Here is a 57671-nt window from a genome sequence, read left to right on the forward strand (position 1 = left end):
AGAAATTACGGGGACACCTGCAGCCATGGCCTCGACCAACACGTTGCCAAAGCCTTCGCTCGTGGATGTAAGGACGAACAGATCGGCTGCGGCATAGCAAGCTGCGGGGTCGTTGACGTAGCCGGCAAAGAGCACGTGCGCGCCGATGCCGGTCTCTTCGGCATAGGCGTGCAATTCGGCAGCCAGCGGACCTTCGCCGAAGATGACAAGCCGGGCAGGGCGGCCGGCGCGCAGGGCAGCGAAGGCCCGCAGCAAAGTCCGGTGGTCCTTGACCGGCACCAGGCGTCCGGCGGTGGCGATGACCGGGCCATCGCCCATCGCCGCCAATGCTGCCTGCCAGGCATAAGAATTCCCCTGCGGTGCTTCAGCCGGCGGCAGCGGGTTGTTAATGACGACGACCTTGGATTCGGGAAAGCCGCGGGCGATGATGTCACGGCCGACACCCGCTGAAACGGCGATGGCTTTGGTTGCACGCGCTGCAACCAGCGCGGAAAGCCAGATCGCCAGCCTCGCGCCGAGGCCGCTGGCAGGCAGCGAGGCGGCGGCATGGAAACTTGGAAAGAATTTTGCCCGGCTTCTGGCCAACATGAGTGACAGCGCCATCACCAGATTGGCGAATTCCGGGGCGCTATAGACCGCATCAGGATCAAGGCGGCGGAACAAATTTGCGCTTCGCACGATGCCTTTCAGCGTCGCCGACTTGGCGTAACCCTCGCCGCGCAAGAGAAGGCCGAAGTCGACCAGATGCACGGCAGCGGAACGCAGCGCGGCGTTAGGGCCTTCCGCGTTCCAGGTAAAAAGCGTGACCTCGTGGCCACGCGACGCCAGTTCATTTGCCATCAGGACGAAAACACGTTCGGCGCCGCCGCCCCTCAGGCTGGCGATGTGGAAAACGATGCGCTTCGCCATGCCTTGCTTCAGGCTCGGCTGGCGGCAAGGCCTGATCGGTTCGGCGGCCGGCGCATGTCGCGGATGATGCCCATGCCGATGGCCAGCAGCATGCCCAGGGCAAAGCCTGCGAACGCTCCTGCGCCTGCCACCAGGGCAGTGCGCGGGGGCCATGAGCGCGCTGGCGGGGGCACCGCGGTCGAAATCACCTGTACGTTTGTGGTGTCGATCTGCTCGCGCTCGCTGATTTGGCGCGCACGTGACAGGAAGCTCTCATAGACCGCTCTCTTCGAGGCGGCATCGCGTTCAAGTTCACGCAGGGCGACTTCGGATTCGCTGTCGGTGAATACATTGCTCTTCAGATCGTTCATCCTCGCGTTGAGAGAAGCCAACGAGGCCTTGGCCTTGTCCAGGCTGGCCTTTGCCGTGCCGATGGTGCGGGAGAACTCGGCCCGGAGTTGCGAGTTGACGGTCTCGAGTTCCGTCCTGAGCCTGACAATCGTCGGGTGGCGCGGACCGAAGGTCATCGACTGTGAATCGATCTGCTGCCGCAGGCTGTTTGACCTGTCGCGCAGCGCCGCGAGCGCTTCCGAAACCGTGGGGTCGGGATTGGCCCCGTTGATACCGGAGGCAACCAGGGCGTCGTAGCTTGCCTGCGCGGCGATGACACGCGATTGCGCATCGACGATTTCGCCATTGAGCTGCGTCAGCGTCTGCGAACTGACGAGCTGCCCATTGCTGGACGACAGGTTGTGGCTGCGCCTGTAGCTCTCGACCTTCTCTTCGGCTGCCTGCACGTCGCTCTTGAGTTGGCCAAGCCGGCTGTCAAGGGCAGCCGCGGCACGGCTGGCGCCGGCAGCTTCCGCCTTAGCCAGTTCTTCCTGGAAGTTTTTGACTATGGCCTGCGAGATCAGGATCGCCTTGGCGGTGGTTTCCGCAGATACCGAGAGGGTTGTGACAAACGAGGTCGGATCCGCGATGGCGTCTACCCGGTCCGCCAGGTTCTTCAAGGCGATGAGCCTCGGGTCGGGCTTCGCCACAGCGCCGGACGAGGATGTGCTCCGGTCCGGATCGAAGAATTCCGGATCGTGAGTCAGATTCAGTTCGTCCACCACACGGGAAAGCACGTTGCCCGAGGTCAGGATACGCTGCTTGCTGCGTGTGCTGAGCAGCTGGCTATCGACCTGGCCCGGTTGCGAGTAGAGGTCGTTTTCCACAACCTGCAAATTGGAAGGGTTGATGAGGACCTCCGTCGTGACGGTGTAACGCTGCTTGCTCAGCAATGCATAGGCGCCGCCGACAATGCCGCCGATTACCGCCAGCATGAACGCCAGGGCGAGGCCGGCCCGCAGCCAGACGAACAGGCGTCGAAAATCGAGCTCGAGAAAATCGCCGATCTTGTCCAGGGTCACCGTGGCGACAGGCTCCGGAGGTTGCGGCGTCACCGGTGCGGAGCTTAGCGCCGCGACTGGGCCATGCTGTTGCAGCAATGCCCTGCGCCGTGCATTGGCAATACGCTCGAATGCACTGTTATTGGAAGCCGTCGCGGAGATAGGGGGTGTGCCGGAACCGGCAGGCATGGTGACAACCCTTGTTAAATCATTACGCTTGGCCTGCTCTACAGAAACATCGTTAACATCTTATTTTCCAAGTTGGCCCATTTTGCCGTTCACACGGTCCGCTTGGCGGACGCTGAAGGGATTCGTTGCCCAGAATGCCGTTCGAATATCGCCATTTGGATGGGCCATGAGCTATCCCGCTGCCACTTCGGAACGAGTGTTGTCCAGTCGAGCGCGCCGTCAGAACGCGCTGTCGCTGCTGTTTTTCCTATGTGCAGCGTTCGCGCTCCTGCTTCGCTTTACGGTGTCGCCGCAAGTGATGAACATGGTCGTCGACTATACGGCCCAGGGAGGCTCGTTCTACGAAAAGCTGCATTTCGGCACCTATGCGATCATCCTACTGCTTCCTATCGTTCTTTTCAGCCGGCCGTTTTTGCTGCACGGCGATGAAATTGGAATATTCAAGGCGTTGATCCGCTATTCGGTGCTGATGTTCGCGCTGGTGCCTTATTTGTTCGTTACCGGCCGTGCGGGCTCCTCCGGCTTCATCATCGATACCTATCTGGTGGCCGGCGCCACAGGCCTGCTGATGCTGGCATTGAATGCAGAGGTGCGGCGGGCGTTGGGAGACGTCGTGCTTGGAATGGCGGTCCTGAGCGCTGTCATCGGCACCATCGAGGCGGTGACTCAACATCGGTTGTTGCCCTATGGCTTGAACGAACTGCAATTCAGGCCAACTGGCCTGTCGGCTCATCCGCTGGCACTGGGCGCGCTCTGCGCCACGACCATCGGATTTGTGCCGCTGACGCACTGGCGCATTTGGGCGCGGGTGATGGCGATCTTGCTGTTATTCATCGGTTGCGCTGCGTCAGGCGCTCGCGCTGCGCTGATGCTCGCGACGGCGGAAATCCTCATTCTGCTGCTGTTCGTGCCCTGGCCGGGCCTATCGCTCAAATACGAGCGGCAGGCCAAATTTGTCGTACTGATGTTCACCGTCGCCGGTGGTGCGGTGCTCGTAGCTGTACTGTTTGCGGGCGGTCTGCTGAATCGGTTCAGCAACACCATCTTCGACGAAAACTTCATGGCCCGGGTGACCATTTACCAGGTGTTCGGACTAGTCAGCTGGAACGACATCCTGTTCGGCATGAACGTTGACGACCTGCTGGCGATCGTCAGGCAGAAGCTGCATCTGCCCTACATCGAAAGCGCGCCTGTGGTAATCATCTTGCTCTTCGGCCTGCCCATAGCCCTGCTGTTTACAGCGCTGATATTCTGGTTTGTCTTCCGGCTGCTGCGAGGGGCGCCGCTGCCGGCATGGATCGGCACCATAACGTTCTTGCTTGCTGCGCTGTCGAACAACGCGCTTTCGTCAAAAACGCCGGACATGACGATCATCGTGGTGTTGCTGCTTGCCTACAGGGACCAGTCTTCGGTCGCGGCATTGAAGCCGGCTGGATCTCGTTAAGCACGGGCCTCAAATCCGGTCAGCCGGCGCTGTCCACGACCTCGACACGTCCCGCGCGGTTGAGCGTGTGAATGCCCGCGCGGGCCCATGCCGGCCCCGGATCGATTGGGCGGGGCAGTTCGAAACGGATATCGAAATCATCAAGCCGATCCAGTCGCATTAACCCCAGGCCGCCACCATAGGCTCTTGAGCCGTTTTGCACCGGCAGCAGCAGCGAGCCCTCCTGGCGGATAAAGGCGCCGCCCGGCCGAGTGGCGGAGTGGTCGACCGCGACGGGATTGAGCGCGTGCGCAGCCCACGGCCCACGCAGCGCCGGGGCGGAATAGACCGCCATCGTGTCAGACGCGCTACCGTGACCGAACCGCTCAGTCCCCAACAGCCAGAAGCGGCCGTCGGATTCGAGCAGCGTGGCGTCGTTGAAATCCCTGTTCGTCATCAGCACCGTATCGCGTACCCAGCGATCCGGAAACTGCACGGCACGGTAGAGCACCAGTTCGCGCGCCGTAGCGCTTTCCGGGATCATGAAAATCTCGCCGGAGCGAGCGAACACCTGCGGATATGACAGGTGGTGTGCTTCCTCCAGCACCACCTTCGGCACGCCGAAAGTGCCGTCGGTGTCGAGTTCGGCTACCGAAATCACGCCGCGGCCCGTGGCATAGGGAAATTCCTCGACAAACAGAAAATGGCGGCCGTCGCGCTCGAGAACGAACGGATCGGCGTAGAAGCGCTGCCCGTCATCGGCAAGCACGGTGAACGGCTTACCGTCGAGTCGTCCGGTCTCGGCGACGCCTGGACCGTCGATCAGCCGGTAAGCAACCTGCCAATAGAAGGGGCGCCGACCACGTCGCAGTTTTTGCACCGCGCGGTCGACCATTCCCCTGCCGAAAAAGGGCAGATAGTGCCTGATAAATCCGCCTTTCTGCAGGGGCGGCGCCGGGCTCTCAATAATCGGCGCAAGTTTGCCCGCGGAAAAGCGGGCGACACATTGGGCGATCAGGGAGATGGCGCCGGCGAGCAGGTCGTTGCTGGTCCGGGAGAGCCATAGCCGATCGCTGATCATCGGCCGCGCCCTGGCGACGGCAACGCCGTCGAGGCGCGCGGTGAGTTCGGGCAACCGCCCGCTCGCCAGCATCTCGGTCATGCCCGCGGCAAAGCTGCTGTGGCCGCAAAATTCGAGCGTCAGGACAGGCGTGCCCCGTCGGGCGGCGATAGCGGTAAGATCGACTACAAGATCGACTGGGCCGGTATCGCCGGATCGCAACGGCTCGGAACGGCTTGCCAATGAGGGGCCGAAGCGCCGGCCCTCGAGCGCCAGCACATTATCCATTCCGCGCGCATTGGGTTCAGGCGTCGGCGCGCGGCTACTCGAAACCGCATGTCCAGCCGCACTCAACCGCGCCAGAAGCTCATTTTCCCAGCGCCGGGATGCGTCGGCGTGGCCGATGATTAAAATATTAGTCAATCCAATATATTCTTTTTCAAGACTACTACCGTAGACTACTTGTCAGCCCAACCTTTCACAAGAGTTAAGCCGGGAGAACGCGGCCTTGGTTGTTAATCATATATTAAGAATTGAGATCACGAAGGCGCTTCTCGACGCTATTATAGCTCGTGCGGGCAATAGTCGGCATGTCCCGAAGGCTGCAGGCGACCAGGATCAGCGATGAACGTCCTTTCACGTCCAAAACTGCCATCGAGGCAGAAACTGCTGATCGTGTTCGGCACGAGGCCGGAGGCACTCAAATGCTTTCCAGTGGCGCGCGCCGCCCTTGCTCATCCAGGCTTCATCACCGAAATATGCATAACCGCCCAGCATCGCGAAATGGTCGACCAGGTTGTCGAGCTGACCGGCCTGCCTGTGCATCACGATCTCAACATCATGCAACCCGGCCAGTCGCTGTTCGACGTGACCTCGCGCGTGCTCCTTGGCATGGCCGAGGTGCTGGACAAGGCCAAGCCCGATATCGTCATGGTGCAGGGCGACACCACCACGGCGATGGCCGCGGCTCTGGCTGCCTTCTACAAGCGTATCCCGGTCGCTCATGTCGAAGCAGGATTGCGCAGCCACAACGTCAACTCGCCGTTTCCTGAAGAACTGAACCGCAAGATTGCCGGCGACATCGCCACCTGGCATTTTGCGCCGACCGTTCAGGCGCGCGACAACCTCATCGCCGAAGGAAAAGCCGAAAGCACCATCTTTGTGACCGGTAACACGGTGATCGATACACTGTTGCATTTTTCAAGCGCGATCGATGCCGACAGGCTGATGAACGCGAAGCTCGCTGCCCGCTTCCCTTTCCTCGACCCTTCCAAGAAGATGATCCTCGTCACCGGCCATCGCCGCGAGAATTTCGACGGCGGCATCCAGCGCATCTGTACGGCGTTGAAGGGATTGGCGGCGCGCGGAGACGTGCAGATCGTCTACCCTGTCCATCCAAACCCCAATGTGCGCTCAGTGGTCAACGCAGAGCTGGAAGGCGTGCCGAACATCCACCTGGTCGAGCCGCAGGACTATCTGCCGTTCCTGTACCTGCAGAAGCAGAGCTATCTGGTGCTTACCGATAGCGGTGGCGTGCAGGAAGAAGCGCCTTCACTCGGCAAGCCGGTGCTGGTAATGCGCGAAAATACCGAGCGACCCGAGGGGATCGTGGCCGGCACCGCCCGTCTTGTCGGCACCGATGTCGAGAAAATCCTGTTCAACGCCAATCGCCTGCTCGACGATCAGGCTGCCTATCGCGGCATGGCGGAACGACACAACCCATATGGCGATGGCCGGGCCAGTAACCGGATTGTTGAGGAACTGCTGCATCATGGCTGAAATCAAAACCGTTTCCGTAATCGGCATGGGCTATATCGGCCTGCCGACCTGCGCCATTTTCGCCAGCCGCGGGCTCAACGTCATTGGCGTCGATGTCAACGGAGCGGTGGTCGAGAAGGTCAACCGCGGCGAAATCCACATCGTCGAGCCAGACCTTGACGGTCTGATCCAGAAGGTCGTGGCGAACGGCAAGCTCATGGCCTACAGCACGCCGCAGCCGGCGGACGCCTATATCATCGCTGTGCCGACCCCGATGACCCACGACCATAAGCCGGACGTGACCTACGTGCTCGCGGCGGCACGAAGCATCGCCCCAGTGCTGAAGCGGGGAGACCTTGTGGTATTGGAGTCGACATCGCCGGTCGGAACCACGCGGATCATGACCGGGCTGCTTGCCGAATTGCGGCCCGATCTCAAATTTCCTGTCCAGCATGGCGAAGACGCCGATGTGCTGGTCGCCTATTCGCCCGAGCGCGTGCTGCCGGGAAAGGTGCTGACCGAGCTTATCAACAATGATCGCTCGATCGGTGGATTGTCCCGCAAATCGTCGGAACGGACCGCGGCACTCTATTCGACCTTCGTCACCGGCGACCTGTTCATGACAACGGCCGAAAGTGCTGAGCTGGTGAAACTGACGGAGAACGCATTCCGCGACGTCAACATCGCCTTTGCCAACGAGCTTGCCGCAGTGTGTCAGGATCTGTCGCTCAATGTATGGGAAGTGATCGATCTCGCCAATCGGCACCCTCGCGTGAACATCCTCCAGCCGAGCCCGGGCGTTGGCGGTCACTGCATTGCGGTCGATCCATATTTTATCATCGATGCCGCACCCAACAGCACGCGGCTGATGGCTTCGGCACGCCGGATCAATTCCGAGCGGCCCATGTCGGTGGTCAGGGATATCGAGGCCTTGCTCGATCCCTCCCGCAAACAGACGATCGCCTGTCTTGGCCTCAGCTTCAAAGCCAACATCGACGATTTGCGCGAGAGCCCGGCCGTCGAAGTGGTGAAGCTTCTGTCCGATATCCCCAATGTGAAGATCATTGCGGCTGAACCTAACACAAATGCGCTGCCGCACGAGCTCGAGGGCAGGGGCATCGTGTTCACCGATGCACTTTCGGCCATCGACAAATCCGATATCGTCGTCCTCCTGGTCGACCATCGGCAATTCAATCTGGTCGACCCCGAAGCGCTCAAGGACAAGAAGCTCGTCGATACGAGGGGCCTGTGGACGTGGCGCAAGGCGCGCAAGCCGGACGCCCGCATCGAAGGCAAGAAACCAGAGATCGCACAAGTGCCGCTTGCAAGGGAGCAGGCCGCATGAACGCGCACGCCCCGGCATGGGCGCAGCATTCCCTTTTGGCATCACGGCGCCGGGAGTTCCTTGGCGCACCTATCCATGCGCTGACCATGGCAGAGACGCTGGCCATCGCCGAAGAGGCGATGACCCTGCGGCGGCCGCTGCATCATGTGGTGGTGAACGTCGCCAAGCTGGTGACCATGCGCCAGAATGCCGAACTGCGCGACGACGTGGCCGGGGCGGACGTGGTCAATGTCGATGGCATCGGCGTGCTTTGGGGAGCGCGTTTGTGCGGCGTCGCGTTGCCCGAGCGGGTGGCGGGCGTCGACATCATGATCAATCTGCTGAGCCTCTGCGCGATGCGTGGATTCAGGCCGTATCTGCTGGGGGCCGAACAGCACGTTCTCGATGCGGTCGTAGCGAGACTTGCCAATGACCATCCGAGCCTCAGCATAGCGGGAACGCGCAACGGCTATTTCAAGCCGGAGGACGAGGCCGGGATCGTCGCGGCGATCAACGCCTCGGATGCCGACTGCCTGTTGGTGGCCATGCCGACACCGCGGAAGGAACGCTTTCTCAAACGCTACCGCGATGAACTCGCCCCAAGCTTCGTGATGGGCGTGGGCGGCAGTTTCGACGTCTATGGCGGCAAGGTTGCCCGTGCGCCGAGGCTGATACAAGCGGCCGGCCTGGAGTGGCTGTTCCGCGTCGTCCAGGAGCCGCGACGCTTGTGGCGCCGCTACTACGATACCAACACTGCCTATGCCGGGCTGCTCTGCCGGGAGTTCTGGGAGCGTCGCTGGCGCCGAAACGCCGGTTTATAGATTCGCGTTCCCTCACAAACAGGCCTCGGCCCTGGACTTCCCCTTACGCGATCCGCAGCCGCGCCCGCAGCTGGGCGACGAATTGCGTCGCTGCTACAGGATGGAACAACGAGGTCAGCCCGAAGAAGACCGCAGCGCCGGCGGTGCCGCCGGCGACAAGCGAGAAGATCGCCGGCACGTCGCCGGCCACCATGCTGGCAAGCTTGGCGGCCACCCCCGTGCTGAGCGAGATGATTACCGAGACACCGATGTCGCGCCACGGCACCGGCACCGGCGTGAGCCGCTCGCTGATGACAATGCAGGTTATGGAGCCCACTACCGAGCCGCCCGCAAGCGCCAAAGCCGCGCCGATCTCGGCCATCGGGGGGATCAACAGCAGGGACAATGCGATTGTTGCCACCGAGCCGAAGAGGTTGGCGATGATCAGCAGCCACGGCCGCTTGTGCGCGTGCACCACGACGCCATAGACGAAGCTGGTGAGGTTGGCGCACAGCACGCTGAAGGCAATGATTGGAAACAGCAGGCCGAAGCGGCCGTGATATTGCGAGGGCAGCATGAGCTCGGTGATATTGCCGCTGAGCGCGACCAGCATCGCTGCAATAGGCAGGCAAAGCCGCATCATCAAGGCCATCAACTGCGACAGCAACCGACCCGATGCCGCGGGCCCGTCCTCGTCGAAGCGGCTAACCACCTCGGGAAAGGCGCCCATGTTGATGGCGTTGGCGACCATATCGATCGGTTGGCGGGCCAGCGCATAGGCCGCGGCGAAAATCGCCACGGCGCTGGCATCGTAATAGAACTTGAGGAACAGACGCTCCGCGCTGTTGAGCCCGAACCCAACCAGCGCCATGATGATCAGCGGCACACCGAGCGCAAAGAAGTCTCTGTGGGTGAAACGCGGCGGACCGGTAACGACGCGTCGGGATGCCATGATCCCCGCCACGATGCCGGCAATCAAGGCGCCGAGGCTCGAACCGAGCGACACCGTCAGAAAGCTGTCCTGAAAGACAAGGATAGCGCCGATCGGTAACGCGAGTTGCAGCAAGGCACGCAGGGCTTCTAGCATCGAATAGACCGAATGGCGCTGCTGCATCTGCAGCACCGTCAAGGCGAAGCGGCTGATGGACCCAGCGACCAGATAGCCGCAGACCGCGATCGCGAACTCGACCCAGCGTTCAGGCACGATCACCGCCGACGCGCCTACCGATATGACCAGCGCCAGGGCCGTGGTCGCAAGCAACACCTGCCCCGCCAGCATCAGGCTGCCGCGGCTGACCTCGCCCTTGCCGCCAAGCCTGAGCAAGGCGATGCGCAGCCAGTTGGTGACGGCAATGTCGGTCATTTCACCGACGGTCACCACCAGAGTGAGCAGGCCATACTCGGTCTGGTCGATCAAACGCGTCACGACGACCAGCAGGAGCAGCGCCGAAATTCGCGTCAGCAGGATCGCCGGAGCATAAATGAGCGTGGAACGGAGCAGCAAGGGCGTGTCCCTGGAAAACTCACCTTCGACTAGCCGCCGACTGGCGGAAAATCCAGCGCGATGACGGCGAAGGGTGAACAGATTCAGTTTGAACTAAAAGATTTGCCGTAAACCTTATTGGGAACGTTTGCTTTGCAGTTACCCAGTCTGTGTTATTTAGGGTACCATCATGTTGCAGCGCCTCATATCCGATCGAAAAATACATGTCCTGGTCGCGACGCCGTCGGGCGTTTCGGGGCAGGGCGGCATCGACCGCATCATGGGGGCGCTGAAGCAGGAGTTCGAACGGCAAGAAATCGCCGACATCGATGTGTGCTTCCTTGCCAGCCGTGGCCCGGGGCATGTCGGACTTTCGATCTTCTATATGCTCGGCTTTTGCTTACGGATGCTTAAAGCGCGTGTGGCTGGACGTGCCGATGTCATTCACATCAATATCTCAGTTTCCGGCAGCACCTACCGAAAGATGGTGATCGCCGCCTGGGCACGGCTGCTGTCGATACCCTATGTCCTGCATTTGCACGGGGCGCAGTATCAGACATTCTGGAAAGCCGACCGCGGTTTCATAAGCCGCCGTATCAAAGCTTTGTTCGAGCATGCCGATCGGGTGATCGTTTTGGGTCGGCTTTGGCGCGATTTCGTCGCCAGCCGGGCGCCGGGCGCAGCCGGTAATATCGTGATCGTGCCCAATGCGACCGAAGTCCCGCCGCTGGCGCATGTCGGCGGCGGCGACCATGTGCATATCCTGTTCCTGGGCCGCATCGGCGACCGCAAGGGCGTACCGCAATTGCTGGAGGCACTGCACCGCATGAGCCCTGTCAAGAATTGGCGCGCCACGATTGCCGGCGATGGCGAAGTCGAGGCGGCACGGACAAAGTCAGCCGCGCTGCGGATTGCAGACCGGATCGCCTTTCCAGGTTGGGTGGGACCTGACGATGTCGCATCGCTGATTTCTTCGGCCGATATTCTGGTTCTTCCCTCCTTCGCCGAAAATCTGCCGATGTCGGTGATCGAAGGCATGGCAGCCGGTTTGGCGGTGGTGGCGACCCCGGTTGGCGCGGTCGAAGACATAATCACCGACGGGCAATCCGGGCTGCTGGTGCCGCCAGGCGATGTTACAGCGTTGACCGACGCGTTGAGCTGCCTCGTGGAGGACCCGGCACTGAGGGCAAGGCTTGGTGCCGGTGCCATGGCCGTGCATCGGGAACGGCTTGAGCTCGCCCCGTTTGTCGGCGCAATCTGCGACGTCTGGCGGTCGGCCGCGTCAAGCCGTCAACCGGTCAAGGGCTGAGGCCGACGATCGCGGCGGTGCTTCGAGCCTGAATTCGCGGTGGAATATCTCCAAATTCAACAGCGCCCATATCAGCTTTTCGTGGTCGGCGGCACGCGTGGTGTGTTCGGAGACGATTTGATCAAGCTGTTTCGGACTCAGATAGCTGCGAATGACGGAGTGAGGCGAGCAAAGATGGTCATGCACGTAGTTCCTCATCGATCCGCGAAACCATTCGGCGACCGGTACCTTGAACCCGACCTTGCGGCGGCTGAGAATTTCCTCCGGGAGGATATTGGCCATGCTGTCGCGCAGGATCTGCTTGCTATGCAACCAACCCAGCCTGTAGCGATCGGGCAATTTGCTGACGAATGAAACCAGGTCGCGATCGAGGAACGGCATTCTTCCTTCGATTGAACCGGCCATCATCATGTGGTCGCCTCGTTCCAGGAGATTGTCAGGCAGCCACGACGTCTGATCAAAAAACAGCACGCGGCGAAGATGGGAGGCCGCAGCGCTTGACGAGAACGGAAACTCATTGTGCTCATAACGGCGACTTGCGGATGCACCGATCAGGCAAGCGCGCTGCTGCGCGGAAACGGCTCCAAACCAGGAGACCATCCGGGCGGCAAAGTCCCTTTCGCCCGCGGTGCGGGCAAACGTATCGACCTTGGCCGACGCGCCCGGCATCGCGCGTACCACAGGGGAAAGGACGTTATCGTGCAGCGAGGCTGGGACAAGCGACTGGTAGATCCCGGCCAGTGATTCCGCGCGATGCTTGGGATAGCCGCCGAGAATCTCGTCGGCTCCTTCGCCGGTGAGCACCATCTTGACGTCTTGCGAGGCTCGCTCCGACATCAGGTAAATTGGAATATCGCTGCTTTGCGAAACAGGTGCCCCGCGTTGGCGAACCATCGCCGGCAGGTGATCCATCAGATCGCCTGGCTGGATTACAAGTTCGCAATGATCGGTCTTGAAATGATCGGCAACGCGCCGGGCGAATGCAAATTCGCTATAGGCTGCGTCGTCGAACCCGACAGAAAATGTGCGAATGGGCGTGGCGCTGTGCCTGGCCATCAGCGCGACGATAGCCGAGGAGTCGAGCCCTCCGGAGAGAAAGGCCCCAAAAGGTGCATCGCTGCGCATCCTGATCTCGACGGAATGGTCGAGCAGTTCCAGAAATCGCCGCTTGGCGGTTTTTCCGTCGATCCGCTCGGTCAGGGCCGCCTGGTCCGGAGGCGTATAGTAGCGCGTTTCCTTGACTACCCCTTGCGACCAGACAGCATAGCTTCCGGGATTGAGCTTGCGGATCTGTTTGAAAAGCGTGCGCGGTCCGGGCACATAACGCCAGTTCAGATACTCGTGCACGGCATCCAGATCCAGTTCCTGAGCATCTTGCTGCGATGACAGCAATGCGTTGATCTCCGAGGCAAACAGCAGCAATTTTTCGCTTTGCATGAGGTAAAGCGGCTTTTCCCCGAAGGGATCCCGGGCGAGGATCAATTCCTGCCTCTGAGCATCCCAGAGTGCAAAGGCGAACATGCCGCTCAGCCGGTCGAACATTGACAAGCGCCACTGATCGTAGGCTCGGAGCAGCACCTCGGTATCGGAGCGCGTTCGAAATTGATGGCCAAGGCCGATCAGTTCCTGGCGCAACTCGATGTAGTTATATATCTCTCCGTTGAAAATTATTTTGAGACGGCCGTCCTCAATCTGCATCGGCTGATTTGACTCAGGCGCCAAGTCAATGATCGCCAGGCGGCGATGGACCAATGCCAATTGTTGCTCGCCGGTATTCAGGTCCAATATCTCGGTGCCTTCGGCATCGGGACCGCGATGCCGCAATGCGTTTGACATTCTGGCGGCCCGCTCTTGTGGATTTTTAGCCCTTCGACCGATCCATCCGGCAATTCCACACATTGTTCCCCCTAGGCGCGCGCATTCCTCACTTCAGTACAACAAATGTGTTAAACACTTCGTGCCGACACAACCCGACCGGGAGAAAGCTGCCACGGGCCATCCTCGATGGAGCCTGGCGGTCAGGGGTTGCCACCGGTTGTTCGCTGGTGAGGGCGAGTGACGGCACCTATGGCAGGCCCAATGCCTGCAGCATCTCCGGGTCGGGTACCGGGGGGCCATCGGGCAGGATGAGGCTCATCCCATAGGGATTGGAGAACTCCCAGACAGACCATGGGATCGCAAAGCGTTCGGCCTCTCCGCGCACTGCCTTAAGATAGCGCGAACAGTCGGCCTCAAAGGCGCCCATGCGGCCGTCCGCGGACATGAGGATAGCGCCGAATTCGCCCATGAAGAGCCGCCGACTGGGGATGCCATGGCCTTCAGCCCAGTCGACAGCCTGGCGAAAGCTCGCCTCCAGTTGGCTCTGGCCCCAGTTCTGCTCGAAATACCTCGCGATTGCTTGGCGCGCGGTGGCCATGTTCATGACCTGCTCGACCCTGCTCAAGCCGGCAGCCTCCATCCGCGCTCTAAGGGTTTCGGTCACCACTTCGGGTGTACTGCTGTCGGCCGGCCAGGGAAGTCCCGAAGCAAAGCTGATTGTGTCATCGGGCCGCTGGTGGGTGAAGCTGTGCGGCTCATACATATGGAAGCTGTAATAGAGGTTTGGGTCATCAAAGCCGGGGCTGAGGTTGACCAATCCGGCAATGCTGCCGCCGCAGGCGCCGGTTGCAACGATGGTAAGTTCACTGCTGACCGCTCGAATGTCGTGGACGGTCCCTGCCATGATCCGCTGCCAGTCATCGCTGCCGCTCGCATCGCAAGGGTAGTATGCGGGCTCGTTGTAAGGTTCGAGGGCGACTTTGTCGGTGCCTATCTTGACCAGCATGGCGGCGACCGCCACAACCATTTGACGATAGCGGGCAACGCCCTCGCTGTCGGCGCCGCCATAGATCATCTCCATGCTGTAGTCGGGAACCTGAGTGACGCCATGCAGGTCGAAAACCACCTTGAGGCCGGTCGACGTGATCCGCTCGACGGCGGCGGCAAGTATGTCCAGCGCCTGTTGCCGCTTGGCGCCCTCGCTGGCAAGCAGCGGGCCGGGATCGACGCTCAGCCGGACGAAGTCGAAGCCCATCGATCGGATGTGGGCGAACACCTCCCCGGACGGCCAGTCGGTGAGCGGCCTGCTTTCCGCAAGCCACTCCTTTTCGCGGCGATAGGGCGGCCAAACGTAGGTTCCGTCTTTTTCCACCGGCGACCAGTTGAGCCACTGATGCACGCCAACGCCGCGCTTGAGAGCGATGGGCGGTGCGTCGGCAGCCACAAGCAAGGCGAGCACCCAGGCAACAACACACGCCGCTTTTCGCATCGCTCTCTCCGTATGGTCGCCGGAGATATTAACCGCAACGAACGGGAAAGAAGATTGCCGGCGCGCAGCTTTTCGACGGCATGGTATACAACGACCGAAACGTTGACGGGGCGTGCATGAGAATCGGCTGGTACATCAACCGATTGCGCAGCATGGGACCGGCCGAGGTGCTGCACCGGCTGGGCGAGCAACGTCGAAGGATCGCGTCGCGCCGCCGCGATGATGGGTGGGAGCGCTATCCATCGCCGCGGTTGCACCCAGTGCTGCCCGGATTTCGCCATGCTGCGCTGGCAGCGACCGACGCCCAACGGCAAGCCATAGCGGCGGCCGCGCAAGAGATGCTTCAGGGCCGGTTTTCTGCACTCGGGCGGACATGGCCAAAGCGTGAGCCCGAACTGTTGTTTCCTGCCGAGCTTTGGCGTCTTGATCCGGTGACCGGCAGGCTTTGGCCTGGCCCCGAGGCTCATACTTTCGACATCGATTTTCGCCATGGCGGCGACCTTGGCGATATAAAATATGTCTGGGAGATCAACCGGCTGCAGCAATTGCCGCCACTGGCTGCACACCTGCTCCTCGGCGAGGACGATCGATCCCGGAGTGCCATCGAGGCGGCAATCGGCAGTTGGCATTCCGCCAATCCACCGTTCCGAGGCATCGGCTGGGCGTCCGGCATCGAAGTAGCGCTGCGGGCCATCAGCCTGATCGTCACCCTGGACCTCGTCGGCGACCAGCTTGACCCAGTGACGCTGCGGAAAGCTGGTGAGATACTCGCGGCAAGCGCCTATTGGCTGCCGCGGTTTCCGTCGCGATATTCCTCCGCCAACAACCATCTCGTCGCAGAGTTGGCCGGCGAATATCTGGCCGGCCTGGCGCTCGGGGCCGGATCCGAAATCGCCCGCGGCGCCCTCCTGAATGAGACGCACAAGCAGATACTTGCCGATGGCGCAGGTGCCGAGCAAACACCGACCTATGCAGCCTTCAGCGCCGAACTCATCTTGCTGTGCGCCGCCGCGGCACGCCAGGCGGGAACGCCGTTTCCCTCGGCTGTCGAAGCGCGTCTGGGCGCCTTCGCCAATTTCGTCGGCTGGCTGCCACAGAAAGCCGCCCGCTTCGGCGACGACGATGAGGGCCACGTGCTGAAGCTGGGGGACGAGCCGAACTATATCCGATCCGTCGCGTCCGCCATCCAAGGCTTACTGGGGACGCCGGGCAACGCGCCGGAGCCCGACGACTTTCGTTCGCTTTTCTTTGGTACGCCGTCGGGTCCGGCTCCCGCGGTGCATGGGTTGCAGACATTCGCGCAAGGCGGGCTCTCAGTCTGGCGCGGGGCAATGAATGGCCGCAATGTCGAACTGACGTTCGACCATGGACCGCTCGGATATCTCTCGATAGCGGCGCACGGCCATGCCGACGCGCTGTCGCTCACCCTGTGCATCGACGGTGAGCCGGTGCTGGTCGATCCAGCCACCTGGCTCTACGGTTCGGGAGGCGCATGGCGCGACTGGTTCCGCTCCACACCAGCGCACAACACGCTGAACATCGAGGGCAAGAGCCAAAGTACCATCGCTGGAAATTTCAACTGGTCGCACAAGGCAGTCGCAGCGCTGGTGGAGAGCGAGCCGGGACCGCACTGGAGGCTGAGCGCCCGGCATGATGGCTATAGAAGCCGCTTCGGCGTCGTGCATCAGCGCACTTTGGCGCGCCAGGCCGATGGCATCCTCATCACCGACCAACTGCTCGGCGGCGGGCGTCAGTCCGAGATCGTCTTCCAGCTGGCCGTCGGCCTCCATGCCGACCGGCACGAAGATACGGTCACGGTATTGCGCGGCGACGAGGCGCTGTTGGCCATCCGCTTTCCTGACGCTGCGCTCGACGTCGGCGCCGGCGGTGACATGCCGGGGCAAGGCGGTTGGGTTTCACTGCGCTTTGGCACCAGGCAGCAGGCCGAACGCCTCGCCTGGCACGGTGAAGTGGGCGAAGCCGGAATCCATATCCATCTTGCCCCAATTCACCCGCCACAACGGCAAAAACCCGCGCCAACGTAGAGTTGCCGGGCGAGTTCCAGCCGTATTCGACATTAATTACGTTTGGACATTTAGCGGTTTCGTTACCGTTGATCTGCTAGTCTCGCACCATCCAGCCTGCTTTGCCCGCTGCGTCCGCAACAGCCACTGGTTGCAGGCGGCGTAGCAAGTTTGGCGGGAATTTTGTGCTTTGCTATTCGCCAGATCGCCTGCTTGCAACCCCAGACTGCCTTTTTAGACCAGGAGCCGCTGCAACGATGTTTTCCGAATTTGCCAGAGCGATTGTGGAAAAGCTTTCGAACGTCAGTCTGACCACGCTCGGCCTGCTTCTCCTCACCGCACTGGGCAGCGCGGTGATCGCCTACTGGCGAACTGCCGAACATAAGTCCCTCAGGGATTTTTTCGACTTCGCCTTCCCCCAGGAAATCATCCTGCACCCGTCGGCGCGAGCCGACGCCCTGTTCTGGATCACGAAACGGGCGATGATGCCTTTCCTGCTTATTCCCGCCGGCGTCACCTTCGTCGTCGCCATGGGCTATGGCACACGCGAGGCAATCGGCTGGCTCCTTAACATTCACGCGCCGCTTCTCGGCGGCCCGGCGGGACCGGTGACGATCGTCATCTTCACCGCAACCATGCTGGTCGCCTATGATATTTCATACTACCTCTACCACGTCGCCCAGCACCGCTTCCCGTTCCTGTGGGAATTGCACAAGGTGCATCATTCGGCCGAGGTGATGGTGGGGATCACCAAGGACCGGGTTCATCCGCTGGACGATCTGATGAACCGTATGTGGGATGGCGTCATCCCGGGCATCTGCTTCGGTATCTGGAGCCTGATCGCACTCGATCCGGTAGAGGTCGCTATCTTCGGCATCAACGTCTACGTCATCCGTAACATCCTGATGATGGACTTTGTTCGTCATACGCATCTCAAGATCTCGTTCGGCCCGTTGAACAACATCATCCTGTGTCCGCACTGGCACCAGGTGCATCACAGCATCGACCCTCGTCATTATGACAAGAATTTCGGCCTGCTTTTTTCGTTCTGGGATCGTCTGTTCGGAACGCAATTTGTCCCGGAACCGGATGAAGACCTGAAATTTGGCCTGATCGATCGCGATGTGCGCGATTATCAGTCGCTCTTTGGGCTCTACATCCTGCCGCTCAAGAAGATGGCAAGGCATGTCATGCGACTGTTTCACAGGCGGCCCAATGTAGTCGCGCAGCCACAGGACAGTTCTCCTTCATGAACACTGTTGTTTCCATCGACGTCCTAGGCGCGGAGCGCCTGGAAATCGTCCGTTCGGCGGATCGTCTGGCTGCGGTCGAAGCCGCTTGGATGGACCTTTGGCATCGTACCGACGGGCTGATCTTTCAAAGCCATGCCTGGATTTCGGCATGGTGGAGTACTGTACAACGCCGTGACCAGCGCGCGTTGCGGATCGGCCTGGTCTGGAAGGGCGAGAAACTCGTTGCTGTCGTTCCGCTGGCGATCGGCAGGCGCAGGGGGCTGCGGTTTCTCGAATGGGCGGCCGGCAGCTATACCGACTATGGGGATATTCTCGTTGCTCCGGAATGCTCGTTATCGGCGCTGCAGGAGCTATGGACTCAACTCTGCGATGCAGGTGGCTTCGATCTTGCCTTGATCAGTCGTCTCTCGCCGGATGCGGCGGCCCGCAAAATTTTCACGCCGGGAGCTTTCGGCGCCATCAGGCTTCGTCACTTTCACCGAACGGAAGTCAGCTATCGCGTTGCCGGACAATGGGAAAGCGGAGCGGCATGGTTCGCGGACCAGTCGAAAAAGACGCGCCAAAACTATCGGCGCGGCATCAAAGCGCTGGAAGAAACCGGAGAGGTGAGATTTCGCCTGCTTGCCCCCGACGAGCCGCTGCAACCGGTACTGGAGCGCCTCGCGGCCTTGAAGCGGAAATGGCTGACCGAGCGCATGCGTGAGTCAGACCTGTTCGAAGAGGGCGTGCCGGTACTCGCCGCGCTCGTCGATGCGTTGGCGCGCGCCGGCGTGCTGCATATCTTCGTCCTCGAATGCAATGGCGTGATGGTCGCGGTGTCGATCAACTTCGTCCAGCACGACGTAATGATGGCCTTCGTGACGACATTCGATCCGGATTTCGCCCGGGCGTCGCCGGGTGTGATCCTGTTGATGGATTACGTGCAGTGGTCGATCGATCACGGCTTGAGCATGGTCGATTTCCTCTGTGGAGCAGAGTCGTTCAAACACAAATTCTCAACGCAGGCGGTTACGTTGGAATCCGTCATCGGGACGCGCACGGCACAGGGTGCGCTTGCATCTCTTGCCGATCGTGTCCTCCAGACCGTCAGGCAAATGCGCGAGCGGTCATCGGCACCACCAAAGGGACGCGATACGCCCCCTCCGGCCGAAGCAGCCCTGGACTAGAACGGTTCTTCACGGAAACGCCGAACAGCTCCATCTTTTTTGACGCAATTGCGGACGAAAACCGTTCACACTTTTCCTGGAATTGCTCGAGCGGTCCGCTGGCAAAAAAGCTCAAATGAAGCGCGGTATCGGTCCGTTTTGCGGCGTGGTGCGGTCGCCGAGGTCGAGGAAGATTTCGTCGATGTAGCACCATCCCCAGCCTTCCGGCGGATCGTAGCCTTCGATGACAGGATGGCCGGTTGCCCGAAAATGCTTGGTGGCATGACGGTTGGGCGAGTCGTCGCAGCAGCCAACGTGACCGCATGTGCGGCAGAGCCGCAGATGCACCCACTGCGAACCGCTCTTCAGGCATTCCTCGCAGCCGAGCGCGCTCGGCGTCACGTCGCGAATGTCCCCGGCGTGCCTGCATTCGTCTGCCATCATACGCTCCTGACCAATTGTGGCGCCACGGCTAGGCTGCCGTTTCGCGCGAGATATGCATGCAGCGCCGCAACCACCTGGGCGCCTTCGCCGACGGCAGCGGCGACGCGCTTGATCGAGCCTGAGCGCACGTCGCCGATGGCGAACACGCCGCCGCGGTTCGTCTCCAGTGCACCACGTTCCTGGCCAATGTCAGGCCCGGTGCGAACGAAGCCCTTCATGTCCAACGCCACGCCGCATTGCGCCAGCCAGTCGGTGTTCGGATCGGCGCCGATGAACAGGAAGAGGTGGCGGATCGGACGTGTTGTCTCGGTGTCGCGGTTGCGCCAGCGCACTTTGCCAAGAGTGCCGTCGGCGCCTTCCAGCGCCGTGATCTGCGTCTCAGCCAGCACTTCGATGTTCGGCTGTGCGCTGACGCGCTCCACCAGATAGCGCGACATGCTCGCATCCAGGCTGCTGCCGCGCGCCAGCAGCCATACCTTCTTCACATGCGCCGCCAAATAGACAGCAGCCTGTCCAGCCGAATTGCCGGCGCCGACCAGGGCTACCTCTTGCCCGGCGCAAAGCCGCGCTTCGATCGGCGAAGCCCAGTAATGCACGGAGGTTCCCTCGAATTGCGCCAGGTTTGCCATGTCGAGGCGGCGATAGCGCGCTCCGCTGGCGATCACCACCGACCGTGCCCGCACGGTCTCCCCGCCGCCGACGGCGAGCGTGTAGTGGGCACCGGACCTGTCGCTTGCGCTGCCCAGCAGCTTCGCCTCGTCCGGTATCACCATCTCGACGCCGAATTTCTGCGCCTGGTTGTAAGCGCGCGCCATCAGCGCCATTCCCGAAATGCCGGTCGGAAAACCGAGGTAGTTCTCGATGCGCGAGGAGGCACCCGCCTGTCCGCCGAAGGCACGGCAATCGAGCACGATCGTCGACAACCCTTCGGAAGCCGCGTAGACGGCCGCAGCGAGGCCGGCCGGTCCGGCGCCGACAATGGCCACGTCGTACAGCTTGCCGGCGTCGATCGGCCTCACCAGGCCGATGCAGCGGGCAAGCTCGTTCTCTCCGGGGTTGAGCAGCAGCTTGCCGTTTGGACAAAGCACGATCGGCAAATGGTGGATATCGACATGGAAGCGTTCGATCAGGGTCCTGGCGCAGGGATCGGCAGCCGAATCGAGAACGCGATGCGGCTGACCGCTGCGAGCCAGAAAACCTTGCAGCCGCAATACGTCGCCGCTGTCGACCGGTCCGACAATGATCGGGCCGGCTGTGCCGCTCTCGAGCAGGCCGACACGGCGCAGGATCAGCGCCCGCATGATGCGCTCGCCGAGGTTTGCTTCCTGCACCATCAGGTCCCTCAGCCTTTGCGAGGGGATGACGAGCGCCTCGACCGGCTCGATCGCCTCCACATCCACCAGTGAGGGCCGGGCTGAAAGCTGCGCCAACTCGCCGACGAAATTGCCTGCACCGTGCGTGACGATTGTTTCGCGCCGGCCGAAGCTGCTCCCCTGGATGATATCCACCTTGCCGGACAGGACCACGATCAGACCGGGCGCCAGCTCGCCGGCTTTAACGATCTGTTCGCCTGCGGCATAGGACACGGCTTCGCCGAAACGGCCGATGCGGTCCAGGTCCGCCTCAGCCAGCGCTGGAAACATCTGATCGCGACGGGCAATGGAGATCGGATTGGCGGGTTGAGACATGGTTCGAACCTATCGCCGGTTTCCCACAGTTTGAAGCGGTTTTTTGCGGCTTGCGGCCGGTAGGAACCTAGCCCGCCTGTCGGTAAACGCTGTGCCCTTCGCTTCGCAGTTAACTGACGACGGCCGTGCGACGGTGTCGTCGTGACGTGCCTCACAATCCGTTGCATCTCCTTGATTTGTTTGATTTGCGCATCCCGGCAAACCCGGCGCATGCTGCTTCAACCGGCATCTGCCTAAGCCGGCCAGGCCCGGCGGGCCGTCCTGTGTCAAACTCTCGGCCGCCGGGCTTCTGGACGGCAGAAAACGGCCTGTGTCCGAGCGCTCCGCAAACTCGCCTGCGGCCTGTTGTTCGGCGAGTGCTCAGGCAGCTACCTGAAGCACAATCTTGCCGCGCGTGTGCTGCTTCTCGAGCTGTTCCTCGGCCCTGGCGACTTCCTCAAGAGGATAGATTGCCTGCACGAATGGCCTGACCTTCCCGGCGTCGATGAGGCGGCTGATCTCGGCAAGCTGCGCCGCGTTAGGCTTGGTCAAATAGGAAACGCCGCGAGCCCGATGCAGGCGGGCCTTCTCCGCCGACGGTTCGGAAAGCGTTGAGACGAGCGTCCCCCCGGGTTTGAGCACGTCCCACGAGCGGTCCTGTGTTTCACCCGCTACCAGGTCGAAGACGAGGTCGACGTCCTTGACAACCTCCTCGAAGCTCTGGTTCTTGTAGTCGACCGCCTGGTCGGCGCCAAGCCCGCGAACGAAATCGAAATCCTGCGCGGACACGGTCGTCGCGACAAACGCGCCCGCGGCCTTTGCGAACTGCACCGCCAGATGACCGACGCCGCCGGCGCCGCCATGGATAAGGACCCGCTGCCCGGATTTGAGGCCGCCGTGATCGAAAAGGCCTTGCCACGCGGTAAGGCCCGCAAGTGGCACCGCGGCGGCTTCGGCGTGGCTTAAGCGTTGCGGCTTCGCCGCCGCCTCCGTTGCCTTGACGACGACATATTCGGCGTTGCCGCCGCGGTCGTTGCCGAGCATGGCATATAGCGGATCGCCCTTCTTCAGCGTATGGGCTCGCGTGCCGCACAGTTCCACCACGCCGGACACGTCGCGGCCGAGCGTGACGGGCAGATCCGCGCCCGAAGAGCCCTTGCGAACCTTGTAGTCGACGGGATTGACGCTTGCCGCGTAGACCTTGAGCGTGACCTCGTCGTCATGGGGCTGAGGCAACGGAACCGCGTCCAGCGAAAGAACCTCCGGTCCACCAAAATCGTGGATACGGACGGCCTTCATAGTAATCATGGCTTGCTCCTCGTCGGGTTGAGTCCAATTCGCCTCTGAACTGTTTCGCCGGCAGACCGGCGTCTATCAAGCCGGCGGTTCGGTCGTGGCAAAGGCCGGCCGGTGGCGCGCCGTCAGTGTATCGTTTGCGAATGCTCGCCGCCGGGTTGCGAGATGCCGCTCAGCGCTTCACCTGCTGTCGCGGTCTCGCTGTTGGTGGCGAGGTCGCCCAGCGAAACGATGCCGACCAGGCGCTTGTCACGGTTTAGCACTGGCAAGCGGCGCACTTTCAGGTCAGCCATGTTGCGCAGAACATCCTCCGCGTCTTCGTCTTCGAAGCAATACCTGACCTCGGTACTCATCACTTCCCGTACCTTGGCGTCAGGTGTCTTGCCTTGGGCGACGCCGCGGATTGCGATGTCGCGATCGGTTACCATGCCGACAAGTCGATCGTTCTCGCCCACCGGCATCGCGCCGGCGTCGAGGCGACCCATCATTTCTGCCGCATCGCGCAGGGTTTGCTGCGGACTGGCGATCTCGACGTCCTTTGTCATGCAGTTGCCAACTTTCATTTTAACCTCCGTTGGTTGCAGGGCCCGCCGCCGAATTTCGTGATGGAAGGGTGAATGAGCGCCAGCGCAAAACGTTCCATGGCAAGACCCGTTTCGAGCGCTCCGCCAAATCACCCATCCTCCACTCCGACCGCCTTCACGCGGTCGGCCCGGGAAAGGTCGGTTCCGAAGGAATTTCGGAAGGCGTGCCAGGAGGAACTCCAAGTGGCTCCTGATCCGGCGTCGGAATTGGATCCGGCGAGGGCGGGGGTACGCCTGGAGGTTCTCCCGGCGGAGTCTCCGGCGGGGCAGGCGGCCGCGCCGGCTCCGGATTGGGATTGTCCGGCAGTGGATTCGGGTTGTTCGGATCGGGGTTGTTCATCGATCACTCCCCTGATATCTGTGGCCTGATCTCCACCAGAGCGGGGTGCGGCAGCGGCGAGCGGGCTCTCTTGTCCTAAACCGAGGGGAAGCAAAAGCGTTCCCTCACCTGGTGCCAAGCGGGGCCAATCTATCGGGCGGTTCCCAGGCTGGCATACATTCCGTTGGTGCGGAATTGCGTCGGGTTGATGCCGTAGAGGCGGCGGAAGACCTTGGAAAAATAATTGGCATCCTCGAAGCCGCACATGATGGCGACCTCCTTGACCGGCAGGAAATCGGCCTTCGTCAGCAACTTCGCCGCGCGCTGCAGTCGCTGCTGCAGCACGAATTCGGCGGGCGGAAGTCCCTCGCTCTCGGCGAAGCAGCGCGAGAAATGCGCGCGGCTCAGGCCGCTGATCTCGGCGAGATCGGCAACGCGGAGCGGCCTGTCGAGATTGGCCCTGATGTGGTCGATGACCGGCTGCATGGCGCTCTTGTCGTCGGTGACGGCATGCGAGCCGAAGACATCGTCGTAGAGCGCCATGGCGGCTTCATAGGCGACGGCCGAGGCGGCTCCCGGCGAGACCGCGCCCGTGATCAGGCGTACGCTGCAATCCGTGAGATGATCGATCGTCGAGGGCTGCAGCCGCAGCACCGGACCGACGGCGGCAAGGATCGACTTGTGGATGCGCAGTGCCTCCTCGCCGTTCATCGATATCCAGAAGAACTCCCAGCGTTCGCCCTTGGCCAGCCAGTAACGGTGGTTGTGCGGCACGAGGACCAGCAAAGTGTCGCCCTTTTGCAGGCGGTAGTTCCGGTTCTCGTAGCGCAATCGGCCGGTGCCGCTGATCGTATGCTGGAGCACGGTAAACGGCGTCTGGCCGCGCTTGCGCCCATCCCAGTCGTAGACCTCGTTCTCGCGCACTTCATAGCCGGTGCTTGTCGGCATGGTGTGTAGGCGCTGGCGCCCGCGCGGCAGCGATACCGTCCTGCCCGCCGGCCCGATGTCGATCAAGTTCCGCAGCACAAAATTACCCCTAAAAGCATAATCCTTCTCTGGTCGCGTGCCGAATTAGGCGCATAATCCCTCGAGAAAAGCAAAAGAAACCGCGGTCAACGAGCGGATGGGAGGAAGTGCCGGATTCCAGCCTGCATAATGTGGCAGGCGGGCCAGGCCTCTTTTCGCCGCCTTTGCCCTAGCGTTCGATCAGGTCGAGGTGAGGCTGATGAGTTTCAAGATCGCTATTATCGGTGCGGGAAGCGTCGGGTTCACCAAGAAGCTCTTCACCGACATTTTGTGCGTTCCTGAATTCAGGGATGTCGAATTCGCACTGACCGATCTCAGCGAACGCAACCTCCAGATGATCAAGTCGATCCTCGACAGGGTCGTCGAATTCAACAGGCTGCCGACCAAGGTTACGGCAACGACCGACCGCCGTGCCGCCCTCGAGGGTGCCCGCTACATTATCAGCTGCGTTCGCGTCGGCGGTCTCGAAGCCTATGCGGACGACATCCGCATTCCCTTGAAGTATGGCATCGACCAGTGCGTCGGCGACACGATCTGCGCCGGCGGCATCCTCTATGGCCAGCGCAACATTCCGGTAATCCTCGATTTCTGCAAGGATATCCTCGAAGTCGCCGAGCCTGGGGCGAAATTCCTAAACTACGCCAATCCGATGGCCATGAACACCTGGGCGGCGATCGAATATGGCAAGGTCGATACCGTCGGCCTTTGCCACGGCGTCCAGCATGGCGCCGACCAGATCGCCGAAGTGCTCGGCGCCAAGTCGCGCACCGAGCTCGACTACATCTGCTCCGGCATCAATCATCAGACCTGGTTCATCGACCTGCGTCTCAACGGCCGCAAGATCGGTAAGGACGAACTGGTTGCCGCCTTCGAGGCGCATCCGGTCTATTCGCAGCAGGAAAAGCTGCGCATCGATGTCCTGAAGCGCTTCGGCGTCTATTCGACCGAAAGCAACGGCCATCTTTCCGAATACCTGCCCTGGTATCGCAAGCGGCCGGACGAAATCACCCGCTGGATAGACATGTCCGACTGGATCCACGGCGAGACCGGCGGCTACCTTCGTTATTCGACCGAAACACGCAACTGGTTCGAAACGGAGTTCCCGCAATTTCTGGAATCCGCCGCCAGGCCGATAGACCCCGCCAAGCGCTCCAACGAGCATGCCAGCCACATTCTCGAGGCGCTGGAGACGAACCGCGTTTATCGCGGCCATTTCAACGTCAAGAACAACGGCATCGTCACCAACCTGCCGCAGGACGCCATCATCGAGTCGCCCGGCTTCGTCGATCGCTTCGGCATCAACATGGCTGCAGGCATCACGCTGCCGGAGGCCTGCGCCGCCACTTGCACTTCCTCGATCAACGTCCAGCGCATGTCGGTTCATGCGGCGATCTCAGGCGATATCGACCTGCTGAAGCTCGCCGTCCTGCACGATCCGCTGGTCGGCGCGGTTTCGACGCCGGAAGAGGTTTGGCAAATGGTGGACGAAATGGTCGTCGCCCAGGCCCGCTGGCTGCCTCAATATGCCGATGCGGTGCCGGCCGCGAAGGAGCGGCTTTCGAAATCCAGGATCAAGACCCGTGAATGGGCCGGAGCGGCACGGCGCGACGTCCGTTCGATCGAGGAACTACGTGCGGAAAAAACGGCTCTCAAGCAGGCCGTCTGAATTTCGCCAGGACGGATCGCGGCAAGCTTTCGGGAGGAATTTTCGGCACCGCACCCGGAAGTACATTCGTTCGAGGAGAAATGGAGCGGCGTCAACGCGCTCCTGAACAACAGGGAGGAGAGACGATGAGGAATTTCCGAAACATTGGCATTCTCGCCGGGCTGGCGCTTAGCGTCTCGGCCTCGGCCCTGAACGCGTATGCATCCGAGCCGACCGTGCCGCCGGTGCCCGCGCAATTTCCGGCCGAGGGAAAGATCAAGTACGTCGCGCGCGACTCCATCCTGGAGTTCAAGGCACTTCCGGAATACCACGAACCCGATTGGGTCACCGACAAATACGTCAAGGCAGGCAAGCTGCCGCCGGTCAAGGACCGGTTACCGAAGGAGCCGCTGGTCTTCAAGACCGGCAATATGCCGGACGGCGTCGGTGTCTACGGTGATACGATGCGTCATGTCATCGGCGGCCGGCCGGAGGGCTGGAACTATGGCGCCGGCCAGACGCAGGGCTGGGGCGGCATCGACATCGGCCTTTCCGAATGCCTGACGCGCACCGCGCCGCTGTTCCAGGTCGAGGCCAAGGACACGGAGCCGCTGCCGAACCTCGCCAGGAGCTGGGACTGGTCCAAGGACGGCCACACGCTGACGATGCATCTGGTCGAGGGCGCGAAATGGTCGGACGGCGTTCCGTTCAACGCCGACGATGTGATGTTCTACTGGGACGACGAGGTGATCGACCCTAATGTGTCGCCGCTGAACGGTGCCACGCAGGAGACCTTCGGCGTCGGCACGACGCTGAAGAAAATCGACGACTACACCGTCGAGTGGACGTTCAAGGACGCCTTTCCGAAGCAATACCTTTACGCCATGGCTTACGGCACCTTCTGTCCGGGCCCGTCGCATATCCTCAAGCCGCAGCATCCGAAATATTCGAAGAACACCTACGAGCAGTTCAAGAACGCCTTCCCGCCGGAATATATGAACATGCCGGTGATGGGTGCCTGGGTGCCGGTGGCATACCGCCCCGACGACATCATCGTCATGCGTCGCAATCCGTACTATTGGAAGGTCGACGAGAAGGGCAACCAGCTGCCGTATCTCAACGAGTTGCACTACAAATTGTCGACCTGGGCCGACCGCGACGTTCAGGCGGTATCGGGGGCGGGAGACTTCTCCAATCTGGAGCAGCCGGAGAACTTCGTCGCCTCGCTGAAGCGCGCGGCACAAAAGGACGCGCCGGCACGGCTTGCGTTCGGTCCGCGGCTGATCGGCTATAATCTGCGCATGAATTTCTCAGCCAATGGCTGGGGTAACCCCGACGAGCGCGGACAGGCGATACGCGAGCTGAACCGCAACGAGGATTTCCGCAAGGGCGTCACCATGGCGCTCGACCGCAAGGCGCTCGGCGACTCGCTGGTCAAGGGTCCGTTCACTGCCATCTATCCCGGCGGCTTCTCCTCGGGCACGAGCTTCTACGACCGGAAGTCGACGGTCTACTACCCCTTCGATCTCGAAGGCGCCAAGGCGGAACTCGCCAAGGCAGGCCTAAAGGACACGGACGGCGACGGCTTCGTCAATTTTCCTGCCGGCACCGCCGGCGGCAAGAATGTCGAGATCGTGATGCTCGTCAACAACGATTACACCACCGACAAGAGCCTCGCGGAGGGCGTCGTCGGTCAGATGGAGAAGTTAGGTATTCGCGTTGTCCTGAACGGGTTGAACGGTACCCAGCGCGATCAGGCCAATTACTCCGGTCGCTTCGACTGGCTGATAAGGCGCAACGAAACGGAACTCACCTCGGTCGTGCAGAACACCGAGCAACTGGCGCCGGTCGGCCCACGCACCAGCTGGAACCACCGCGCTCCGGAAAACGGCCAGGTAGATCTGATGCCCTTCGAGAAGGACCTTGTCGATATCGTCAACAAGTTTGTCTCGGCGCAGGACAATGACCAGAGGGCCAGCCTGATGAAGCAGTTCCAGAAGATCTCGACGGAACACGTCTATACCGTCGGGCTCACCGAATATCCCGGCGCGCTGATCATCAACAAACGTTTCTCCAATATCCCGCAGGGAACGCCAATCTTCATGTTCAACTGGGCCGAGGACTCGATCGTCCGCGAGCGGGTCTGGGTGGCCGCCGACAAGCAGCAGAAATATGAGCTGTTTCCCGAACAGCTTCCCGGAAAGCCCGGGGACAAGGGTCCGACGAACTGAGTTTCCTCCCCTGACTTGAAAATTCCCGGCCGCGCTGCTGGCGCGGCCGGGACAAAGCCAGCGGTGAGGGATAACTGAGAATCTGAGCGAGGAGCAAAACGGTCGATGCTGCGATTTCTGCTTATGCGCATAGCATCCGCAATACCGGTTCTCGCCATTTTGAGCGTGGTTACCTTCGCGATCATCCAGGCACCGCCGGGTAACTATGCCGACTATATCCGCTTGCAGCTCATCAACCAGGGTGGAGCCTCCTTTGCCGAGGCCGATGCTCAGGCGAAGGCTTACAGCGTGGAGCACGGCCTCGATAAGCCGGTTCCGCTCCAATACCTGAACTGGATCGGCGGCATCATCACCCGCGGCGATTTCGGCCACAGCCTGTATTACAACAAGCCCGTCGCCGACGTGGTGGGCGAGCGGCTGCCGCGCACGCTGCTGCTTGCGCTTGTCTGCCACCTGTTGGCATCGGTGCTGGGCATCGGCTTCGGCATCTGGGCGGCGACCAGACAGTACAGCTGGATCGACAGTACGCTGTCAGCGATTTCCTTCCTCGGAATGACGGTACCGCGCTTCCTGATGGCGCTGATCATCGTCTATCTGCTGGTCTTCCAGTTTAACGTCTCCGAGATCGGCAGCTTCTTTTCGCCGCAATTTGGCGGGGCGCCGTGGTCCTGGGCGAAGTTCGTCGATCTCGTCCGGCATGTCTGGCCGGTTGTCGCCATCGCGACCTTCGGCGGGCTCGCCTACAACATGCGGGTGATGCGCGGCAATCTGCTCGACACGCTTAACGCGCAGTATGTCGAGACCGCTCGCGCCAAGGGCCTCAGCGGCGGTGCGGTCGTCATGCGCCATGCGGTGCCCAATGCGCTGCATCCGCTGGTTATGTATCAGGGCGTGGTGCTGCCCTATATGCTGACCGGCGAGATCGAGACGGCGATCATCTTTGCCCTGCCGACCGTTGGCCCGGCGATCGTCGGCTCGATGGCGGTTGGCGACGTCTATGTCACGGCGACCTTCATGATGGTGCTGTCGGCAACGCTGATCGTTGGCAACATCATCGCCGACATGCTGCTCGTTATGCTCGACCCGCGTGTGCGCCAATATGCAGGGTCCTGAGATGCTTGCCTTCGAGCCCTCGCTGCCGCCGCTTGCCGAGGAATCGGCCAAGATCAAGCCGCGCGGCAATGAGAGCTACATCGCGCTCGTCTGGCGCCGCCTGAAACGGTCCTGGACCGGCATGGCCGGGCTCATCCTGGTCGCGTTTCTGGTGCTGCTGGCGGTGTTCGCCGACTTCTTCGCACCGATGGATCCCAAGGTGACCGATGTCGGCTTTGCCCCGCCGCAGATGATGAGCTTCCATGACAAAGATGGCAACTTCGTCTTCCAGCCACGCGTCTATGCTCTGGCGGATTCGGAAGACCTCGACCCGGTTACCTTCCAACCCGTCGTCGGGCCGGACTACGACCATCCGCGGCTGCTCGGCTTCTTCGTCAAGGGAGCGGAGTACAGACTGCTCGGCCTGCTTCCCGCAAACCGGCACTTTTTCGGCTCGACCGACGGCCAGCCGGTGCATTTCCTTGGCACCGACAAATTCGGCCGCGATGTGCTGGCTCGTGCGATCTATGGTTCGCGCATCTCGTTGATGATCGCATTGACGGTGGTCTTCATCGTCACCGTGATCGGTACGACAGTCGGCATGGTGTCGGGCTATTTCGGCGGCACATTCGATGTCTGGGTCCAGCGCTTCGTCGAACTGGTGCTCGCATTTCCGCAATTGCCGCTTTATCTGGCGCTGACGTCGCTTGTTCCGGTGACGGCGCCGACGAATGTCTTCCTGGCCTTCGTCATCGTCGTCATGTCGGCGCTCGGCTGGGCGCAGATGTCGCGCGAGGTGCGCGGCAAGACCTTGGCGCTGGCGCGGATCGACTACGTCCGTGCGGCGATGGCGGTCGGCGCCACAGATGGCCGCATCATCATGCAGCACATTTTTCCAAACGTGATGAGCCACGTCATCGTTGCCGTCACATTGGCGATCCCCAGCGTCGTCCTGCTCGAATCCTTCCTCGGTTTTCTCGGCTTCGCGGTGAAGCCGCCGCTGATCTCCTGGGGCCTGATGCTGCAGGACACCGCGACCTATTCGGTCATCGGCACCTATCCCTGGATCCTCTCGCCGGTCGGCTTCGTGCTTGTCACCGTCTTCGCGTTCAACGCGCTTGGCGATGGATTGCGCGATGCGGTCGATCCGTATTGAGCGTGACATGATGCAACACGCGCTCGTCAAATCCTTCGCACCGCCTGTCCGGCTCGACCATGACGGCCGTTCGGAAAAACCGGTCATCGATGCCCGCAACATCGCCGTCGATTTCAAGGTCGAGCACGGCATGATCGAAGCCGTCAAGGACATCTCCTTCCAGCTCTATCGCGGCGAGACGATCGCCATTGTCGGCGAGTCGGGATCGGGCAAGTCGGTGACGGCGCGCACCGTCATGGGACTGTTGTCGAAACGCGCGGTCGTGTCGCCGAAATCGACTGTCGAATACAACGGGGCGAACATCCTGAAATATTCCGAGCGTGCGCGGCGCAAACTGCGCGGCGACCGCATCTCGATGATCTTTCAGGAGCCGATGAGTTCGCTCAACCCGATCTACACGATCGGCAGCCAGATCGTCGAGGCGATACGGGTGCATCGCAAGATGAGCCGCAGGCAGGCCGAAGCAAGAGCGCTCGAGCTGCTGCAGCAGGTACAGATTCCTGAGCCCCAGGCGCGGCTGAAACAATACCCGCACCAGCTTTCCGGCGGCCAACGCCAGCGTGTGATGATCGCCATGGCGCTGGCCAACGATCCCGATGTGCTGATCGCCGATGAGCCGACGACGGCGCTCGACGTCACGGTTCAGGCGCAGATCCTCAATCTCATCCGAAACCTGCAGAAGAAACTGCGCATGGCGGTGATCCTGATCACGCACGACCTGACCGTGGTGCGGCAGTTCTCCGACTATGTCTACGTCATGCAGCATGGGGAGATGCGCGAGCACAATGTGACGGAGAGGCTGTTTGCCGATCCGCAGCATCCCTACACCTGTCACCTGCTTGCCTCCGAGCCGCGCGGCCAGGCAAATCCGTTGCCCGAAGGCGCCGACGTCATTCTTGAAGCCAAGGATGTGCGCGTCTCCTTCATGCTGCGGCATGGCACGTTCATGAGGCCGGACCTGCGCGAACTCGTCGCCGTCGACAGTCTCAGCCTGACCCTTCGGCGGCACGAGACGCTGGGTCTCGTCGGCGAATCCGGATCCGGCAAGACCACCTTCGGCGAGGCGTTGCTCAGGCTCAACACCACGGACAGCGGCGAGATCTATTTCGATGGCCAGCCGATCCATGGCTGTTCACGTTCGCAGATGCGGCCGTTGCGGTCGCGCATGCAGGTCGTCTTCCAGGATCCGTTTTCGTCGCTCAACCCACGCATGACGATCGGCCAGATCATCGAGGAAGGGCTGGTCGTCAACCGAATCGGCGCCACCAGGAACGATCGGATAGAGCGGGTGCGCGAGGCGCTGATCAGCGCCGGCATGCCCGGCGATATCCTGTCGCGCTTCCCGCACGAGTTTTCCGGCGGCCAGCGCCAGCGTATTGCGATTGCCCGCGCCGTCGCGCTCGAACCGGAATTCATCGTACTCGACGAGCCGACATCGGCACTGGATCTCTCCGTCCAGGCGCAGATCATCGAATTGCTGCGCAAGCTGCAGCGCGAACGGGGCCTGAGCTACATCTTCATCTCGCACGACCTCAAGGTCGTTCGGGCGCTGTGCCACCGCGTCATCGTCATGCAGCACGGCAAGATCGTCGAAGAGGGGCCGGTCGACGAAGTCCTGTCCCATCCCAAAACCGCTTACACCGAACGGCTGGTCAAGGCCGCTTTCGAGGTAGCCTGATTGCTTAAGCCGGAGGTCGTTGTGGCAAGAAATCCCAAGGTCGCTTTCATCGGAGCTGGCTCGACGGTGTTCATGAGGAACATCGTCGGCGACATATTGCAGCGTCCGGCCTTATCCGGCGCGACGATCGCACTGATGGACATCAATCCGCAACGGCTCGAGGAAAGCGCAATCGTGGTCGGCAAGCTGATCTCGACGCTCGGCGTGAAGGCCAAAGCCGAAACCTATTCGGACCAGCGCAAGGCGCTGGCGGGCGCCGATTTCGTCGTCGTCGCCTTCCAGATCGGCGGCTACGAGCCCTGCACCGTCACCGACTTCGAAGTTCCGAAGAAATACGGTCTGCGCCAGACCATCGCCGATACGCTCGGTGTCGGCGGCATCATGCGCGGCTTGAGAACCGTGCCGCATCTCTGGAAGATCTGCGAGGACATGCTCGCAATCTGCCCGCAGGCGATCATGCTGCAGTATGTCAACCCGATGGCGATCAACACCTGGGCGATCGCGGAGAAATATCCCGACATCAAGCAGGTCGGCCTCTGCCATTCGGTACAAGGCACAGCGATGGAACTGGCGCACGATCTCGACATTCCCTACGAGGAGATTCGCTACCGCTCGGCCGGCATCAATCACATGGCCTTCTACCTGAAGTTCGAGCATCGCCAGCCGGATGGCTCCTATCGCAACCTCTACCCGGATCTGCTGCGCGCCTACAGCGAAGGGCGGGCACCGAAGCCCGGATGGAATCCGCGCTGCCCGAACAAGGTGCGCTACGAGATGCTGAAACGCCTCGGCTACTTCGTCACCGAGAGCTCCGAACATTTCGCGGAATACACGCCCTATTTCATCAAGGACGGGCGCGACGATCTGATCGAGAAATTCGGTATCCCGCTCGACGAATACCCGAAGCGCTGCATCGAGCAGATCGAACGCTGGAAGGGGCAAGCGGAAGCCTATCGCTCGGCTGACAAGATCGAAGTGGAGCAGTCGAAGGAATATGCGTCCTCGATCATGAACTCGGTCTGGACCGGCGAGCCGTCGGTGATCTACGGCAACGTCCGCAACAATGGCTGCATCACGTCGTTGCCATATAATTGCGCGGCCGAGGTGCCATGCCTCGTTGACGCCTCGGGCATTCAACCCACCTTCATCGGCGAGCTGCCGGTGCAGCTCACCGCGCTGATCCGTACCAATATCAACGTCCAGGAGCTGACGGTCCAGGCGCTGATGACCGAAAACCGCGAGCACATCTATCACGCGGCGATGATGGACCCGCATACGGCGGCTGAGCTCGACCTCGACCAGATATGGTCGCTGGTCGACGATTTGCTGGTTGCGCATGGCGATTGGCTGCCGGCCTGGGCGCGTGGAGCGCGCAGCGTTCGGGCGGCCTGAGTAGCGGATACAGCTCGCGAGCAACCGTCGGCTGATGGGAAGTCATCGACGGCGCGCGGCCCTGGTGACGCGAGGCTGGTAGTCAGCGATACGCGTTCAGTTCATGCGAACTTCCGGTTCGGCAAGCAGTGGAATCTCCAGGCCACGCCGCAAGCCGGTCGCCACGACCGATACCCTGAATTTTCCGGCGAGTGCCTTGTCGAAGATGGCGCCGACGATGATGTCGGCATCGTTGTCGACCTCCTCGCGGATGCGGGTTGCGGCTTCGTCGACTTCGAACAGCGTCATGTCCATGCCGCCCGATATCGAGACAAGGACGCCTTTGGCGCCCATCATCGAAGCTTCGTCGAGCAGCGGGTTGGCGATTGCCGCTTCCGCCGCCTTCTTGGCGCGGCCTTCTCCGGCGGCCTCGCCGGTCCCCATCATGGCGCGGCCCATGTCGCGCATCACCGACTTTACATCGGCGAAGTCGAGATTGATCAGGCCTTCCTTGACGATCAGATCGGTGATGCAGCCGACACCCGCGTAAAGAACCCGGTCGGCCATGGCGAAGGCATCGGCGAACGTGGTTCTGGCGTCGGCGATCCTGAACAGGTTCTGGTTGGGGATGACGATGACGGTATCGGCGCTTTCGCGCAGGCGCTCGATGCCCTCGTCGGCAGCGTACATGCGGCGCCTGCCTTCGAAGACAAATGGCTTGGTAACGACGGCGACGGTCAGTATTCCGGCTGCCCGTGCTGCCTGCGCTATAACAGGCGCGGCACCGGTGCCGGTCCCGCCTCCCATGCCGGCGGTCACGAAGCACATATGCGTTCCAGCAAGGTGATCCATGATCTCGTCGATGGATTCCACGGCCGCGGCACGGCCGACCTCGGGCAGGGAACCGGCGCCGAGACCTTCGGTGATATGAGCGCCCAACTGGATCAGCCTCGTTGCCTTCGACATCGCAAGGGCCTGGGCATCGGTGTTGGCGACGATGAATTCCGCGCCCTGCAGGCCTTCGGCGATCATGTTGTTGACGGCGTTGCCGCCGCCGCCGCCGACCCCGACGACGGTGATCTTGGGCCTCATCTCCGAGATTACCGGCCTCGTCGCGGTGTTCATTGCCGTTCTCCCTGGATACGCCGAGTGGTCGCTGGAAGCTTGTCCCGGGCGCACTGCGAAAACTTTGAACCGGCCAGTGCGAATCAGGACAGCCCAGAGTGCAGGGAATCAGAGCGCGGAGCGGGCTGCAAGTGCGCGATGTGCCTCATAGGCGACTTGCGCCTGAAAGTTCACGCAATGCGCCTTGATACAGTGCAGATCGTTGCGCGGGCGCCGCACGCTACAAGTTCGGCGCGAGGCACTGCGCGACATGGTCGGCAATCGCCAGGCAGGAGGTCAGGCCGGGGCTTTCGATGCCGAACAGGTTGACCAGGCAATCCACGCCGTGCACCGCCACGTCCTGGATGACGAAGTCGGCATTGGCCTCACCGGGACCGGACAGTTTTGGCCGGATGCCGCTGTAAGCGGGCTGCAGGCTGTCATCGGCCAGCTCCGGCCAGTATTTGCGGATCTCGCTGTAGAAGCGCTCGCCACGAGTTGGGTCGACGCGATAGTCGAGTTGATCGGTCCATTCGACGTCCGGCCCGAAGCGGATGACGCCGTCGAGATCGAGCGTCAGATGAACACCGAGCCCGCCGGGTTCGGGCACCGGATAGACCAATCGCGAGAACGGCGCCCGGCCGGTCACCGAAAAATAATTGCCCTTGGCATAATGGAGCTTAGGCACGAATTGCTGATTGAGCCCTTCAAGCGAACCTGCAAGTGCTGCCGCGCCAAGCCCGGCGGCATTGACGAAACGCGGAGTGGCGATTTCGAAGCGCTCGCCGCCGGCAGCGTCCACCGTCTCGAGCACGACGCGGCCCGCTTCGATGCGGCCGGAGGCGATGTGCGTGTTGAGACTAAGTGCCGCCCCGTGCGCTTCGGCATCAGCCAGCAAGGCGAGCATCAGGGCATGGCTGTCGATGATCCCGGTGGCCGGCGACAGCAACGCTGCCGTACACCTAAGGCTGGGCTCCAGCGCATGCGCCTCGGCTTCGCGCAACGGCACCAGGTCGCCGGCGCCGCAAGCGCGTGCATTGGCCCGGATTGAGGCGAGCACCGGCTCCTGTTCGGCATTTGTGGCAACGATGAGCTTGCCGCAGCGCGCGTGCGGGATCGCCCGCTCCTCGCAATAGCGATAGAGTCTTTCCCGGCCGGCCACGCAGAACCGGGCCTTCAGCGATCCAACCGGATAGTGGAGGCCGGCATGGATGACCTCGGAATTGCGCGAGCTTGTCCCGGTGCCGATGGCGTTCTCGGCTTCCAGGACCAGCGTATCGATGCCGCGCTGCGCCATCTCTCGCGCGATCGCCAGGCCTACAACACCGGCGCCGGCGACAATGCAGTCGACATGGTCCACGGTTAGGTCAAGCCGAAGTTCTGCATGCGTCCACCCATCCGCTGGCCCTGTCGAAAGCGCTTGACACTATACCGTTCGAGAAAGATGCATCAAAGGCATAACGCACGGGGACCTTCTGAGCCGGACCGGCGGCAGGACTGTTTCGCGTGCAGCACAGGAGCCGTCATGGACGCACGACCGAATTCACCCGAAGCCCGCGACATAAGCTTTCACATGCATGGCTATACGAATGCGCGCAAGCATCAGGAGTCGGGGCCGCTCGTCATCGAGAAGGGCGACGGCATCTATGTCGAGGACCTTGGCGGCAACCGCTATATCGAGGCGATGGCGGGGCTCTGGAGCGTCGCGGTCGGTTTTTCGGAGAAGCGGCTGGTCGATGCGGCAGTACGGCAAATGTCGAAGCTGCCTTACTATCACGATTTCGGCTCCAAATCGCATTCGCCGCTGATCGATCTCGCCGAGAGACTGGTGCAGATGGCGCCGGTGCCGATGAGCAAGGCGTATTTCACCAATTCCGGTTCCGAGGCCAACGATACGGCCATGAAGATGATCTGGTACCGGTCGAATGCGCTCGGCCAGCCGGCGCGCAAGAAGATCATCAGCCGCAAGAAGGGCTATCACGGCGTCACCATCGCCTCGGCAAGCCTGACCGGACTGCCCAACAACCACACTTCCTTTGACCTGCCGATTGCCAATGTGCTGCACACCTCGACGCCGCACCATTGGCGCGAGGCGCTGTCGGGTGAAAGCGAAGAGCTGTTTTCGACGCGGCTCGCCGACGAGCTGGAAACGCTGATCCTGGCCGAAGGACCGGAAACCATCGCCGCCTTTTTCGGCGAACCGATCATGGGCGCCGGCGGCGTCATCGTTCCGCCGGCCGGCTACTGGGAGAAGATACAGGCGGTGCTGTCGAGATACGACATCCTGCTCGTCGCCGACGAGGTGATCTGCGGCTTTGGCCGAACAGGTGAGATGTTCGGCTCGCAGACCTTCGGCATCAGGCCTGACATCATGGTGCTGTCGAAGCAGATCTCTTCGTCCTATCTGCCGATCTCGGCCCTGCTGATCAACGAAAAGGTATTCGGGCCGATCGCTGATGAAAGCAATCGTATCGGCACCTTCGGCCACGGTTTCACCGGCGGCGGCCATCCCGTTGCGGCCGCAGTCGCCCTCGAGAACCTGAAGCTGATCGAGGAGCGCGACCTTGTCGGCAATGCGCGCACAGTCGGTGCGCATATGCAGAAGCGGCTGCGCACACTCGCTTCGCACCCGCTTGTCGGCGAGGTGCGTGGCGTCGGCCTGATCGCGGCGGTCGAACTGGTCGGCGACAAGCCGAACAAGGCGCCGTGGGACACGGTCGGGGCGCTGGGCGGGCTCGTCAACGGGTTCATGCAGCAGAACGGCGTCATCTCGCGCAATATGGGCGATGCGCTGGCTTTCTGCCCGCCGCTGATCACCACCGAGCCTCAGGTCGACCAGGTGATCGACGCGTTTGAACGGTCGCTCGAGGCTGCCGCCAAACAGGTTGAATCACAGAGCTGATCGCACTATTTAGCGACGCCGCCCGCGTCCGGCACGACGACCAGCTTGCCGACGAAGTCCTTGGCGATGAAATCGGCCTGGGCGCGATGAAAATCGGACAGCTTGTAGACGCCGCCGACCAGCGGCCGGATCTTCTTCTCCTCGATGTAGCGCACGATGCGGCGGAAATCCGCGCGTGTGCCCTGGCTCGAGCCATGCAGCTGGAGCTGTTTCAGGTACATGGTGCGCAGATCCAGCTGCACGACCGGGCCGGCAATTGCACCAGCCGTGGTATAGCGGCCTTCCGGCCTGAGGATGCGCAGCAGGTCGTTGAAGATCGCGCCGCCGACGAGGTCGGCCACCACGTCGATCGGCCGGCCGCCGGTCGCCTCGTTGACGGCGGCCGGCAGATCGGCAACGCCACGGGTGATCACCGCCTCGGCCCCGATGTCACGCACGGCCTGTTCCTTGCCCTTGCCGGCAACGGCATAGGGAATGGCGCCGCGTGCCCGCGCCAGCTGCACGATGCCGGAGCCGACGCCGCCCGAGGCGCCGGTGACCAGCACACGCTCGCCGGCTTTCAATGCGGCGCGTTCCAACATCTGCTCGCCGGTGAGATAGGCGCAGCAGAAAGTGGCAAGTTCGACGTCGCTCAGATCGGTGCTGACGACATGGGCGTTCTCGGCCGGCACTGTCTGGTATTCGGCATAGCCGCCGTCGCGGCCGTGGCCCATATAGTCGATGTCGGCGAGTGAATCGTCGTCGCGATTGTAGATGGAGAAATCGACCATCACCCGCTCGCCGATGCGGGCCGGCGACACGCCGTCGCCGACGGCAACGATGTTGCCGACCGTGTCGGTGCCCTGGATGCGCGGGAAGGTCAGTGTGTTGCCTTGCCGCCGCCATGTCGAGACGGCGGCTGCATCCTCCTCAGTGCCATAGGCGCCCTGGCGCACCCAGACATCGGTGTTGTTCATGCCGCAAGCGGTGACCTTGACCAGCACCTCGCCCGGAGCGGGCGAGGGCACTTTGACGTCGGTGCGGTAGACGAGCTTTTCCGGCCCGCCGTGCCCGATCAGCTGCACGGCGGCCATGGTGGTGGGGAGGGTTTTGGTCATGGCATTCATGTCGGTTCTTCAGATGCTGGCAAACACGCTCTTCACCGCGTCGGCCGTCTTGGAGACGACGATGTCGGCCTCTTGCCGTGTCAGGCAGAGCGGCGGCGCGAAACCGAGAATGTCGCCCTGCGGCATGGCGCGGCCGATGACGCCGCTTGCCGCAAGGGTGGTCGCGACCTGCGGTCCGATCTTTTGCGAGGCGTCGAAGAACACGCGGTCGTCCCGGTCGGCGACGAACTCGATTGCCGCCAGCATGCCGTCGCCGCGCACCTCGCCAACGTTTTTGTGGCCGCCGACGGCTTTCGTCAGCTCGGCGCGGAAATAGGCGCCGGTCTCGCCGGCGTTCCGCACCAGGTCCATCTCGTCGATCAGTTCCAGGTTGGCGACGCCGGCGGCCACGCAGATCGGATGCGCCGAATAGGTCCAGCCATGGCCGAGCGAGCCGAGCTTGTCGGAGCCTTGGACGAGCACCTGCCACACCTTGTCGGAGACGATGACGCCGGAGAGCGGCGCATAGGCCGAGGTCAGGCCCTTGGCGATGGTGATCAGGTCGGGCTTGATGCCGTAGTGGTCGGAGCCGAACATGGTACCCAATCGGCCGAAGCCGGTGACTACTTCATCGGCGATCAAAAGCACGTCGTATTTCTTCAGCACCGCCTGGATCTTCTCCCAGTAGCCGGCTGGCGGCGGCACGATGCCGCCGGTGCCGAGGATCGGCTCGCCGATGAAGGCGGCGACCGTTTCCAGCCCTTCGGCGAGGATCATCTCCTCGAGCTTGTCGGCGCAGTATTGCGAAAACTGCTCTTCACTTAGCGAACGGTCGGCGCGGCGGAAATAGTAGGGCGCCTCGGTGTGCAGGACCGGCGCACGCGGCAGGTCGAAGGCGTTGTGGAACAGGTCGAGGCCGGTCAGCGATCCGGTCATGATGCCGGAGCCGTGATAACCGCGCCAGCGCGAGATGATCTTCTTCTTCTCGGACCGGCCGAGCACGTTGTTGTAGTACCAGATCAGCTTGATGTTGGTTTCATTGGCGTCTGAACCGGAGAGCCCGAAATAGACCCTCGACATGCCTTGCGGCGCGCGGTCGATGATCATCTTGGACAGCGTGATCGACGCCTCGGTGCCGTGCCCGACATAGGCATGGTAATAAGCGAGATTCTTGGCCTGCGCGGCGATGGCGTCGGCGATCTTCTGGCGGCCATAACCGACATTGACGCAGTAGAGCCCGGCGAAGGCATCGATGCTTTTGCGCCCGTTGTTGTCCCAGATGGTGACGCCTTCGCCGCCGGCGATCACACGGGTCGGGCTCTCGCCACGCGCGTGGGTTCCCATATGGGTCGAGGGATGGAAGAAGTGATCGCGGTCCCAGGCGGCGAGTTCGTTTGACTGGTCGAGCATTTTTAACTCCTCAGGGAAAGTGTCGGGCGCGGCTCACGCCACGTCGAGACAGAGATATTTGAGATCGGTAAAGGCTTCGAGCCCGTGACGCGAGCCCTCGCGGCCGATGCCGGACTGCTTGACGCCGCCGAAAGGGATCGGCGCGCCCGTGATCTTGACGCGGTTGATGGCGACCATGCCATAGTCGAGCGCGCGGCCAATGCGCAATTGCCTACCGCCGTTTTCGGTGACGACATAGGCGACGAGGCCGTATTCGGTGGCATTGGCGCGGGCGACGACTTCCTCTTCGCTGTCGAAGGGCGTCACGGCGGCGACCGGACCGAAGGTCTCCTCGAACATGATCAGGGTGTCGTCGTCAACATCGGCCAGCAGGGTCGGCTGGTAGAACAGCGGACCGGCCGGATGGCGCTTGCCGCCGGTCAGGCAGCGCGCGCCTTTGGCGAGCGCATCGGCCACCTGCTCCTCGACCTTCTTGACGGCGCGTTCGTGCATCAAGGGTCCGATTTCGGTGTCGTCAGCCAGGCCATTGCCGGTCCGCAATGCCTCGACGCGTTTGGCGAAAGCAGCGCAGAACCGATCGTAGAGCGGGCGCTGGACATAGATGCGGTTGGCGGCGAGGCAGTCCTGGCCGGAGGTCGCGAATTTCGCGTCGACCGCAATGACGACAGCCTTGTCGAGATCGGCGTCGGCGAAGACGATCAGCGGCGCATGACCGCCGAGTTCCATCACCAGCCGCTTCATCGTCGGCGCACTCTGTGCGGCGATCAGCCTGCCGATCTCGGTCGAGCCGGTGAAGCTCATGGCGCGAACCCGCGGGTCTTCGCACATCCGCCCAACGATAGTCGAAGCCCTGCCGGTGAGGACGTTGAAAACGCCGGCCGGCAGGCCGGCGCGTTCGCCAAGCTCGGCCAGCGCCAGTGCCGACAGCGGCGTTTCCGAGGAAGGATGCGCGACGATCGTGCAACCGGCGGCAAGGGCGGCAGCCGCCTTGCGGGTCAGCATGGCCGCTGGAAAATTCCACGGCGTGACGACGCCGACGACGCCAAGCGGCTCGCGCCGCACCATCATCTCGGTATCAGGCAGATGGCTGGTGACGCTTTCGGCGTTGAGACGTTTGGCCTCCTCGGCATACCATTCGACAAAAGAGGCGGCATAGTCGATCTCGCCGAGCGATTCCTTCAGCGGCTTGCCTTGTTCGAGCGTCATCAGCAGAGCCAGGTCATTCTTGGCGGCGACGATCAGATCGAACCATTTTCGCAAGATTTTCGACCTTTCCTGCGGCAGCGATGCGCGCCAAGCAGGAAAGGCGCGCGATGCCGCATCGATCGCCAATGTCGTCTGCCGGGCATCGAGCGCGGCAACAAAAGCGACGGTGGATCCGGTGGCCGGATCGGTTACCTCGAAACTCTCCGCGGTCTCGCTCGCCGTCCAGTGGCCAGCGACATAGGCGAGTTCGCGCAGCAGCCGTCGGTCGGCGAGGCGATCAAGTGCTTCATGGCGGTGCGAGCGGGCAAAATGTGCGGACATCATCGGGCTCCCGGTTCGGGTGATGCCGCAAGACTATCTCTGCCGCGCAAACAGAGAGGCTGTTTGCGTGCCTGCACGTAGAGAGATTGTCTCTATTGCCCTGCCCAGCCAGACGATCTCTCCGGCATCAGGAAGATGCCGGCAACAGATCCACCACTGGCAGCACGCTCTCCTCCTTTACCGTCTTGGTGACGATGTAGGTGAAATAGCGGTCGATGCCGATCTCGCGTTCGAGCAGAGTGTCGACCAGCCGCTGATAGGCGTCGATGTCGCGCGCCATCACCTTCAGCAGGTAATCGACGCCGCCGCCGACAGACCAGCAGGCGACGATCTCGGGGATGTCGCGGATGACGCGCTCGAAGCGGTCGAAATCGGCCTGGCGGTGGCTTGCCAGCGTCACCTCCATCAGCACGGTAGCGACCGGCGAGATGGCGCGCATGGCGATCCTGGCATGGTAGCCCGAGACGATGCCGGCCTTTTCCAGCTTGCGCAGCCGCATCCAGCACGGCGTCGGCGACAGGCCGACCTTCTCGGCCAGCGCCAGCTTGGTGATGCGCCCGTCGCGCTGGATGGCGTCGAGGATCTTGAGATCGATCGGATCGAGTTTCGCTGCAGCCATGATCACCCACTTCCAGTGCCCGACACCATGACGGCGCATTATTTCGATTGTCAATTGCACTGATTTCGATCTCTAATAAGTCATGACATTTTGGCGACCAGATCCCGCTCTTATCCGGCGGCCGGCGTATCAATCGCTCGCCGACCAGTTCGCGCGGGCCATCCATGACGGGCGTCTGGCCAATGGCGCGCGCTTGCCGACGCACCGGCAACTGGCCGACGATCTGAAACTTTCCGTGCAGACGGTCAGCCGCGCCTACGAGGAATTGATCCGCCGCGGGCTGGTTTCCGGCGAGGTCGGCCGCGGCAGCTTCGTGCAGACGCAGCGCCGCGAGCCGGAGCCGCCCTATCTGCCGGAGCGGCTGGGCGAGGTCATCGACCTCTCCATCCTGAAGCCGGTCTGCGAACCGATGCATCTGGAGCGGCTGAGGCAGGCACTGGGCTGGCTCGCCGAAAACCTGCCGTCGAGCTCGGCGCTGTCGTTCAGGCCGAACATGGTGTTCCCGCGCCACCGCGCGGTGGGTGTCGAGTGGCTGCGGCTCTGCGGGCTCGACGCGTCGCCGCAGAACATCAGCCTGACCAACGGCGCCACCGCCGGTATGACGGTAGCGCTGATGAGCGTGGCGCCGCCCGGTTCGACCGTTGCCACCGAAGCGATCGGCCATCACACGCTGATCCCGCTGGCGCGCTATCTCGGCTTCAATCTCGAGGGTCTGCCGATCGACGACAATGGGCTGATCCCGGAAGCGCTCGACGCGGCCTGCCGGCTGTCCGACATCCGCGCCGTGTTCGTGCAGCCCTCGGTGATCAACCCGACGGCAACGCTGATGGATGCCGCCCGGCGCGAGCAGATCGCGGCGGTTGCGCGCAGGCACGACATCGCCATCATCGAGAACGATGTGCTCGGCCCGCTGGTCGAGGACCGGCCGCCGCCGGTCGCGGCGTTTGCCCCCGAGCGCACGCTCTATGTCACCTCCTTCACCAAGATCGTGGTGCCCGGCCTGCGCATCGGCTATCTCGCGGCACCCGATCGTTATGTCGGCGCGGTTGCCAACCGCCACCTGGTCTCGAACTGGATGGCGACTCCGATGGTGGCCGAGATCGCCAGCAAATGGGTGACCGACGGCACCGCGATGGAACTCGTTCGATGGCAGCGCCTGGCTTTGCGGCGGCGTCTGGACATCGCCGCCGAGGTGCTTGCCGGGGTGGATTATCGCGCTCATCGCGACGGGCTTCACGTCTGGCTGCGGCTGCCCGAGGATCGCGGCGAGGAAAGCTTTGTGTCCCAGGCGCGCCTGCAGGGCGTGGCGATTGCGCCCGGCACGTCGTTTCGCATTTCGCAGATGCCTTGGCATCCAGCCGTCCGGATTTCGCTGGGCTCGACCACGGAGGGGGAACTGCGTGCCGGTCTCGGCGTTGTCACAAAGCTTCTGCTCGGCGATCCCGAGCATCTCCTGCTTGCCATCTAGGCAACAAATGGCGGGGAATTGTGCGGAGTTCGAAATATTGTCATGATACTATTTTCTTGATTGACATGATTTGCTGCGATCCGCATCGTTAAAGGCATAGCTTCTCCAGCACGGGAAATTCATTGTCGGCGCCCATCATCAAGATCGACGGCATTTCGAAAAGCTTCGGCACCTTCAAGGTGCTGGACGGCCTCTCGATGCAAGTCATGCCCGGCGAGAAGCTGGCGCTGATCGGCCCATCGGGTTCGGGCAAGACGACGATCCTGCGTATCCTGATGACGCTTGAGCGCATCGACAGCGGCCACATCCAGGTCGATGGCGAACAGCTGTACCACATGGAGCGTAACGGCCGGCTGCTGACGGCCGATGAACGGCATTTGGCAAAGATGCGCCAGAAGATCGGCATGGTCTTCCAACTGTTCAATCTGTTTCCGCACAAATGCGTCATCGACAATGTGACGCTGGCACCGATGCTGACCAAAGGCATGCCGCGGGCCGCCGCCGAAAAGCGGGCGATGGAACTGCTCGACATGGTCGGCATGGTCGACAAGGCCAAAGCGATGCCGGCGCAGCTTTCCGGCGGACAGAAGCAGCGCGTCGCGATTGCGCGCGCGCTGGCGCTGTCGCCGAAGATCATGCTGTTCGACGAGGTCACCTCGGCGCTCGACCCGGAGCTCGTCGACGAGGTCCTCAACGTCATGCGCAAGCTCGCCGCCGAGACCGACATGACCATGCTGCTGGTCACCCACGAGATGGGTTTCGCCCATGACTTCGCCGACCGGGTGCTGTTCTTCGATCGCGGCAGAATAGTCGAGGAAGGCAAGCCCGACGAGATTTTCCGCCATCCCAAACAGGAGCGTACGCAAGGTTTCCTGAAGAAGATCATTGCGGCCGGACATCGGGTCTGACTGCCATGCGAGGCGGCGACGCCTCAAGCAAGCCAAGAAGACAGACAAACAAGGAGTTGGGAACAATGAAGAAATTTGCCATTTTGGCCGGCGTCGCCGGTATTGCGCTGGCGGCGGTGCTGGCCGCCTCGACGGCCGGCTCGGCCGATGACAGCAAGCTCGAAGAGCTCAAGGCGCAAGGCTTTGCCCGCGTCGCTATCGCCAACGAGCCGCCCTATACGGCGGTCGCTGCCGACGGCAAGGTTTCGGGTGCGGCGCCTGACGTTGCCCGTGAAATCTTCAAACGTCTTGGCGTCAACGATATCGTCGCCTCGATCTCGGAATATGGCGCCATGATCCCCGGCTTGCAGGCCGGCCGTTTCGACGTCGTCACCGCCGGCCTGTTCATGAAGCCGGAACGTTGCGCTGCGGTCGCCTATTCGGAACCGGTGCTGTGCGACGCCGAGGCGATGCTGGTGAAGAAGGGCAACCCGAAAGGCTTCAAGAGCTACGAGGACGTCGCCAAGGACACCAGCGCGACGATCGGCGCACCGGGTGGCGGCACCGAGGAAAAGCTGGCGCTAACCGCAGGTGTGCCGCGCGAGCGCGTCATCGTCGTGCCGGACGGCCAGAGCGGCCTGAAGATGCTGCAGGACGGCCGCATCGATGCTTATTCACTGCCCGTGCTGTCGATCAACGACCTGGTCAAGAAAGCCAATGATCCGAACCTCGAAGTCATCGCGCCGGTGGTCGGTGCGCCGGTCTATTGCGACGGCGCAGCCTTCAAGAAGGGCGACGAAGCGCTGCGCGACGCCTATGATGTCGAGCTGGCGAAACTGAAGAAGTCCGGCGAGTTCGCCAAGATCATCGAGCCTTACGGTTTCTCGGCGGCGGCGGCAATGTCGACGAGCCGCGACAAGCTCTGCTCGGCGAAATAGGCGGGTCTTCCTTCTCCCCGTTCACGGAGAGACGGAGGCCCGAAGGGCCGGATGAGGGGCAGCACAAAGTTCTGCCAAGCTGGCTCTGCCCCTCATCTGCCTGCCGGCATCTTTTTCCCGTGAACGGGGAGAAGGAGGCTGAAGCCAACGTCTCGCTGGACATTCAACGCGGAAACTCTCGACCCAATGACCCAATGGTCCGGCTATTTCGGCCTGATATTGCAAGGAGCACTCGTCACCATCGAGTTGACGCTGATGGGGTCGGTGCTGGCCTTGGTCATGGCCTTTCTTGCCGGGCTGGGGCGGCTGTCGCGGTTCTTCGTGCTGCGCGCGCTGGCCACCGCCTATATCGAGTTCTTCCGCGGCACCTCGATCTTCGTGCAGCTGTTCTGGGCCTATTTCGTGCTGCCTTTCGCCGGCATTTCGCTGACGCCGCTGCAGGCCGGCGTGCTGGCGCTGGGCCTCAATGTCGGCGCTTATGCGGCGGAAGTCGTGCGCGGCGCCATCAAGTCGATCGGCCGCGAACAATATGAGGCCTGCACCGCGCTCAATCTCGGCCGCTGGCAAGCCATGCGCCATATCATCCTGCCGCAAGCGCTTTTGGTGATGCTGCCGACCTTCGGCAACAACGCCATCGAGCTGCTCAAGGCCACCGCCGTCGTTTCGTTGATCTCGCTTGCAGACCTGACCTTCCAGGCGCAGGTGGTTCGCTCGCAAACCGGCAATACACTGGTGCCGTTCAGCACCATCCTCGTCATCTATTTCGTTCTGGCGCTGCTCATCTCCTGGGGCGTGCGGTCGCTGGAACGCCGTATGGCTCGTGGCCTGGACGGGGTCCGCCTATGATGGATCGGGCCTGCTAATGGAATGGGATTGGGATTTTGTCCGGCAGATCCTGCCGACGCTGATCGAGGGAGTGAAGATCACCATCCTGGCGACGCTGCTCGGCTCGGTGCTGGCGGCCGTCGTCGGGCTGGGCATTGCGTTGGCGCGCCGTTCGCCGAACCGGGCCCTGTCGCGCACCGTCGGTTTCGTTGCCGAGTTCATCCGTGGCACGCCGCTGTTGGTGCAGCTCTATTTCATCTTCTACGTGCTGCCGGATTTCGGCGTCCTGTTGCCGCCGTTGGTGGCGGGCGTCATCGGTCTCGGACTGCATTACGGCACTTACACGGCCGAGGTCTACCGCGCCGGCATCGACAATGTGCCGCGCGGCCAATGGGAAGCGGCCAAGGCCTGCAATCTGAATGCCACACAGACCTGGACGCACATCATCATTCCGCAGGCGATCCCGCCGATGATCCCGGCGCTTGCCAATTATTTCATCGCCATGTTCAAAGAGACGCCGCTGCTGTCGGCGATCACCGTGCTGGAACTGATGAACCAGGCCAAGAGCGTCGCCAACACCTATTATCGGTATATCGAACCGATCACCTTGGTCGGCGCTTTCTTCCTCGCCATCAGCCTGTTCTCGGTGGTGTTGCTGCGCTGGCTGGAACACCGTTATGGGCGGATCGAACGATGAGCGCTGCACCCGATATCCGCCTGCGCTCGGTCCGGCCGCCGCTCGATGCGCGTCCGCTGGAAAAGCGGGTCGGCCTGATCATCCTTGCCACCGACCATACCAGCGAACCGGATTTTCACCGCATGGTGGCAAGCGATCGTATCGGCATCTATGTCGCGCGTATTCCCTATGCCAACCCGACGACGCCGGACAATTTGCGCAAGATGCAGCCGTCACTGACGGCGGCCGCGGCCCTCATCCTGCCCGACGAGCCGCTCGACGCGATCTGCTATTCCTGCACCTCGGCCTCCGTCGTGATCGGCGATGCCGAAATCGAGGCGGCGGTGCAGGCCGCCAAGCCCGGCGCGCCGGTGGTCACGCCGCCGATGGCCGGGATGCGCGGCCTGAAGGCGCTGGGCGCCAGGACGATCAGCATCCTTACCCCTTATACGGTCGAGACCAGCCGGCCGATGGCGACCTATTTCACCGAGCATGGTTTCGAAATCGCCAGCTTCACTTGCCTCGGCTTCGAGGATGATCGCGAGATGGCGCGGATTGTGCCGAAATCCTTGGTCGATCTGGCCCGTGATGCGATGGCCTCGCAGGCCGACGCGCTGTTCGTGTCCTGCACGGCGCTGCGGTCGGCGGCGGCAGTTGTCGGCATGGAAGAGGCTATCGGCCGCCCCGTCGTCACCAGCAACCAGGCGACGGCCTGGAATTGCCTGCGGCTTTGCGACGACGACGAGCCGCGCCCTGAATTCGGCCGTCTGATGACGCTGCCGTTGAACTGATTGATGAGCCATGACCGCTTCCCAGATAAGCCTCCCCGATATCCGCGCCGCGCGCGAGCGCATCGCAGAAAAGATCGAACGTACGCCGACCGTTCCTTCCCGGAGTCTTTCCCAGCACTTGGACGCTCCTGTTTATCTCAAGCTCGAACATCGGCAGACCACCGGCGCCTTCAAGCTGCGCGGTGCCTCGAACGCTATCGCTTCGCTGACAGAAGAGGAGAGGGCGCGCGGCGTCGTCGCCGCCTCGACCGGCAACCACGGCCGGGCGCTTGCCTATGCCGCACAACTGCAAGGCATCCACGCGACGATCTGCATGTCGCGGCTGGTGCCGCAGAACAAGCTCGACGAGATCCGCCGGCTCGGCGCCGAGATCCGCATCGTCGGCAACAGCCAGGACGATGCGCAGCGGGAGGTCGAACGGCTGGTCGCGGAAGACGGGCTGATCATGCTGCCGCCCTTCGACCATCCTGCCATTGTCGCCGGGCAAGGCACGCTCGGGCTGGAGATCATCGAACAGGTTCCTGATGCCGCCCTTGTGCTGGTGCCGCTGTCTGGCGGTGGACTGGCGGCGGGCGTTGCCGCTGCCGTCAAGGGCGTCAGCCCGGCGACGAAGGTGATGGGCGTTTCAATGGCGCGCGGTGCGGCGATGAAGGCGAGCCTCGACGCCGGGCATCCGGTGCTGGTCGAGGAACTGCCGACGCTGGCGGACTCGCTCGGCGGCGGCATCGGCCTCGACAACCGGCTGACCTTCTCGATGTGTCGCGACTTGCTCGACGATGTGATCCTGCTCAGCGAGGACGAGATCGCCACCGGCATCCGCCATGCCTATGAACAGGAGCGCGAGATCGTCGAAGGCGCCGGCGCGGTCGGCATCGCAGCCGTGCTTGCCGGCAAGGTCAGGGCGAGCGGCCCGACGGTGCTCGTGCTGTCCGGCCGCAACATCGACATGGCACTGCACCGCAAGATCATCTGCGGCGAAGCAATTGCGGAGAGCGCAGCATGAGCCGGATGACGATCCTCACCGAAGCTGAATTGCGCAAGATCGTGAAGCTCGATCTTGATGCCGTCGCCTGCGTCGAGAACGCGTTTCGGGCGCTCGCTACCTTGCCGGTGGCGATGCCGCCGATCCTGCGGCTGGACATTCCAGAGCATCGCGGCGAGGTCGACGTCAAGACCGCCTATGTGCCGGGCATCGACGGTTTGGCGATCAAGATCAGCCCAGGTTTCTTCGACAATCCGAAGCTCGGCCTGCCCAGCGTCAACGGCATGATGGTGCTGCTGTCGTCCAAAACCGGATTGGTCGAGGCGCTGCTGCTCGACAATGGCTATCTCACCGACATCCGCACCGCCGCCGCCGGTGCGGTCGCCGCCAAACATCTGTCGCGGGCGGACTCCTCCGTTGCCGCGATCTTCGGCGCCGGTGTTCAGGCCGGACTGCAGCTCGAGGCGCTGATGCTGGTGCGGCCAATCACGGAAGCCCGCATTTGGGCAAGGGATGCCGCCAAGGCCGAAGCTGCGGCAGACGCATTGTCCGAAAGACTGGGCATCGCCGTTCACGCCGAGCCCGACGCGGCAAAGGCTGCGGCCGATGCCGACGTCATCGTCACCACGACGCCGTCGACCGAGCCGCTGATCAAGCCCGGCTTCGTCTCCGCCGGCCAGCATATCACTGCCATGGGCTCGGATGCCGAGCACAAGAACGAGATCGCGCCGGCGATCCTGCGCATGGCCGATCTCTACGTCGCCGATAGCGCCAAGCAGACGCGGCGCCTGGGCGAACTGCACCATGCTATCGCGGCGGGCGTGATGGGGGCCGATGCCGAAATCACCGAGCTTGGCCACATCATCGCCGGCGAAGGGCATGGCCGGCGCTCGGACAGCGACATCACCATTGCCGATCTGACGGGCACAGGCGTGCAGGACACGGCAATCGCCACGCTCGCCCGCGACCGGGCGCGTGCGGCCAAGACCGGTACGATTTTCGAAAGCTGATGCTGGCCGCAAGGCCCAACAAACGAGGACCAAGAACAATGCAGCCAAATTTGAAATTCTCGCGGGGTGAATATGCGGAGCGCCTCGCCAAGACGCGGAAGGCGATGGAGGCCAAGGGCGTCGATCTGCTGATTGTCAGCGATCCGTCCAACATGGCCTGGCTGACCGGCTATGACGGCTGGTCGTTCTATGTGCACCAGGCCGTCATCGTGCCGCCGTCGGGCGAGCCGGTGTGGTACGGGCGCGGCCAGGACGCCAACGGCGCCAAGCGCACCGCCTATCTCGCGCACGACAACATCGTCGGCTATGCCGACAACTACGTGCAGTCGACCGAGCGCCATCCGATGGATTTTCTGTCCGGCGTGCTCTCCGATCGCGGCTGGGGGAAGCTCAGCATCGGTGTCGAGATGGATAATTACTGGTTCTCCGCCGCTGCCTTCGCATCGCTGCAGAAGCACTTGCCCAATGCCCGCTTCGTCGATGCCACGGCGCTGGTCAATTGGCAGCGCGCGGTGAAGAGCCCGACCGAAATCGACTACATGCGCAAAGCCGCCCGCATCGTCGAAGCGATGCACCAGCGCATCGTCGACAAAATCGAAGTCGGCATGCGCAAATGCGACCTGGTCGCCGAGATCTACGATGCCGGCACGCGCGGCGTCGACGGCGTCGGCGGCGACTATCCGGCGATCGTGCCGCTGCTGCCGTCGGGCGCCGACGCATCGGCGCCGCACCTGACCTGGGACGACCGGCCGATGAAATCGGGCGAGGGTACCTTCTTCGAGATCGCCGGCTGCTACAACCGCTATCACTGCCCGCTGTCGCGCACCGTTTTCCTCGGCAAGCCGACGCAGGAGTTCCTCGACGCCGAAAAGGCGACGCTGGAAGGCATGGAGGCGGGACTTGCCGCCGCAAAGCCCGGCAACACATGCGAGGACATCGCCAACGCCTTCTTCGCGGTGCTGAAGAGATACGGCATCGTCAAGGACAACCGTACCGGCTACCCGATCGGGCTTAGCTATCCGCCGGACTGGGGCGAACGCACGATGAGCCTGCGCCCAGGCGACCGCACCGAGTTGAAGCCCGGTATGACCTTCCATTTCATGACCGGCCTGTGGCTCGAGACGATGGGCTTGGAAATCACCGAATCCATCCTGATCACCGAGACGGGCGTCGAGTGCCTGGCGAATGTGCCGCGCAAACTGGTGGTGAAGAATTGAGCCCGATGTCCAGCCTTCGCCCGTCACCGATCACGCCGACCGTCGATTTCGAGCGCGACGGCGTGCAGCACGGTTTCCTGCGCCTGCCTTACAGCCGCGACGATTCCGCCTGGGGATCGGTGATGATCCCGATCTGCGTCATCCGCAACGGCAAGGGGCCGAGCGCGTTGCTGACCGGCGGCAATCATGGCGACGAGTATGAGGGGCCGCTGGCGCTCTACAATCTCGCCCGTACGCTCGACCCGAAGCAAGTCAGCGGCACGGTCATCATCGTGCCGGCGATGAATTATCCGGCGTTCCGCGCCGGCACCCGCACCTCGCCGATCGACAAGGGCAATCTCAACCGCAGCTTTCCCGGCCGGCCCGACGGCACGGTGACCGAGAAGATCGCCGATTATTTCCAGCGCGAACTTCTGCCTCGCACCGACATCGCGCTCGACTTCCATTCCGGCGGCAAGACGCTCGACTTCGTGCCGTTCTGCGCCGCCCACATCCGACCTGACAAGGTGCTGGAAGCGAAAGGGTTCGCGGCGGTCGAAGCGTTCTCCGCGCCCTGGTCGATGAAGATGCTGGAGATCGATGCGGTCGGCATGTTCGACACTGCCGCCGAGGAGATGGGCAAGCTGTTCATCACAACCGAACTCGGTGGCGGCGGGACTTCGCGCGCGGAAACGGTGCGGATCGCCCGTCGGGGCGTGCTCAACGTGCTGCGCCATGCCGGCATCGTCGCCGGCGCGGTCGAGATGCAGCCAACCCGCTGGCTCGACATGCCGTCCGGCGATTGCTTCTCGTTCGCCGAGGACGACGGGATGATCGAAACGATGATCGATCTCGGCGAGCCAGTGGCAGAGAACCAGGTGCTGGCACGTATCCATTCCATAGGCCGCACCGGCGGCGCTCCGCAGGAGATCCGGGCCAAAATGTCCGGTCTGCTGGCGGCGCGGCATTTTCCGGGGCTGGTCAAGGCCGGCGACTGCGCTGCCGTGGTCGCCGTGCTGGTCGATTGAGGGCTAGAGCGGGATGCGTTCAACGGCCATCCCGCTCTTATCTGTTTGTTTAGCCGCATTTTCTGCGACGCCAAGTGATCCCCTTGGCTGCAAAATGCTCTAGGAAGCCGATGTCGGGACCGGCTCGGCCTTGCCTTTGGGGCGATCGCCGATGGCAAAGACGGCGCTCGCCTCGCTGACGATCGAGACATGATCCTTGGCGGCTGTTCCGGCGGCCGTACTGTCGCCGCGCATGATTGCGGTGACGATGGCGTCATGTTCCTGCCATGACTGGGCCAGCCGGCCGGGCAGCATGAACTGCGCGCGCCGGAACGGCGCCAGGCGGCTGCGGGTCATGACGGTCAGTTCATAAATGTGCTTGCTGTGCGCGCCGCGATAGAGCCGGGTGTGGAATTGGGTGTTGAAAAGCTCATACTCTTCTTCGGCTCCGAGCTGCACCAAGCGCGCCGAGGCCTGGTGCTCGGCCTCCAGCGTGCGGCGCTCGCCCGCCGTCATGCGCTCTGCCGAGAACCGCGCGCAGATCGCTTCAAGCTCGGCCATGCTCTCGAACATCGAGGCGAGGTGCTCCTGCGTCACCACGGCGACGGTGGCGCCGCGGTTCGGCCGCCTTTCGACCAGTCCCATAGCACTGAGCCGGCCTAGTGCTTCCCTGATCGGCGTGCGTGAGACGTCGAAGCGGGCGGCGAGCGAGGCTTCGTCGAGTTTTTCGCCGGGACGCAGGAAACCGGTGACGATCCGGTCGCTGATCGCCCTCACCATCTGATCGACGGTCGTGCCCGACCTGATCAAATTGCGCTTTCCCGACACGTCTCCTCCGTCCAGTCTTTTCGCTAGAGCCGCAAGCCACTCACCGGCTTCGATTCCTCCGCAGCTCTGTATGCCTATGTTTTAGCCTTCATGTCAAATTGGCGATTTTGAAGGCAAAAAGTGTATGCAATTGCTCCGGCTTTGTGCAGTCCACATCGGCACGCTCATTGATATTGCTGAATAAATCCAATTTCTGAAACTGGCATGCTGATTGCATACACTTCTTTCATTGAGGTGTTAACCGGCCCCAAAGGCCCCATAGAGGGAGCATTCAATGTCCGAGAAATTCATGCTTAGCCGTCGCGAGCTGCTCAAGACCTCCGCCGTCGGAGCGGCGCTAGGTCTTGCGTCCGCGTCGTTTCCGATCAGCAGGGCCTTCGCCGCGACGGCCACGGTCGGCTTCATCTATGTCGGGCCAAAGGACGATTACGGCTACAACCAGGCGCATGCCGAAGGCGCTGCCACGCTGAAGGCGATCGCAGGCATTTCCGTGGTCGAAGAGGAGAACGTGCCTGAGACCGTCGACGTCCAGAAGACGATGGAATCGATGATCAATCTCGACGGCGCGTCGCTGATCTTCCCGACCTCGTTCGGCTATTTCGATCCGCACATGCTCGCCATGTGCGCGAAATTCCCCGACGTTCAGTTCCGCCATTGCGGCGGCATGTGGAGCAAGGACAAGCATCCGATGAATGCCGGCTCCTATTTCAGCTATATCGGCATGGGCCAGTATCTGAACGGCGTCGTCGCTGGTCACACCAGCAAGACCAAGAAGCTCGGCTTCGTCGCGGCAAAGCCGATCCCGCAGGTGCTGCTCAACATCAATTCCTTCCTGCTCGGCGCGCGCTCGGTCGACCCGACCATCACCTGCCAGGTGATCTTCACCGGCGAGTGGTCACTGGCGGTCAAGGAGGCGGAGGCCGCCAATGCGCTGGTCGACCAGGGTGCCGACGTCATCACCTGTCATGTCGACAGCCCCAAGGTGGTGGTCGAGACGGCGGCCGGGCGTAGCGCCTTCGTCTGCGGCTATCATGCCAACCAGAGCCCCCTGGCGCCGGAAAAATACCTGACCGGCGCGGAATGGAACTGGGCCAAGGTCTACAAGATGTTCGTCGACGATCTGGTGGCCGGCACACCGCTGCCCAATTTCACGCGCGGCGGCCTGGCCGACGGCTTCGTCAAGATGAGCCCGCTCGGCCCCGCCGTCGGCGATGCCGCCCGCAAGCAGTTCGACGGCACGCTGGCCGAAATGATGAAAGGCGGATTTTCCGTCATCAAGGGTCCGCTGAAGAGCAACAAGGGCGTCGTCGTCGCGACCGAGGGCCAAGCCTTCGTCGAGACCGCGCTCGAACTCGAAAGCATGGACTACCTGGTCGAGGGCGTCGTCGGTTCGACCGCCTGAACCGGATCGGAGACGGGGCCATGGCAGACACGGTCGGCACTGCGGGCGCACCGGCGCTGTTTGGCGCCAGGAATTATCCGGCGGCGCTCGAATGGGCGGCGCGGCGGGCGGAAGCCTTCGTCATACCGCTCGCGGCGCTGATCGTCGGCATGGCGCTGTTCAGCGTGTTCATCGCGCTGGTCGGCAAATCGCCGGTGCAACTCTACGAGACGATGTGGCGTGGCGGCTTCGGCTCGTGGTTCTCGATCCAGAACTCGCTGTCGCGGGCAGCACCGCTCTTATTGGCAGCGCTCTGCGTGGCGCTGCCCGCACGACTTGGCCTTGTCGTCATCGGCGGCGAAGGCGCGATCGTGCTGGGCGGTGTTGCCGCCGCCGCCATCGGCGTGGCAGTGAATGGCGCGCCGGCTTTTCTGGTCATCCTGCTGATGGTCGTGGCGGGCGTGGTCGCCGGCGGCATCTGGGTCGGTGCCGTCGGCGCACTCCGCCACTACCGCGCCGTCAACGAAACCATCTCCAGCCTGCTGATGGCCTATATCGCCATCGCGGTGATGAACCATCTGGTCGAAGGGCCGCTGCGCGATCCGGCCTCGCTCAACAAACCCTCGACCGAGCCGCTGGCGGATACCTACCGCATCGGCAACATTCCAGGCATGGACGTGCACTGGGGCCTTGTCCTCGGTATCGTCGCCTGCGTCCTGTCCTGGCTGCTGATCGAAAAGACGCGCTGGGGGTTTGCCGCCCGCATTGCCGGCGGCAATGTCAGGGCGGCCCAGGTGCAGGGGCTTGCCGTCGGGCCGCTGATCGTCGGCTTCACCGGGCTCGCCGGCGGCTTTGCCGGGCTAGCCGGCATGCTGGAGGTCGGCGCGGTGCAAGGCAGCGCCAACGCCTCGCTCGCCGCCGGCTACGGCTATACGGGCATCCTCGTCGCCTTCCTCGCCCGCCACAATCCGCTCGCCATCATCCCGGTCGCTTTCCTGCTCGGCGGCATCGGCGCTTCCGGCGGGCTGATCCAGCGCCGCATGGACCTGCCCGACGCCACCGTGCTGGTGCTGCAGGGCATGCTCTTCGTCGTCATCCTGTTTAGCGAAACCTTTTACGGCCGCTTCAAGGTCTTCAATCCCGATCTGTGGAAGAGGGGCTCCTGATGGACGCGACCGAGATCGGCCTGTGGGGCGTGCCGCTCGCCATTCTCGGCGGCGCCATCCGCGTTTCGACGCCCTTCATCTTCGTCTCGCTTGGCGAAGCCATCACCGAGCGCTCCGGCCGCATCAATCTCGGCCTCGAAGGCACGCTGGTCTTCGGTGCCATGACCGCCTATGCCGTCGCGGTGATGACCGGCTCGCCATGGCTCGGCCTGCTGGCTGCCGCAGGTGCCGGTCTTTGCTTCGGGCTGTTCCACGGCTGGATCTGCAAATTCCGCGGGGTGAACGACATCGCCATCGGCATCGCGCTGATGCTGTTCGGCTCCGGTCTCGCCTTCTTCTTCGGCAAGCCGTTCATCCAGCCCTCGGCACCAGACCTGCCGGCCATCGCCTTCGGTGGCTGGTCGAATATCCCGCAGGTGCAGGCGGCGCTCAACGTCAACATCCTGTTCCTGATTGGTGCGGCACTTGCCGTGTTTCTGTGGTGGGCGTTCCGCAACACGCGTGCCGGCCTGATCGTGCGCGTCGTCGGCGACAGCTCCGATGCGGCGCGCGCCATGGGCCTCAATCCCAACACCGTGCGCCTGCTTGCGACAGGTGTCGGCGGTGCGCTCGCCGGCATCGGCGGCGCCTATCTGTCGCTCTACTATCCCGGCAGCTGGACCGAACGCATCTCGTCGGGGCAGGGGCTGATGGCGGTGGCGCTGGTCATCTTCGCGCGCTGGAATCCGCTTGGCTGCTTTGCCGCGGCACTATTGTTCGGCGGTGCGGGCGCGCTGGGCCCGGCACTGCAATCGGTCGGGGTGACGCAGGGCTACTATCTCTTCTACGCCGCGCCTTACATCCTCACGCTCATCATCATGATCGCCACCTCGTCGCCGAGCCGCTCGCTTGCCGGCGCGCCGGGCGAATTGTCGATCACCAAATGACTGGAGTTTTTCCGATGAACGCCAGAGCCGAGATCACCCAGCGCTACATCGATGCCGATCCCTATCCATGGCCCTATAATGGCGAGCTGCGGCCAGACAATACGGCGCTGATCATCATCGATATGCAGACCGATTTCTGCGGGCCGGGCGGCTATGTCGATCATATGGGCTACGATCTTTCGCTGGTGCGGGCGCCGATCGAGCCGATCAAGTCGGTGCTCGCAGCCATGCGGGCCAAGGGCTACACCATCATCCACACGCGCGAGGGCCACCGGCCCGATCTCGCCGACCTGCCGGCCAACAAGCGCTGGCGCTCGCGCCGCATCAATGCCGGCATCGGCGACCCCGGGCCTTGCGGGCGCATCCTCGTGCGCGGCGAACCCGGCTGGGACATCATCCCCGACCTCTATCCGGCGGCTGGCGAGCCGATCATCGACAAGCCGGGCAAGGGCTCGTTCTGCGCCACCGACCTGGAGCTGATCCTGCACCAGCGCGGCATCGAAAACATCGTGCTGACCGGCATCACCACCGATGTCTGCGTCCACACGACGATGCGCGAGGCCAATGATCGCGGCTTTGAATGCGTGATGCTGGAGGATTGCTGCGGCGCGACCGATTACGGCAACCATCTCGCCGCGATCAAGATGATCAAGATGCAGGGCGGCGTGTTCGGCGCGGTGTCGAATTCGGCATCCTTCGTCGCGCAGCTGCCGTGAGGACACGATCTTGAGCGGAAGCATCGGCAAGAAAGCCGTCGGCATCGAGACCATCGGCATGACCATGCGCTTCGGCGCCTTCACCGCGCTGGACGACGTCTCGATCAAGGTGCCGGCGGGATCGTTCCATGCGCTGCTCGGCGAAAACGGCGCCGGCAAGTCGACGCTGGTCAAGTGCATGATGGGTTTTTACCATCCGACCGCCGGCGACATGCTGGTTGATAGCCGCGAGGTCGCGATCGCCAGTCCGAAGGATGCCTCGGCATTGGGGCTCGGCATGGTCTACCAGCATTTCACGCTCGTCCCGTCGCTGACCGGCGCGGAGAACCTGGTCATTTCGCGCGAGAAGGTGCCCTGCATCATC

Annotated in this window: 48 protein-coding genes (2 of these 48 cut by a window edge); 30 read left to right on the top strand and 18 right to left on the bottom strand. The window is 62.5% G+C overall.

The features are described from left to right. Both NKJ13_RS19575 and NKJ13_RS19580 read right to left on the bottom strand, forming a co-directional pair. Positions 1-909 carry the 5' portion of a glycosyltransferase gene (locus NKJ13_RS19575; RefSeq protein WP_352507210.1) on the bottom strand. The gene continues 198 nt to the left of window position 1, outside the view, so 909 of the gene's 1107 nt are visible here — the first part of the coding sequence; its start codon is at positions 907-909; its stop codon lies beyond the left edge, outside the window. A gap of 8 nt (positions 910-917) precedes the next feature. Further along, the gene (locus tag NKJ13_RS19580) at positions 918-2468 is read right to left on the bottom strand and encodes a GumC family protein (protein WP_352507209.1); all 1551 of its coding nucleotides are present in this window, start codon (positions 2466-2468) and stop codon (positions 918-920) included. Between the two features lie 166 nt (positions 2469-2634). Here NKJ13_RS19580 and NKJ13_RS19585 point away from each other — a divergent pair, with 166 nt between their 5' ends. Further along, a complete protein-coding gene (locus tag NKJ13_RS19585; RefSeq protein WP_254819510.1) occupies positions 2635-3912 on the top strand; it encodes a VpsF family polysaccharide biosynthesis protein in 1278 nt (425 codons plus the stop codon). Between the two features lie 19 nt (positions 3913-3931). Here NKJ13_RS19585 and NKJ13_RS19590 read toward each other — a convergent pair whose 3' ends face one another. Continuing rightward, positions 3932-5053, bottom strand: coding sequence for a glucosamine inositolphosphorylceramide transferase family protein (locus NKJ13_RS19590; RefSeq protein WP_352507207.1), 1122 nt, complete (start codon positions 5051-5053; stop codon positions 3932-3934). A gap of 522 nt (positions 5054-5575) precedes the next feature. On the opposite strand from NKJ13_RS19590, the gene wecB reads away from it, so the two are divergent. Genes wecB through NKJ13_RS19605 form a run of 3 tightly spaced genes read left to right on the top strand, consistent with a single transcriptional unit; the run spans position 5576 to position 8854 of the window. Further along, complete coding sequence (gene wecB, locus NKJ13_RS19595; RefSeq protein ID WP_352507206.1) at positions 5576-6730, top strand: non-hydrolyzing UDP-N-acetylglucosamine 2-epimerase; 1155 nt, start codon at positions 5576-5578, stop codon at positions 6728-6730. Further along, a complete protein-coding gene (gene wecC, locus NKJ13_RS19600; protein ID WP_352507205.1) occupies positions 6723-8054 on the top strand; it encodes a UDP-N-acetyl-D-mannosamine dehydrogenase in 1332 nt (443 codons plus the stop codon). The genes wecB and wecC overlap by 8 nt, the downstream gene beginning before the upstream one ends. Further along, positions 8051-8854 carry a WecB/TagA/CpsF family glycosyltransferase gene (locus tag NKJ13_RS19605; protein WP_352507204.1) on the top strand — a complete coding sequence of 268 codons (804 nt, stop codon included), beginning with the start codon at positions 8051-8053 and terminating at the stop codon, positions 8852-8854. Before wecC ends, NKJ13_RS19605 begins: the two co-directional genes overlap by 4 nt. Before the next feature lie 43 nt (positions 8855-8897). On the opposite strand, the gene NKJ13_RS19610 is transcribed toward NKJ13_RS19605, so the two are convergent. Beyond that, positions 8898-10337 carry a lipopolysaccharide biosynthesis protein gene (locus NKJ13_RS19610; protein WP_352507203.1) on the bottom strand — a complete coding sequence of 480 codons (1440 nt, stop codon included), beginning with the start codon at positions 10335-10337 and terminating at the stop codon, positions 8898-8900. A 169-nt stretch (positions 10338-10506) separates the two neighbouring features. Between NKJ13_RS19610 and NKJ13_RS19615 the strand changes: the two genes are divergently transcribed. After that, positions 10507-11625 (top strand): glycosyltransferase family 4 protein, encoded by a 1119-nt coding sequence (locus NKJ13_RS19615; protein WP_352507202.1) that lies wholly within the window; start codon positions 10507-10509, stop codon positions 11623-11625. Here the strand turns inward: NKJ13_RS19615 and asnB are convergent. Both asnB and NKJ13_RS19625 read right to left on the bottom strand, forming a co-directional pair. Further along, positions 11599-13524, bottom strand: a complete 1926-nt coding sequence (gene asnB, locus NKJ13_RS19620; RefSeq protein WP_352507201.1) for an asparagine synthase (glutamine-hydrolyzing) — start codon at positions 13522-13524, stop codon at positions 11599-11601. The genes NKJ13_RS19615 and asnB overlap by 27 nt on opposite strands. Before the next feature lie 166 nt (positions 13525-13690). After that, on the bottom strand, positions 13691-14932 hold the full coding sequence (locus NKJ13_RS19625) for a glycoside hydrolase family 5 protein (protein WP_352778030.1): 1242 nt from the start codon (positions 14930-14932) through the stop codon (positions 13691-13693). Between the two features lie 116 nt (positions 14933-15048). Between NKJ13_RS19625 and NKJ13_RS19630 the strand changes: the two genes are divergently transcribed. From NKJ13_RS19630 to NKJ13_RS19640, 3 genes are all read left to right on the top strand, one after another. After that, entirely contained in the window at positions 15049-16977 is a 1929-nt protein-coding gene (locus NKJ13_RS19630; RefSeq protein WP_352737331.1) for a heparinase II/III family protein, read from the top strand. 236 nt (positions 16978-17213) lie between these two features. Further along, a complete protein-coding gene (locus tag NKJ13_RS19635) occupies positions 17214-18209 on the top strand; it encodes a sterol desaturase family protein (protein WP_352737332.1) in 996 nt (331 codons plus the stop codon). Next, on the top strand, positions 18206-19375 hold the full coding sequence (locus tag NKJ13_RS19640) for a GNAT family N-acetyltransferase (protein WP_352737333.1): 1170 nt from the start codon (positions 18206-18208) through the stop codon (positions 19373-19375). Before NKJ13_RS19635 ends, NKJ13_RS19640 begins: the two co-directional genes overlap by 4 nt. Before the next feature lie 111 nt (positions 19376-19486). Here the strand turns inward: NKJ13_RS19640 and NKJ13_RS19645 are convergent, their stop codons facing one another. From NKJ13_RS19645 to NKJ13_RS19665, 5 genes are all read right to left on the bottom strand, one after another. After that, on the bottom strand, positions 19487-19798 hold the full coding sequence (locus NKJ13_RS19645) for a UBP-type zinc finger domain-containing protein (protein WP_036238601.1): 312 nt from the start codon (positions 19796-19798) through the stop codon (positions 19487-19489). Next, positions 19795-21486 (bottom strand): FAD-dependent oxidoreductase, encoded by a 1692-nt coding sequence (locus NKJ13_RS19650; RefSeq protein WP_352737334.1) that lies wholly within the window; start codon positions 21484-21486, stop codon positions 19795-19797. The genes NKJ13_RS19645 and NKJ13_RS19650 overlap by 4 nt, the downstream gene beginning before the upstream one ends. Positions 21487-21846: 360 nt before the next feature. Beyond that, a complete protein-coding gene (locus NKJ13_RS19655; RefSeq protein WP_352737335.1) occupies positions 21847-22773 on the bottom strand; it encodes an NADP-dependent oxidoreductase in 927 nt (308 codons plus the stop codon). A 113-nt stretch (positions 22774-22886) separates the two neighbouring features. After that, entirely contained in the window at positions 22887-23324 is a 438-nt protein-coding gene (locus NKJ13_RS19660; RefSeq protein ID WP_352472517.1) for a CBS domain-containing protein, read from the bottom strand. Between the two features lie 490 nt (positions 23325-23814). Continuing rightward, entirely contained in the window at positions 23815-24612 is a 798-nt protein-coding gene (locus NKJ13_RS19665) for an AraC family transcriptional regulator (protein ID WP_352778043.1), read from the bottom strand. Between the two features lie 277 nt (positions 24613-24889). Here NKJ13_RS19665 and NKJ13_RS19670 point away from each other — a divergent pair, with 277 nt between their 5' ends. The 6 genes from NKJ13_RS19670 (at position 24890) to NKJ13_RS19695 (ending at position 33884) form a co-directional block, all read left to right on the top strand. Then, complete coding sequence (locus NKJ13_RS19670) at positions 24890-26356, top strand: alpha-glucosidase/alpha-galactosidase (protein WP_254819493.1); 1467 nt, start codon at positions 24890-24892, stop codon at positions 26354-26356. A 125-nt stretch (positions 26357-26481) separates the two neighbouring features. Then, positions 26482-28566 (top strand): ABC transporter substrate-binding protein, encoded by a 2085-nt coding sequence (locus NKJ13_RS19675; RefSeq protein ID WP_254819492.1) that lies wholly within the window; start codon positions 26482-26484, stop codon positions 28564-28566. A gap of 105 nt (positions 28567-28671) precedes the next feature. Then, positions 28672-29679: an ABC transporter permease gene (locus tag NKJ13_RS19680; protein WP_352650414.1), complete on the top strand. Its 1008-nt coding sequence runs from the start codon at positions 28672-28674 to the stop codon at positions 29677-29679. A 1-nt stretch (position 29680) separates the two neighbouring features. Continuing rightward, positions 29681-30814 carry an ABC transporter permease gene (locus NKJ13_RS19685; protein WP_292653801.1) on the top strand — a complete coding sequence of 378 codons (1134 nt, stop codon included), beginning with the start codon at positions 29681-29683 and terminating at the stop codon, positions 30812-30814. Between the two features lie 10 nt (positions 30815-30824). Next, positions 30825-32492, top strand: a complete 1668-nt coding sequence (locus NKJ13_RS19690; protein ID WP_352475744.1) for an ABC transporter ATP-binding protein — start codon at positions 30825-30827, stop codon at positions 32490-32492. Positions 32493-32513: 21 nt separating this feature from the next. Further along, entirely contained in the window at positions 32514-33884 is a 1371-nt protein-coding gene (locus NKJ13_RS19695; RefSeq protein ID WP_352737336.1) for an alpha-glucosidase/alpha-galactosidase, read from the top strand. 96 nt (positions 33885-33980) lie between these two features. Here the strand turns inward: NKJ13_RS19695 and ftsZ are convergent, their stop codons facing one another. Next, positions 33981-34988 carry a cell division protein FtsZ gene (gene ftsZ, locus NKJ13_RS19700; protein WP_023677189.1) on the bottom strand — a complete coding sequence of 336 codons (1008 nt, stop codon included), beginning with the start codon at positions 34986-34988 and terminating at the stop codon, positions 33981-33983. A 220-nt stretch (positions 34989-35208) separates the two neighbouring features. Continuing rightward, positions 35209-36327, bottom strand: coding sequence for an NAD(P)/FAD-dependent oxidoreductase (locus tag NKJ13_RS19705; protein ID WP_352737337.1), 1119 nt, complete (start codon positions 36325-36327; stop codon positions 35209-35211). 165 nt (positions 36328-36492) lie between these two features. Here NKJ13_RS19705 and NKJ13_RS19710 point away from each other — a divergent pair, with 165 nt between their 5' ends. Beyond that, positions 36493-37869, top strand: coding sequence for an aspartate aminotransferase family protein (locus NKJ13_RS19710; RefSeq protein WP_352737338.1), 1377 nt, complete (start codon positions 36493-36495; stop codon positions 37867-37869). 5 nt (positions 37870-37874) lie between these two features. Here NKJ13_RS19710 and NKJ13_RS19715 read toward each other — a convergent pair whose 3' ends face one another. From NKJ13_RS19715 to NKJ13_RS19730, 4 genes are all read right to left on the bottom strand, one after another. Continuing rightward, entirely contained in the window at positions 37875-38975 is a 1101-nt protein-coding gene (locus NKJ13_RS19715; protein ID WP_352737339.1) for an alcohol dehydrogenase family protein, read from the bottom strand. A 9-nt stretch (positions 38976-38984) separates the two neighbouring features. Further along, on the bottom strand, positions 38985-40364 hold the full coding sequence (locus NKJ13_RS19720; protein WP_352737340.1) for an aspartate aminotransferase family protein: 1380 nt from the start codon (positions 40362-40364) through the stop codon (positions 38985-38987). 33 nt (positions 40365-40397) lie between these two features. Then, on the bottom strand, positions 40398-41891 hold the full coding sequence (locus tag NKJ13_RS19725) for an NAD-dependent succinate-semialdehyde dehydrogenase (RefSeq protein WP_352737392.1): 1494 nt from the start codon (positions 41889-41891) through the stop codon (positions 40398-40400). 127 nt (positions 41892-42018) lie between these two features. Then, positions 42019-42510, bottom strand: a complete 492-nt coding sequence (locus tag NKJ13_RS19730) for an Lrp/AsnC family transcriptional regulator (protein ID WP_352737341.1) — start codon at positions 42508-42510, stop codon at positions 42019-42021. An 82-nt stretch (positions 42511-42592) separates the two neighbouring features. On the opposite strand from NKJ13_RS19730, the gene ehuR reads away from it, so the two are divergent. The 10 genes from ehuR (at position 42593) to doeB (ending at position 52311) form a co-directional block, all read left to right on the top strand. Beyond that, positions 42593-43978 (top strand): MocR-like ectoine utilization transcription factor EhuR, encoded by a 1386-nt coding sequence (ehuR, locus tag NKJ13_RS19735; protein WP_352737342.1) that lies wholly within the window; start codon positions 42593-42595, stop codon positions 43976-43978. A gap of 122 nt (positions 43979-44100) precedes the next feature. Continuing rightward, the gene (ehuA, locus tag NKJ13_RS19740) at positions 44101-44886 is read left to right on the top strand and encodes an ectoine/hydroxyectoine ABC transporter ATP-binding protein EhuA (RefSeq protein WP_352524912.1); all 786 of its coding nucleotides are present in this window, start codon (positions 44101-44103) and stop codon (positions 44884-44886) included. 65 nt (positions 44887-44951) lie between these two features. Continuing rightward, complete coding sequence (gene ehuB, locus NKJ13_RS19745; protein WP_254819482.1) at positions 44952-45803, top strand: ectoine/hydroxyectoine ABC transporter substrate-binding protein EhuB; 852 nt, start codon at positions 44952-44954, stop codon at positions 45801-45803. A gap of 186 nt (positions 45804-45989) precedes the next feature. Then, entirely contained in the window at positions 45990-46649 is a 660-nt protein-coding gene (gene ehuC / locus NKJ13_RS19750; protein WP_352507092.1) for an ectoine/hydroxyectoine ABC transporter permease subunit EhuC, read from the top strand. A gap of 16 nt (positions 46650-46665) precedes the next feature. Further along, a complete protein-coding gene (gene ehuD / locus NKJ13_RS19755) occupies positions 46666-47325 on the top strand; it encodes an ectoine/hydroxyectoine ABC transporter permease subunit EhuD (RefSeq protein WP_254819480.1) in 660 nt (219 codons plus the stop codon). Then, complete coding sequence (eutA, locus tag NKJ13_RS19760; RefSeq protein ID WP_352737343.1) at positions 47322-48095, top strand: ectoine utilization protein EutA; 774 nt, start codon at positions 47322-47324, stop codon at positions 48093-48095. The genes ehuD and eutA overlap by 4 nt, the downstream gene beginning before the upstream one ends. A gap of 10 nt (positions 48096-48105) precedes the next feature. After that, positions 48106-49098 (top strand): hydroxyectoine utilization dehydratase EutB, encoded by a 993-nt coding sequence (gene eutB / locus NKJ13_RS19765; RefSeq protein WP_352737344.1) that lies wholly within the window; start codon positions 48106-48108, stop codon positions 49096-49098. Beyond that, the gene (locus NKJ13_RS19770) at positions 49095-50087 is read left to right on the top strand and encodes a cyclodeaminase (RefSeq protein ID WP_352778032.1); all 993 of its coding nucleotides are present in this window, start codon (positions 49095-49097) and stop codon (positions 50085-50087) included. The genes eutB and NKJ13_RS19770 overlap by 4 nt, the downstream gene beginning before the upstream one ends. A 38-nt stretch (positions 50088-50125) precedes the next feature. Then, positions 50126-51304 (top strand): ectoine hydrolase DoeA, encoded by a 1179-nt coding sequence (gene doeA, locus NKJ13_RS19775; RefSeq protein WP_352737346.1) that lies wholly within the window; start codon positions 50126-50128, stop codon positions 51302-51304. A 5-nt stretch (positions 51305-51309) separates the two neighbouring features. Then, on the top strand, positions 51310-52311 hold the full coding sequence (gene doeB, locus NKJ13_RS19780) for a N(2)-acetyl-L-2,4-diaminobutanoate deacetylase DoeB (RefSeq protein ID WP_352737347.1): 1002 nt from the start codon (positions 51310-51312) through the stop codon (positions 52309-52311). Between the two features lie 99 nt (positions 52312-52410). Here the strand turns inward: doeB and NKJ13_RS19785 are convergent, their stop codons facing one another. Then, entirely contained in the window at positions 52411-53070 is a 660-nt protein-coding gene (locus NKJ13_RS19785; protein WP_352737393.1) for a GntR family transcriptional regulator, read from the bottom strand. A 322-nt stretch (positions 53071-53392) separates the two neighbouring features. Here NKJ13_RS19785 and NKJ13_RS19790 point away from each other — a divergent pair, with 322 nt between their 5' ends. The 5 genes in view from NKJ13_RS19790 to NKJ13_RS19810 are tightly spaced (at most 20 nt apart) and all read left to right on the top strand, a layout consistent with a single transcriptional unit that may run on beyond the window. Then, positions 53393-54520, top strand: a complete 1128-nt coding sequence (locus tag NKJ13_RS19790; RefSeq protein ID WP_352778034.1) for a BMP family ABC transporter substrate-binding protein — start codon at positions 53393-53395, stop codon at positions 54518-54520. A 20-nt stretch (positions 54521-54540) separates the two neighbouring features. Then, entirely contained in the window at positions 54541-55665 is a 1125-nt protein-coding gene (locus NKJ13_RS19795; protein WP_352778036.1) for an ABC transporter permease, read from the top strand. After that, on the top strand, positions 55665-56591 hold the full coding sequence (locus tag NKJ13_RS19800; protein WP_352737350.1) for an ABC transporter permease: 927 nt from the start codon (positions 55665-55667) through the stop codon (positions 56589-56591). The genes NKJ13_RS19795 and NKJ13_RS19800 overlap by 1 nt, the downstream gene beginning before the upstream one ends. Before the next feature lie 14 nt (positions 56592-56605). Then, positions 56606-57307, top strand: coding sequence for a biuret amidohydrolase (biuH, locus tag NKJ13_RS19805; protein ID WP_352576462.1), 702 nt, complete (start codon positions 56606-56608; stop codon positions 57305-57307). A gap of 10 nt (positions 57308-57317) precedes the next feature. Next, positions 57318-57671, top strand: partial view of an ABC transporter ATP-binding protein gene (locus tag NKJ13_RS19810; RefSeq protein ID WP_352737351.1) — the 5' portion only. The gene runs 1179 nt beyond the window's last position; the window shows 354 of its 1533 coding nt (coding positions 1-354); it begins with the start codon at positions 57318-57320; its stop codon lies beyond the right edge, outside the window.

Origin of the sequence: Mesorhizobium sp. M0174, assembly GCF_040322275.1 — a bacterium.
Lineage (GTDB): Bacteria > Pseudomonadota > Alphaproteobacteria > Rhizobiales > Rhizobiaceae > Mesorhizobium.

Excerpts from the sequence above, each read along its gene's own strand:
- NKJ13_RS19580 (WP_352507209.1), bottom strand. The coding sequence starts at position 2,468 with ATGCCTGCCGGTTCCGGCACACCCCCTATCTCCGCGACGGCTTCCAAT.
- NKJ13_RS19585 (WP_254819510.1), top strand. The coding sequence starts at position 2,635 with ATGAGCTATCCCGCTGCCACTTCGGAACGAGTGTTGTCCAGTCGAGCG.
- NKJ13_RS19590 (WP_352507207.1), bottom strand. The coding sequence starts at position 5,053 with ATGACCGAGATGCTGGCGAGCGGGCGGTTGCCCGAACTCACCGCGCGC.
- wecB (WP_352507206.1), top strand. The coding sequence starts at position 5,576 with ATGAACGTCCTTTCACGTCCAAAACTGCCATCGAGGCAGAAACTGCTG.
- wecC (WP_352507205.1), top strand. The coding sequence starts at position 6,723 with ATGGCTGAAATCAAAACCGTTTCCGTAATCGGCATGGGCTATATCGGC.
- NKJ13_RS19605 (WP_352507204.1), top strand. The coding sequence starts at position 8,051 with ATGAACGCGCACGCCCCGGCATGGGCGCAGCATTCCCTTTTGGCATCA.
- NKJ13_RS19615 (WP_352507202.1), top strand. The coding sequence starts at position 10,507 with ATGTTGCAGCGCCTCATATCCGATCGAAAAATACATGTCCTGGTCGCG.
- asnB (WP_352507201.1), bottom strand. The coding sequence starts at position 13,524 with ATGTGTGGAATTGCCGGATGGATCGGTCGAAGGGCTAAAAATCCACAA.
- NKJ13_RS19625 (WP_352778030.1), bottom strand. The coding sequence starts at position 14,932 with ATGCGAAAAGCGGCGTGTGTTGTTGCCTGGGTGCTCGCCTTGCTTGTG.
- NKJ13_RS19630 (WP_352737331.1), top strand. The coding sequence starts at position 15,049 with ATGAGAATCGGCTGGTACATCAACCGATTGCGCAGCATGGGACCGGCC.
- NKJ13_RS19635 (WP_352737332.1), top strand. The coding sequence starts at position 17,214 with ATGTTTTCCGAATTTGCCAGAGCGATTGTGGAAAAGCTTTCGAACGTC.
- NKJ13_RS19640 (WP_352737333.1), top strand. The coding sequence starts at position 18,206 with ATGAACACTGTTGTTTCCATCGACGTCCTAGGCGCGGAGCGCCTGGAA.
- NKJ13_RS19645 (WP_036238601.1), bottom strand. The coding sequence starts at position 19,798 with ATGATGGCAGACGAATGCAGGCACGCCGGGGACATTCGCGACGTGACG.
- NKJ13_RS19650 (WP_352737334.1), bottom strand. The coding sequence starts at position 21,486 with ATGTCTCAACCCGCCAATCCGATCTCCATTGCCCGTCGCGATCAGATG.
- NKJ13_RS19655 (WP_352737335.1), bottom strand. The coding sequence starts at position 22,773 with ATGATTACTATGAAGGCCGTCCGTATCCACGATTTTGGTGGACCGGAG.
- NKJ13_RS19660 (WP_352472517.1), bottom strand. The coding sequence starts at position 23,324 with ATGAAAGTTGGCAACTGCATGACAAAGGACGTCGAGATCGCCAGTCCG.
- NKJ13_RS19665 (WP_352778043.1), bottom strand. The coding sequence starts at position 24,612 with ATGCCGACAAGCACCGGCTATGAAGTGCGCGAGAACGAGGTCTACGAC.
- NKJ13_RS19670 (WP_254819493.1), top strand. The coding sequence starts at position 24,890 with ATGAGTTTCAAGATCGCTATTATCGGTGCGGGAAGCGTCGGGTTCACC.
- NKJ13_RS19675 (WP_254819492.1), top strand. The coding sequence starts at position 26,482 with ATGAGGAATTTCCGAAACATTGGCATTCTCGCCGGGCTGGCGCTTAGC.
- NKJ13_RS19680 (WP_352650414.1), top strand. The coding sequence starts at position 28,672 with ATGCTGCGATTTCTGCTTATGCGCATAGCATCCGCAATACCGGTTCTC.
- NKJ13_RS19685 (WP_292653801.1), top strand. The coding sequence starts at position 29,681 with ATGCTTGCCTTCGAGCCCTCGCTGCCGCCGCTTGCCGAGGAATCGGCC.
- NKJ13_RS19690 (WP_352475744.1), top strand. The coding sequence starts at position 30,825 with ATGCAACACGCGCTCGTCAAATCCTTCGCACCGCCTGTCCGGCTCGAC.
- ftsZ (WP_023677189.1), bottom strand. The coding sequence starts at position 34,988 with ATGAACACCGCGACGAGGCCGGTAATCTCGGAGATGAGGCCCAAGATC.
- NKJ13_RS19710 (WP_352737338.1), top strand. The coding sequence starts at position 36,493 with ATGGACGCACGACCGAATTCACCCGAAGCCCGCGACATAAGCTTTCAC.
- NKJ13_RS19715 (WP_352737339.1), bottom strand. The coding sequence starts at position 38,975 with ATGAATGCCATGACCAAAACCCTCCCCACCACCATGGCCGCCGTGCAG.
- NKJ13_RS19720 (WP_352737340.1), bottom strand. The coding sequence starts at position 40,364 with ATGCTCGACCAGTCAAACGAACTCGCCGCCTGGGACCGCGATCACTTC.
- NKJ13_RS19725 (WP_352737392.1), bottom strand. The coding sequence starts at position 41,891 with ATGTCCGCACATTTTGCCCGCTCGCACCGCCATGAAGCACTTGATCGC.
- NKJ13_RS19730 (WP_352737341.1), bottom strand. The coding sequence starts at position 42,510 with ATGGCTGCAGCGAAACTCGATCCGATCGATCTCAAGATCCTCGACGCC.
- ehuR (WP_352737342.1), top strand. The coding sequence starts at position 42,593 with ATGACATTTTGGCGACCAGATCCCGCTCTTATCCGGCGGCCGGCGTAT.
- ehuB (WP_254819482.1), top strand. The coding sequence starts at position 44,952 with ATGAAGAAATTTGCCATTTTGGCCGGCGTCGCCGGTATTGCGCTGGCG.
- ehuC (WP_352507092.1), top strand. The coding sequence starts at position 45,990 with ATGACCCAATGGTCCGGCTATTTCGGCCTGATATTGCAAGGAGCACTC.
- ehuD (WP_254819480.1), top strand. The coding sequence starts at position 46,666 with ATGGAATGGGATTGGGATTTTGTCCGGCAGATCCTGCCGACGCTGATC.
- eutA (WP_352737343.1), top strand. The coding sequence starts at position 47,322 with ATGAGCGCTGCACCCGATATCCGCCTGCGCTCGGTCCGGCCGCCGCTC.
- eutB (WP_352737344.1), top strand. The coding sequence starts at position 48,106 with ATGACCGCTTCCCAGATAAGCCTCCCCGATATCCGCGCCGCGCGCGAG.
- NKJ13_RS19770 (WP_352778032.1), top strand. The coding sequence starts at position 49,095 with ATGAGCCGGATGACGATCCTCACCGAAGCTGAATTGCGCAAGATCGTG.
- doeA (WP_352737346.1), top strand. The coding sequence starts at position 50,126 with ATGCAGCCAAATTTGAAATTCTCGCGGGGTGAATATGCGGAGCGCCTC.
- doeB (WP_352737347.1), top strand. The coding sequence starts at position 51,310 with ATGTCCAGCCTTCGCCCGTCACCGATCACGCCGACCGTCGATTTCGAG.
- NKJ13_RS19785 (WP_352737393.1), bottom strand. The coding sequence starts at position 53,070 with ATGGTGAGGGCGATCAGCGACCGGATCGTCACCGGTTTCCTGCGTCCC.
- NKJ13_RS19790 (WP_352778034.1), top strand. The coding sequence starts at position 53,393 with ATGTCCGAGAAATTCATGCTTAGCCGTCGCGAGCTGCTCAAGACCTCC.
- NKJ13_RS19795 (WP_352778036.1), top strand. The coding sequence starts at position 54,541 with ATGGCAGACACGGTCGGCACTGCGGGCGCACCGGCGCTGTTTGGCGCC.
- NKJ13_RS19800 (WP_352737350.1), top strand. The coding sequence starts at position 55,665 with ATGGACGCGACCGAGATCGGCCTGTGGGGCGTGCCGCTCGCCATTCTC.
- biuH (WP_352576462.1), top strand. The coding sequence starts at position 56,606 with ATGAACGCCAGAGCCGAGATCACCCAGCGCTACATCGATGCCGATCCC.